The 57,671-nt window shown below is 43.1% G+C and carries 58 protein-coding genes and 3 pseudogenes (1 of these 61 running past the window's edge); 53 read left to right on the forward strand and 8 right to left on the reverse strand.

The annotated features are described in order from the left end of the window. Positions 1-27: 27 nt before the first annotated feature. Positions 28-996, reverse strand: a complete 969-nt coding sequence (locus O3644_RS08155) for an NAD(P)/FAD-dependent oxidoreductase (protein WP_371595453.1) — start codon at positions 994-996, stop codon at positions 28-30. Between the two features lie 110 nt (positions 997-1,106). Then, positions 1,107-2,423, reverse strand: coding sequence for an FAD-containing oxidoreductase (locus O3644_RS08160; RefSeq protein ID WP_371595454.1), 1,317 nt, complete (start codon positions 2,421-2,423; stop codon positions 1,107-1,109). 193 nt (positions 2,424-2,616) lie between these two features. On the opposite strand from O3644_RS08160, the gene O3644_RS08165 reads away from it, so the two are divergent. The 8 genes and pseudogenes from O3644_RS08165 (at position 2,617) to rpsU (ending at position 8,433) form a co-directional block, all read left to right on the forward strand. Next, a complete protein-coding gene (locus O3644_RS08165) occupies positions 2,617-2,973 on the forward strand; it encodes a DUF1304 domain-containing protein (RefSeq protein ID WP_371595455.1) in 357 nt (118 codons plus the stop codon). Between the two features lie 110 nt (positions 2,974-3,083). Further along, positions 3,084-3,461 (forward strand): BlaI/MecI/CopY family transcriptional regulator, encoded by a 378-nt coding sequence (locus tag O3644_RS08170; protein WP_005592027.1) that lies wholly within the window; start codon positions 3,084-3,086, stop codon positions 3,459-3,461. Positions 3,462-3,476: 15 nt separating this feature from the next. Beyond that, positions 3,477-4,983: pseudogene (locus tag O3644_RS08175) on the forward strand (M56 family metallopeptidase). 314 nt (positions 4,984-5,297) lie between these two features. Further along, on the forward strand, positions 5,298-6,014 hold the full coding sequence (locus tag O3644_RS08180; RefSeq protein WP_371595486.1) for a polyphosphate polymerase domain-containing protein: 717 nt from the start codon (positions 5,298-5,300) through the stop codon (positions 6,012-6,014). Between the two features lie 11 nt (positions 6,015-6,025). Further along, positions 6,026-6,708 (forward strand): annotated as a pseudogene (locus O3644_RS08185) (DUF4956 domain-containing protein). A gap of 179 nt (positions 6,709-6,887) precedes the next feature. Then, positions 6,888-7,460 carry a class I SAM-dependent methyltransferase gene (locus O3644_RS08190; RefSeq protein ID WP_371595487.1) on the forward strand — a complete coding sequence of 191 codons (573 nt, stop codon included), beginning with the start codon at positions 6,888-6,890 and terminating at the stop codon, positions 7,458-7,460. A gap of 13 nt (positions 7,461-7,473) precedes the next feature. Beyond that, entirely contained in the window at positions 7,474-8,097 is a 624-nt protein-coding gene (locus tag O3644_RS08195; protein WP_125381808.1) for a Type 1 glutamine amidotransferase-like domain-containing protein, read from the forward strand. Positions 8,098-8,256: 159 nt separating this feature from the next. Further along, positions 8,257-8,433, forward strand: a complete 177-nt coding sequence (gene rpsU, locus O3644_RS08200; RefSeq protein ID WP_000048054.1) for a 30S ribosomal protein S21 — start codon at positions 8,257-8,259, stop codon at positions 8,431-8,433. Between the two features lie 98 nt (positions 8,434-8,531). Here the strand turns inward: rpsU and mscL are convergent, their stop codons facing one another. Then, positions 8,532-8,918, reverse strand: coding sequence for a large conductance mechanosensitive channel protein MscL (gene mscL, locus O3644_RS08205; RefSeq protein ID WP_125381811.1), 387 nt, complete (start codon positions 8,916-8,918; stop codon positions 8,532-8,534). 137 nt (positions 8,919-9,055) lie between these two features. Here mscL and dnaG point away from each other — a divergent pair, with 137 nt between their 5' ends. The 3 genes from dnaG (at position 9,056) to O3644_RS08220 (ending at position 12,434) form a co-directional block, all read left to right on the forward strand. Then, positions 9,056-10,858 (forward strand): DNA primase, encoded by a 1,803-nt coding sequence (gene dnaG, locus O3644_RS08210; RefSeq protein WP_371595456.1) that lies wholly within the window; start codon positions 9,056-9,058, stop codon positions 10,856-10,858. Between the two features lie 2 nt (positions 10,859-10,860). Continuing rightward, complete coding sequence (rpoD, locus tag O3644_RS08215; protein WP_005590235.1) at positions 10,861-11,973, forward strand: RNA polymerase sigma factor RpoD; 1,113 nt, start codon at positions 10,861-10,863, stop codon at positions 11,971-11,973. Positions 11,974-12,095: 122 nt separating this feature from the next. After that, on the forward strand, positions 12,096-12,434 hold the full coding sequence (locus tag O3644_RS08220; protein WP_125381817.1) for a metal-sulfur cluster assembly factor: 339 nt from the start codon (positions 12,096-12,098) through the stop codon (positions 12,432-12,434). A gap of 82 nt (positions 12,435-12,516) precedes the next feature. Here the strand turns inward: O3644_RS08220 and birA are convergent, their stop codons facing one another. Together birA and O3644_RS08230 are read right to left on the reverse strand one after the other, a co-directional pair. Next, entirely contained in the window at positions 12,517-13,452 is a 936-nt protein-coding gene (birA, locus tag O3644_RS08225) for a bifunctional biotin--[acetyl-CoA-carboxylase] ligase/biotin operon repressor BirA (RefSeq protein WP_187421565.1), read from the reverse strand. A gap of 11 nt (positions 13,453-13,463) precedes the next feature. Next, positions 13,464-14,465, reverse strand: coding sequence for a LacI family DNA-binding transcriptional regulator (locus tag O3644_RS08230; RefSeq protein WP_371595457.1), 1,002 nt, complete (start codon positions 14,463-14,465; stop codon positions 13,464-13,466). A gap of 196 nt (positions 14,466-14,661) precedes the next feature. Between O3644_RS08230 and O3644_RS08235 the strand changes: the two genes are divergently transcribed. The 21 genes from O3644_RS08235 (at position 14,662) to O3644_RS08335 (ending at position 35,556) form a co-directional block, all read left to right on the forward strand. Next, on the forward strand, positions 14,662-15,840 hold the full coding sequence (locus O3644_RS08235; protein ID WP_371595458.1) for a galactokinase: 1,179 nt from the start codon (positions 14,662-14,664) through the stop codon (positions 15,838-15,840). Between the two features lie 11 nt (positions 15,841-15,851). Then, entirely contained in the window at positions 15,852-16,511 is a 660-nt protein-coding gene (locus tag O3644_RS08240; protein ID WP_371595459.1) for an HAD family hydrolase, read from the forward strand. Further along, entirely contained in the window at positions 16,508-17,992 is a 1,485-nt protein-coding gene (galT, locus tag O3644_RS08245) for a UDP-glucose--hexose-1-phosphate uridylyltransferase (protein ID WP_371595460.1), read from the forward strand. The genes O3644_RS08240 and galT overlap by 4 nt, the downstream gene beginning before the upstream one ends. 76 nt (positions 17,993-18,068) lie before the next feature. Continuing rightward, complete coding sequence (galE, locus tag O3644_RS08250; protein WP_371595461.1) at positions 18,069-19,070, forward strand: UDP-glucose 4-epimerase GalE; 1,002 nt, start codon at positions 18,069-18,071, stop codon at positions 19,068-19,070. Between the two features lie 133 nt (positions 19,071-19,203). Further along, a complete protein-coding gene (locus tag O3644_RS08255; RefSeq protein ID WP_371595488.1) occupies positions 19,204-20,127 on the forward strand; it encodes a bifunctional riboflavin kinase/FAD synthetase in 924 nt (307 codons plus the stop codon). Positions 20,128-20,246: 119 nt separating this feature from the next. Continuing rightward, positions 20,247-20,645 (forward strand): Spx/MgsR family RNA polymerase-binding regulatory protein, encoded by a 399-nt coding sequence (locus O3644_RS08260; protein WP_015604875.1) that lies wholly within the window; start codon positions 20,247-20,249, stop codon positions 20,643-20,645. 3 nt (positions 20,646-20,648) lie between these two features. Next, the gene (locus tag O3644_RS08265; RefSeq protein ID WP_005590249.1) at positions 20,649-20,927 is read left to right on the forward strand and encodes a UPF0223 family protein; all 279 of its coding nucleotides are present in this window, start codon (positions 20,649-20,651) and stop codon (positions 20,925-20,927) included. Next, entirely contained in the window at positions 20,917-21,687 is a 771-nt protein-coding gene (locus O3644_RS08270) for an inositol monophosphatase family protein (protein ID WP_371595462.1), read from the forward strand. The genes O3644_RS08265 and O3644_RS08270 overlap by 11 nt, the downstream gene beginning before the upstream one ends. A 1-nt stretch (position 21,688) precedes the next feature. Then, positions 21,689-23,002 carry an RsmF rRNA methyltransferase first C-terminal domain-containing protein gene (locus O3644_RS08275; RefSeq protein WP_371595463.1) on the forward strand — a complete coding sequence of 438 codons (1,314 nt, stop codon included), beginning with the start codon at positions 21,689-21,691 and terminating at the stop codon, positions 23,000-23,002. 96 nt (positions 23,003-23,098) lie between these two features. Next, positions 23,099-23,983: a phosphate ABC transporter substrate-binding protein PstS family protein gene (locus O3644_RS08280; RefSeq protein WP_371595464.1), complete on the forward strand. Its 885-nt coding sequence runs from the start codon at positions 23,099-23,101 to the stop codon at positions 23,981-23,983. Continuing rightward, positions 23,980-24,897, forward strand: a complete 918-nt coding sequence (gene pstC / locus O3644_RS08285) for a phosphate ABC transporter permease subunit PstC (protein WP_125371431.1) — start codon at positions 23,980-23,982, stop codon at positions 24,895-24,897. Before O3644_RS08280 ends, pstC begins: the two co-directional genes overlap by 4 nt. Further along, positions 24,887-25,771 carry a phosphate ABC transporter permease PstA gene (pstA, locus tag O3644_RS08290; protein WP_045497245.1) on the forward strand — a complete coding sequence of 295 codons (885 nt, stop codon included), beginning with the start codon at positions 24,887-24,889 and terminating at the stop codon, positions 25,769-25,771. The genes pstC and pstA overlap by 11 nt, the downstream gene beginning before the upstream one ends. Positions 25,772-25,781: 10 nt before the next feature. Further along, positions 25,782-26,585 carry a phosphate ABC transporter ATP-binding protein PstB gene (gene pstB, locus O3644_RS08295; protein WP_061909075.1) on the forward strand — a complete coding sequence of 268 codons (804 nt, stop codon included), beginning with the start codon at positions 25,782-25,784 and terminating at the stop codon, positions 26,583-26,585. Between the two features lie 27 nt (positions 26,586-26,612). Further along, on the forward strand, positions 26,613-27,371 hold the full coding sequence (pstB, locus tag O3644_RS08300) for a phosphate ABC transporter ATP-binding protein PstB (RefSeq protein ID WP_048763927.1): 759 nt from the start codon (positions 26,613-26,615) through the stop codon (positions 27,369-27,371). An 11-nt stretch (positions 27,372-27,382) separates the two neighbouring features. Further along, entirely contained in the window at positions 27,383-28,036 is a 654-nt protein-coding gene (phoU, locus tag O3644_RS08305; RefSeq protein WP_005591940.1) for a phosphate signaling complex protein PhoU, read from the forward strand. A 223-nt stretch (positions 28,037-28,259) separates the two neighbouring features. Then, positions 28,260-30,803, forward strand: coding sequence for a M1 family metallopeptidase (locus tag O3644_RS08310; protein ID WP_371595465.1), 2,544 nt, complete (start codon positions 28,260-28,262; stop codon positions 30,801-30,803). Positions 30,804-31,022: 219 nt separating this feature from the next. Further along, positions 31,023-31,460 carry a hypothetical protein gene (locus tag O3644_RS08315; RefSeq protein WP_371595466.1) on the forward strand — a complete coding sequence of 146 codons (438 nt, stop codon included), beginning with the start codon at positions 31,023-31,025 and terminating at the stop codon, positions 31,458-31,460. A 119-nt stretch (positions 31,461-31,579) separates the two neighbouring features. Next, the gene (locus O3644_RS08320; RefSeq protein ID WP_061909067.1) at positions 31,580-32,254 is read left to right on the forward strand and encodes a response regulator transcription factor; all 675 of its coding nucleotides are present in this window, start codon (positions 31,580-31,582) and stop codon (positions 32,252-32,254) included. Continuing rightward, on the forward strand, positions 32,244-33,608 hold the full coding sequence (locus O3644_RS08325; RefSeq protein ID WP_371595467.1) for a sensor histidine kinase: 1,365 nt from the start codon (positions 32,244-32,246) through the stop codon (positions 33,606-33,608). Before O3644_RS08320 ends, O3644_RS08325 begins: the two co-directional genes overlap by 11 nt. 74 nt (positions 33,609-33,682) lie before the next feature. After that, positions 33,683-34,069, forward strand: a complete 387-nt coding sequence (locus tag O3644_RS08330) for a VOC family protein (protein WP_125381853.1) — start codon at positions 33,683-33,685, stop codon at positions 34,067-34,069. Between the two features lie 89 nt (positions 34,070-34,158). Beyond that, positions 34,159-35,556 (forward strand): polysaccharide deacetylase family protein, encoded by a 1,398-nt coding sequence (locus O3644_RS08335; RefSeq protein WP_371595468.1) that lies wholly within the window; start codon positions 34,159-34,161, stop codon positions 35,554-35,556. 82 nt (positions 35,557-35,638) lie between these two features. On the opposite strand, the gene O3644_RS08340 is transcribed toward O3644_RS08335, so the two are convergent. Continuing rightward, on the reverse strand, positions 35,639-36,727 hold the full coding sequence (locus tag O3644_RS08340; protein WP_371595469.1) for a DEAD/DEAH box helicase: 1,089 nt from the start codon (positions 36,725-36,727) through the stop codon (positions 35,639-35,641). Continuing rightward, positions 36,720-37,700 (reverse strand): Gfo/Idh/MocA family protein, encoded by a 981-nt coding sequence (locus O3644_RS08345; protein ID WP_371595470.1) that lies wholly within the window; start codon positions 37,698-37,700, stop codon positions 36,720-36,722. The genes O3644_RS08340 and O3644_RS08345 overlap by 8 nt, the downstream gene beginning before the upstream one ends. A gap of 103 nt (positions 37,701-37,803) precedes the next feature. Here O3644_RS08345 and udk point away from each other — a divergent pair, with 103 nt between their 5' ends. From udk to O3644_RS08440, 19 genes and pseudogenes are all read left to right on the forward strand, one after another. After that, positions 37,804-38,439 carry a uridine kinase gene (udk, locus tag O3644_RS08350; protein WP_148888202.1) on the forward strand — a complete coding sequence of 212 codons (636 nt, stop codon included), beginning with the start codon at positions 37,804-37,806 and terminating at the stop codon, positions 38,437-38,439. A 40-nt stretch (positions 38,440-38,479) separates the two neighbouring features. Continuing rightward, the gene (locus O3644_RS08355) at positions 38,480-39,148 is read left to right on the forward strand and encodes a YoaK family protein (protein WP_371595489.1); all 669 of its coding nucleotides are present in this window, start codon (positions 38,480-38,482) and stop codon (positions 39,146-39,148) included. Positions 39,149-39,659: 511 nt separating this feature from the next. Continuing rightward, positions 39,660-41,225, forward strand: a complete 1,566-nt coding sequence (locus O3644_RS08360; protein ID WP_288931909.1) for a 2-isopropylmalate synthase — start codon at positions 39,660-39,662, stop codon at positions 41,223-41,225. A 12-nt stretch (positions 41,226-41,237) separates the two neighbouring features. Continuing rightward, positions 41,238-42,275, forward strand: a complete 1,038-nt coding sequence (gene leuB / locus O3644_RS08365; RefSeq protein ID WP_288931906.1) for a 3-isopropylmalate dehydrogenase — start codon at positions 41,238-41,240, stop codon at positions 42,273-42,275. Next, positions 42,272-42,538: a DUF1294 domain-containing protein gene (locus O3644_RS08370; RefSeq protein WP_288931904.1), complete on the forward strand. Its 267-nt coding sequence runs from the start codon at positions 42,272-42,274 to the stop codon at positions 42,536-42,538. Before leuB ends, O3644_RS08370 begins: the two co-directional genes overlap by 4 nt. A 1-nt stretch (position 42,539) precedes the next feature. After that, a complete protein-coding gene (gene leuC, locus O3644_RS08375) occupies positions 42,540-43,922 on the forward strand; it encodes a 3-isopropylmalate dehydratase large subunit (protein WP_288931902.1) in 1,383 nt (460 codons plus the stop codon). 9 nt (positions 43,923-43,931) lie between these two features. Beyond that, positions 43,932-44,522, forward strand: a complete 591-nt coding sequence (leuD, locus tag O3644_RS08380) for a 3-isopropylmalate dehydratase small subunit (protein WP_111694536.1) — start codon at positions 43,932-43,934, stop codon at positions 44,520-44,522. A 99-nt stretch (positions 44,523-44,621) separates the two neighbouring features. Then, the gene (locus O3644_RS08385; protein ID WP_005590290.1) at positions 44,622-45,401 is read left to right on the forward strand and encodes an L-threonylcarbamoyladenylate synthase; all 780 of its coding nucleotides are present in this window, start codon (positions 44,622-44,624) and stop codon (positions 45,399-45,401) included. Between the two features lie 197 nt (positions 45,402-45,598). Then, complete coding sequence (locus O3644_RS08390; protein ID WP_371595471.1) at positions 45,599-46,042, forward strand: MarR family winged helix-turn-helix transcriptional regulator; 444 nt, start codon at positions 45,599-45,601, stop codon at positions 46,040-46,042. Between the two features lie 3 nt (positions 46,043-46,045). Beyond that, a complete protein-coding gene (locus O3644_RS08395; RefSeq protein WP_371595472.1) occupies positions 46,046-46,810 on the forward strand; it encodes a nuclear transport factor 2 family protein in 765 nt (254 codons plus the stop codon). Positions 46,811-46,824: 14 nt separating this feature from the next. Next, positions 46,825-47,787 (forward strand): zinc-binding dehydrogenase, encoded by a 963-nt coding sequence (locus O3644_RS08400; protein ID WP_371595473.1) that lies wholly within the window; start codon positions 46,825-46,827, stop codon positions 47,785-47,787. Further along, positions 47,784-48,512, forward strand: a complete 729-nt coding sequence (locus O3644_RS08405; RefSeq protein WP_371595474.1) for an ABC transporter ATP-binding protein — start codon at positions 47,784-47,786, stop codon at positions 48,510-48,512. The genes O3644_RS08400 and O3644_RS08405 overlap by 4 nt, the downstream gene beginning before the upstream one ends. Further along, on the forward strand, positions 48,505-50,025 hold the full coding sequence (locus O3644_RS08410; RefSeq protein WP_371595475.1) for an ABC transporter permease/substrate-binding protein: 1,521 nt from the start codon (positions 48,505-48,507) through the stop codon (positions 50,023-50,025). Before O3644_RS08405 ends, O3644_RS08410 begins: the two co-directional genes overlap by 8 nt. Positions 50,026-50,162: 137 nt before the next feature. Beyond that, positions 50,163-50,480 (forward strand): TfoX/Sxy family protein, encoded by a 318-nt coding sequence (locus O3644_RS08415; RefSeq protein ID WP_371595476.1) that lies wholly within the window; start codon positions 50,163-50,165, stop codon positions 50,478-50,480. A gap of 96 nt (positions 50,481-50,576) precedes the next feature. After that, positions 50,577-51,242 (forward strand): SatD family protein, encoded by a 666-nt coding sequence (locus O3644_RS08420; RefSeq protein ID WP_371595477.1) that lies wholly within the window; start codon positions 50,577-50,579, stop codon positions 51,240-51,242. Continuing rightward, positions 51,239-51,975 (forward strand): annotated as a pseudogene (locus O3644_RS08425) (DUF3307 domain-containing protein). The gene O3644_RS08420 and the pseudogene O3644_RS08425 overlap by 4 nt, the downstream one beginning before the upstream one ends. 74 nt (positions 51,976-52,049) lie before the next feature. Next, positions 52,050-52,631, forward strand: a complete 582-nt coding sequence (locus tag O3644_RS08430; protein ID WP_371595478.1) for a GrpB family protein — start codon at positions 52,050-52,052, stop codon at positions 52,629-52,631. Between the two features lie 181 nt (positions 52,632-52,812). Next, positions 52,813-53,664: an alpha/beta hydrolase gene (locus tag O3644_RS08435; RefSeq protein WP_371595479.1), complete on the forward strand. Its 852-nt coding sequence runs from the start codon at positions 52,813-52,815 to the stop codon at positions 53,662-53,664. A 168-nt stretch (positions 53,665-53,832) separates the two neighbouring features. Then, positions 53,833-54,813, forward strand: a complete 981-nt coding sequence (locus O3644_RS08440) for a DUF1002 domain-containing protein (RefSeq protein ID WP_371595480.1) — start codon at positions 53,833-53,835, stop codon at positions 54,811-54,813. 61 nt (positions 54,814-54,874) lie between these two features. Here O3644_RS08440 and guaA read toward each other — a convergent pair whose 3' ends face one another. Next, the gene (gene guaA / locus O3644_RS08445) at positions 54,875-56,434 is read right to left on the reverse strand and encodes a glutamine-hydrolyzing GMP synthase (RefSeq protein ID WP_371595481.1); all 1,560 of its coding nucleotides are present in this window, start codon (positions 56,432-56,434) and stop codon (positions 54,875-54,877) included. Positions 56,435-56,674: 240 nt separating this feature from the next. Here guaA and O3644_RS08450 point away from each other — a divergent pair, with 240 nt between their 5' ends. Both O3644_RS08450 and O3644_RS08455 read left to right on the forward strand, forming a co-directional pair. Then, entirely contained in the window at positions 56,675-57,373 is a 699-nt protein-coding gene (locus O3644_RS08450) for a GntR family transcriptional regulator (protein WP_045497347.1), read from the forward strand. 119 nt (positions 57,374-57,492) lie between these two features. Then, positions 57,493-57,671: the 5' portion of a putative DNA-binding protein gene (locus tag O3644_RS08455; RefSeq protein ID WP_005590307.1), read on the forward strand. 154 nt of this gene lie beyond the right edge of the window; 179 of the gene's 333 nt are visible here — the first part of the coding sequence; the start codon lies at positions 57,493-57,495; the stop codon falls past the right edge of the window.

Genomic DNA, 57,671 nt, shown 5'->3' on the forward strand with positions numbered 1-57,671 from the left:
CTGAGCTTGAGCTCGGCAGCTGTTTTTTTATAGGCTTGTAGAATGTTTGGGTTGGACTTTTTGCTCAGGATAAATATGGTTAATGGCATTGTTGACAGCAGTAGGAGCCTCACCTAGCCCAGTCGCAATCAGATCAATCTTCCCCTCGTAGCTACAGCAGTCTCCAGCTGCATAGATACCTGGCACGGAAGTTTCTTGCTTGCTATTGACCAAAATCTTGTGACGGTTAAGCTCCAAGCCCCAATCTTTGAGATTGCCGACAGAGGATTTAAAGCCGTAGTTTACAAATAGATGATCCAGCGGCAGAAGCTGACTTTCCTCTCCCTTGACTTGACTGATTTCCAAGTGGGTTATCTTGTCATTTTCGCCGATCAATCGACTGGGTACAAATGGTGTCTTAATCTCAACACTAGAAGCCTTGAGTTCTTCCACACTATGCTCTAAAGCCCGGAAGTTATCCCGACGGTGAACCAGGCTGGTTTCTGCGATTTTTTCAAAAGCTAGTGCCCAGTCAACAGCCGAGTCACCGCCGCCCAGAATGACGACCTTTTTACCAGCGAACTGGCTGATGTTTGAAACGTGATAGTGGAGGTTGCTGTAGCTTTCAGCATCGTCTACCTCCAAAGCCCTCGGTTTGAAGGCGCCACCTCCCATGGCGATGATAATGGTTTTGGTCTGATGTTGAGCCTTAGAAGTCGTGATGGTGAAGCCATCATCCGCTTTAACGATATCCAGCACTGTTTCATTGAGGCAAATGTCGGTCTGGAAAGTTTCCAGCTGCTTAATCAGACGCTGAGTCAACTCTTCGCCAGTCAAATTAGTAAAGCCCGGCACATCCAGAATCTTCTTCTCTGGATAGAGAATGGCTGGCTGTCCGCCCAGCTGAGGCAGAGAATCAATAATTTTCACCTTGGCTTGGCGCAAGTGGGCGTAAAATGCAGCGAATAAGCCAACTGGACCGCCGCCGACAATCGTAATATCATACAGTTCAGACATAATTTTCCTCAATCTTTTTAAAATAAACTAGCATTATTGTACCACAAAAAGAGGTTGAAATGTAGTTAAATTTTTGTAGGGATTGTAAAAGCCCCATTAGGGGCTTAACATTAAATAGCAAATAAATCATTGAGGTTTTCAGCCAAAGTCGGATGAGTAAAGATTTGCTTGCTCAAGTAGGTGTAAGGAATCTTATTATCCATGGCTACAGTTAGGATATTGATAATTTCCTGTGCCCCTGCTGAGAAGATTGTTGCTCCGACGATTTCTTTGGTCTCTGTGTTGACAACAGCCTTGAAAGCACCACGTAAGTCAGCATTGACATGTCCGCGAGGCATTGCTGCGACAGGAATCTCCTTCACCGCAATCGGCAGTCCTTGCTCTAGGGCTTCCTTTTCAGTCAATCCGATTTGAGCTAAAGGCGGTGTGATGAACATGCTGGTAGGGACGTTCTTACGGTCTTCCAGTGTGTAGCTGCCGTCGCCAGCCAGATAGCTATAAAGGATACGGAAGTCATCCAGTGAGATATAAGTAAACTGCAGACCGCCATTGACATCGCCAGCAGCAAATACACCAGGTACAGATGTTTCCAAGTGTTTATCAACCTTGATAGCTCCGCGCTCTGTCAGCTCGATATCTGTATTTTCCAACTTCAGTGGTTCAACATTCGGCTTGCGGCCAGTAGCATAGAGCAGAGCGTCAAAGCGAAATTCTCCATCTTCTGTCACAACGACAACTTCGTTGCCATCATTTTTGACCTGTGTAGTACGAACATTTTGTAAGAGTTGGATTCCGTCTTCTTCCATATATTGCTTAGCTAGCGCAGCGATAGAAGGCTCTACTCGAGGGAGAAAGACAGGTGCAGCATCCAGTACAGTTACTTGACTGCCTAATTTGTTGTAGAGTCCAGCGAATTCAAGGCCGATGTTACCGCCACCCAGGACTCCCAAGCGTTTAGGAAGTTCCTTCAGATTTTGGATGCCAGTTGAGTCATAGACATGCTCGGTTTCAGTCAGTCCTGAAATTGGCAGGACATTGGAAACAGCACCGGTATTGATGACAATAGTCTCAGCAGTCAGTTCCTCTTTCTCATTTCCAGCTGTGATTTCGATGACTTTATTGGAAAGGAAATGAGCTTCCGCATCGATGATGTCAACACCAGCGCCACTGATTGCTGCGTAGTTCTTCCCGTTGAGACGACTGGTTACAGCATTCTTTTCAGCCATGACTTGGTCGAAAGCCAGGCCTTTTTCAGCTGCGACGATCAGGGTCTTGGTTGGGATGCAGGCGATATTGATACAGGTTCCCCCGTACATAGCCTTGCTTCGCTCAATCAAAGCAACTTTTTTTCCTTGGCCCGCCATTTTGGCCGCCAATGTTTTACCGGCCTTACCAAAGCCGATGACAATTAAATCATAGGTTAACATAATTTACCTCCATTTTTTAAAAAGATTGTATCACATCTAATCAGAAAATGCTGAGTTTTGCTACGCCTATTTTAAAAATGCAATCTAAAACATTTTTATACACTTTGTCCATTTTATTGGAACTAAATTTTAGCGCTTTTTCTCGCTCTATGTTATACTTTTTTTCATCATAGATTTCTATAAGGAGAAGAAAATGTCTGTTTTTACACTGATTTTGGCAAGTTTGGTTGCCTTGGAATTTTTCTATATTATGTACCTGGAGACCATTGCGACGACTTCAGCAGCGACAGCACGGGTCTTTGGTATGTCTCAAGAGGAGTTGGAGCAGCAGTCAGTCAATACTCTTTTCAAAAACCAAGGGGTTTATAACGGATTGATAGCTGTTTTGGTCTTGATTGCGGCCTTTGTACAGCCTAGTCCAGTTTGGCTGGGGATTTTTATGGTTTATATCATCTTGGTAGCTGCTTACGGTGCAGTGACCAGCGATCCGAAAATTTTGTTCAAGCAGGGCGGACTAGCGATGTTGACTTTGCTGAGTTTATTTTTCTAGAAAGAGCGGGAAATAGTGATTCCCAGCTCTTTTTTACATAATGATTGACTTTTCAATTAGACATGTGTAGAATAAGATCAGAAGAAGACTTTAGAAAGTATGGAAATGTAATGAATCATTCAATTAAACGTTTACCAGATGGTGAATTTGCTATCTTAAAGATTATTTGGCACCTGCCAAATCCAACGACCTCTGCCCAAATCATGGAAAAGCTGGGCGAAGATAACCATTGGAAGCCTCAAACCTTGTTGACAGTCTTAGCTCGCTTGACGGAAAAGGGCTTTTTAGAAAGTGTTCGCAAGGGGCGTGAGAGGCAGTATACGGCCTTGATTTCGGAAGAAGAATATTTAGAAGTAGAGACGTCAGACTTTTTGAAGCGCTATAGCGGACATTCTATGGGTGGATTTGTCAAGACTCTCTTTTCGTCCAATTCCTTTTCAGAAAATGAACTGGATGAGTTGCGTAATTTACTGAATCAGAAAGAGTAAGATGAGGCAGTATCTATGAAACAGTTCCTTTTGTCTTTCCTCTTAACCAGTCTTTCAACCTCGATCTTGGTTCTGTTTTTGAGCCTTCTTTTTGCAATCCTTAAGGGCAAGATTTCAGTCAAGGTCAAGTATTTTATCTGGTTTTTAATCTTGCTGAGCTTTCTATTCCCATTTCGTCCTCAGTTTGGCTCTGGGTTTGATTCGGCTGAGTACTGGGGCGACTGTTCAGACAGCTGTTAGAGCTGGCCAGACAAGTGGAGGGCAAGCTGTTTCTCAAGTAGCTGGAAAAGCTAGCCAGGCCAATCTTTGGGAGGCTTTTCTGGGTCTACCTTGGTTTGAAATATTCTTTGCTATTTGGCTGCTTGGTTGTGCATTTAACTTAGGTAAGTATGCCTATTCTTATATCCGTTTCAAAAAGATGTTGCAACGTTGGGGGACAGAGGTTGAGGACGAAGAGACTTTGTTCCAGTTGCATTTGATCAAAGAAAAGATGGGCGTTAAAAGCAAGATTCGTCTGCTCCACTATCCTATGACACAGAGTCCAATGTTGCTGGGATTCAGGGATATTTTGATTGTGCTGCCGGAGCTGGACTATACGGAGGAGGAGCTGCAGCTGATTTTCCAGCATGAGCTGACTCATTATCAGCACTATGATATCTTGATTAATCTTCTCGCGATTCTCGCCAAGAGCCTGCATTGGTTTAATTCAGTAGTGCGTTTTGCTTGTCGGGAAACTCAGGAAGCAGGAGAAATGTACTGTGATTACGATGTTCTGAGTAGAAAAAACACAGCATATCGCACTTTTTATGGTGAGACCATTCTGACGATGATTGACCGTAGTAAGAAGACTCCGATTGCTTTGACGACTTGTTTTTACTCGGATAAATTTAATCTTAAGAGACGGATTATTGGCATCATGGACAGTCGTCTGCCGAAAAAGTTTCTGTCTGCTTCTTTCGTAGTAGCAGTTCCTCTACTTTTGCTCTTGACTAGCTCGGTCTTTGCCTTAGAAAATCCTGTCGCACAAGATAGTAAACTTGTCTTAGAGTCCAAGAAAGCGGAAGGACTTAGTCAGCGTCAGGTTTTAGAAACAGTTTTGAAGGAACTTTCTCTTGCTGAAAAGGACATTAAGGATGTGCAGATTTCACGTGAGAAAGGCAATTATAAGATTCTCTTTTCACATGGACAGACGGCTCATGAGATGCTTGTCAATGCCAAGACTGGAAAAATCGCCCAATCAAAGCAGCATACCATTGTCGAAAAGACAGTAACAGTTGAAAAAGAAGTTCCGGCATCATCGTCTTCTGCAGCGACTTCAGCTGATAGTGGAAGTGGTAATGGGAATGCAGGTCAGACGGGAAGTGTTAGCTCTCCGCCTCCTGCGACCAATACTGTGACAAATTCGAATACAAACACTAGTACAGCATCTGTTCAACCTCCTGCTCAAACTAGCTCCTCAAAGAGCAAGGATAAAGATAGTGACGATGATAAAGACGATGACGACGATGATGATGACGATTAGATAAAAGTTTCTACCAATCAAGGTTTCTTGATAGAAGCAGCGATTGGTAGAATTTTTTTATCTTTATTTTTGGTAGAATCTAGTCTTCAACTCATAAATTGAGGTCAATTTTCAAGTTTTTTAAATTTTAGTAATTTTCCCCTTGACTTTTAAAAACTACAAGTGTAGAATATAATCATAAACTACAGTTGTAGAATAAAGTTTTAAAAATACTGTCCGGAAAGTATGAGAGTAGTAGAGCAAGGGCTCTCTTTCTTTTAAATTGTAAACTACATTTGTAGAATAAAAGGAGAATACAAATGAAATAAAAACAAATCCAAACGAACTTCCAACGTGTTGAAACAAAGTACATCATAGACCGTGCGACCTTGGCTCGCGTAGAAGCTGAGATGCATGCTTACCTCATTCCGGATGATTATGCGACTTCGACTATTTCAAATGTCTATTTTGATAATGATGATTTTCAAATGATCCAAGACTCGATTGCTAGAAGAGGCGGCCGTGAAAAGCTACGGATGCGGACTTATGCAGCGGAGCCGACAAAGGATAGTCAGGTATTTTTGGAAATCAAGAAAAAGTCGGAGGACGTTGGCTTCAAGTATCGACTGGTTTCAAATCTTACTTCGGTCGTTAATTATATTGAGAAAGGATTTACAGACCAGACCATTTCTGATGAGCGGGTCAAGACAGAAGTGGAGCTGTTGCAGGAGCGTTATGCAGGCTTAAAACCGAAAATGGTAATTAGCTATGACCGTTACTCGATGAAAGGCTCAGAGGACAAAAAAGTTCGTGTGACGGTTGGTTCCAATATCCGCTTCCGTGATTATGATGTGGACCTGACCTCAGGACGCCACGGCTATCCTCTCTTGGAGGACGATATGGTAATTATGGAAATCAAGGTTCCAGGGGAATATCCTCAGTGGATGTCTGAAATTTTGAATAAATACGGCCTTGAAGATCAGTCCTTCTCAAAATACGGCAAAGCCTATCTAAAATCTAAAGAATTGGTTCCTCAAGCCGTCAAGGTTTAAGGAGAGAAACAATGATTACACAACTATTTAACAGTATCTATTCTTTGGCTGAAATCAAGGTCAACCCTCTAGCCCTAATAGCCTCCCTCGTGACGGGCTTGTTTTTGGGAATCATTTTGGCCGAGGTCTATAAGCACCAAACTATTTATACCAAGGAGTTTGTCATCACGCTGTCTCTTTTGCCAGCCATTATCTCCATTATCATTTTCTTGGTAAATGGAAATCTGGGAACCAGTGTCGCGGTAGCAGGAACATTCAGTTTGATTCGCTTCCGATCAGCCGCAGGAGGATCCAAGGAACTTTTGGCCATCTTCATGGCGACAGCGATTGGGATCACGACAGGAATGGGGTTCTTAGCTCTAGGAGTTTTTTCACGCTCTTCATTTCCTTCTTTTGGTTGCTCTTTGAAAAGATGAGCTTTAGTTCGGTCAGCCAAACCAGACGTTATGTTCAAATTCAGATTCCTTCTGAGTTAGACTATGAAGTCCTTTTTGAAGCAATCTTTGAAACAGCCTGCAAAAGTTTTGAGTTGACCTCGGTCCAGTCAGTTGACAATAAGTTGATCAAGTTGGACTATGTAGTTGATTTGAAACCAGATGTAAGCGACCAACGTCTCATCCAACGTTTCTTACGCTATGAAAAGATTAAGAACATTTCCCTCTCGAAAGAAGCAAAAAAACGAAAGACCTTGTAAGGTAAAAACCAGCTATTTTGAATGACTTGCATCCCAAAAGTTATCTTTTGGGATGCAAGTGTTTTGTCGATTGATTTAGCTATAATCTCTCTAAAATGGTATAATATAGCTATCCAGAAGTGGAGGATTGAAGAGTGCTTCATATAATAATTATCATTTCTATCATACTTTTATTACTCATGTTTCATTCTTTGATTCAGCAATCAAAGAACCCTTCGGGCTTTCTAGGAAAAAGAATGATGAAATTGTGGAATCGAGCCTATCTTCCCATGTTTGTATGGGCAATTCGTTATCTGGATAGAACATCTTACCCTGCAATCTTAGATGTAGGAGTTGGGAATGGTCGTTCAACCATTCTACTGAAAGAAACCTTTCCGCAAAGTACTGTAACTGGAATCGATATTTCAGACACTGCAATAGCTCAAGCCAAACAGATAGGGATGGTCAATTTAAATTTTGAACGAAGAGACGTTAGGGAGACAGGCTTTTCTGATGAAAGTTTTGATTTGATTACAGCTTTTCAAACACATTTTCATTGGCAAGATCTAGAGGCTTCTTTTATAGAGCTTCGAAGGATACTCAAATCAGACGGGATGCTCTTACTAGCTTGTGAATATAACAAGTTATCTTATTTTTTACCGAATTTTCAAAGCGAAGAAGTATTTAAACGATTCTTGTTATCAATAGGCTTTGAGCTCGTAACTAGTCAAAGAAAAGGATCGTGGATCCTTTATAAAATTGTTAAACATTAATGGAGGTACAATCATGAAACAATTATTTTTATGTTCATACTTTGCTGGTGTCAAAAAGCTTTTTAGAGATTATGCAAAGGAAAAGAATCTAGAAAATAAGGTTTTATTTATTCCTACCGCTGGGAACAAAGAGGACTATACTGCCTATATTGATGAGGCTCAGCAAACATTCAGAGATTTAGGATTTGAGATAGAGGTTCTAGATATTGCTTCTTGTGATCGAGAAACTGCACAGGCAAAGATTTTCCAAAGCAAAATTCTTTATATCTCTGGCGGGAATACATTTTATTTATTACAAGAATTAAAGAAAAAACAACTCCTATCTCTTATCAAAGAACAAATAAGAGATGGGTTGGTCTATGTGGGAGAATCAGCAGGGGCTATCATTACAGCTAAGGATATTGACTACAATAAACTCATGGACGATAAGACCGTAGCGACAGAGTTATCTGATACAGCAGGATTGGATGAAGTGGATTTTTACATCCTTCCACATTATGGTGAGGAGCCTTTTACTGATAGTAGCAAAAAGACCTTTGAAACCTATAAAAATCAGTTCAGTTTAATGCTAATAAACAATTCCCAAGCCGTAATTGTAAATGGTGAAGAAAGAGAAGTCGTTTCTGAACAGACTTAAAATAAATTTCTTTTTGCTATTATGATGTTCATTCTAACAATTTGTTGCTTTTAAAAAAGAAAGTGAAGATAATATAAGTTTATGGCAGTTTTTTTCTTGACATTTATCCATTTTGCGTGTAGAATAGAATAGATCTTGGACTTGAAGGGAGTGAAAAAAATGTCAAAAACAGTAGTACGTAAGAATGAATCTCTTGACGATGCTCTTCGTCGTTTCAAACGTGCGGTTACTAAAGCTGGTACTCTTCAAGAAACACGCAAACGTGAATTCTATGAAAAACCTTCTGTAAAACGCAAACGCAAATCAGAAGCAGCTCGTAAACGTAAAAAATTCTAATAACTAGAATGAGAAAACAGTCGATTTGGCTGTTTTTTTCTTTTGGTTGAAAAGCGTATAATAAAACAGCACTGAGTTTTCTCAGTGCTGTTTTGATATTAGTTTTGTTTTTCAAGCAAGCTCTTGATTTCTTGTAGAACTTCAAGTTCTGTTGGTCCAGCTGGTGTTTCTTCAGCAGCTTCTTCGTTCTTTTTAGCAAGGCTTTGTGCTTTTTCAGCAGACTTAACGATGAAGAAGAGAACAGTACCGACTACCAAGAAGTTGATCACAGCGCTCAAGAAGTTACCATAAGCTACTCCGTTCCATTTCAATTGAGAAATTTGCTCTAATTGTGCAGCTTTCAAAATTGGGTTGAGGAAGAGGGGAGTGATAACGTCAGTAATCAATGAGTTAACGATTGCTCCGAAAGCATTCGCAATGATAACCCCGACTGCTAAGTCAATCACGTTACCGCGTAGCAAAAATTCTTTAAGATCCTTTAACATTTTCTTTTCCTTTCAAAAAATAATTTAATATTTGAAATTATATTATAGCTTAAAGAAGCAATTATTTCAAGTCATTTGCCTATCAAATGTTTTACATTTGCGTCAAATTATTATAAAATATAGAGTGATATTCTGTGATGAATTGGAGGTATTGTCTATTGGATAAAGAAATGATTTCTGAAATAAAAAATAGTGTCAATATCGTCGATGTCATAGGAGAAACGGTAGCCTTAACCAAGGCTGGCAGAAACTTTCTGGGACTTTGTCCCTTTCATGGCGAAAAGACGCCCTCTTTCAATGTTGTAGAGGACAAGCAGTTTTATCACTGTTTTGGCTGTGGCAAGTCGGGGGATGTTTTCAAGTTTATTGAGGACTACCGAGGCGTATCCTTCATGGATGCTGTTCAGATTGTCGCAGACAGAGCGGGCATTTCCTTAGGGATGGAGAGAGCTGGCGCAGATCGACCGAGACAGGCTCATCCGCATCAGGCGCTCTACGATATTCATACAGAGGCAGCGAAGTTTTACCATGCGGTTCTGATGACGACCAAAATAGGAGAAGAAGCACGCGCTTATCTCTACAATCGTGGGCTGACAGATGAGGTCATTAAGCATTTTCAAATCGGCTTGGCTCCTAATGAAGGCAACTATCTTCATAAGAGTATGGCTGGTAAGTTTGATGAGTTCACTATCATGAACTCGGGTCTTTTTAATCTGGCAGAGAATAATCTGGTCTATGATGCTTTTCAGAACCGGATTATGTTTCCCTTGACCAATGACAAGGGGCAGGTTGTCGCCTTTTCTGGTCGAATCTGGCAAGATTCGGAGGCTGTTTCACAGACTGCCAAGTATAAGAATAGTCGCAGCACCCCTATTTTTAATAAAAGCTATGAGCTTTATCATCTGGATAAGGCCAAGCCGGTTATCAAGAAGAGCCATGAAGTTTATCTGATGGAAGGCTTTATGGACGTGATCGCGGCTTATCGGGCTGGAGTTGAAAATGCAGTCGCATCTATGGGAACAGCTCTGACGCCTGAGCATGTCCAGCACCTGCGTAAGTATTGCAAGAAAATCATTCTGACTTATGATGGAGACAGGGCTGGTCAGGCTGCGATAGCCAAGGCTTTAGAAGAGCTGCGGGATATGTCGGTAGAGATTGTGTCCTTTCCTGACAATATGGATCCAGACGAATTTATTGCTAAAAATTCTGCCGAGGAATTGCGACAATTTCTGACTAAAACGCGAATTAGTGATGTAGAGTTCCTTTTACGCTATCTCAAGCCGGATAATATTGAAAATTTGCAGGCTCAGATTGAATTCGTGGAGCGAATGGCGCCAATCATTGCTCAAACGCAGTCTATTACAGCTCAGAATTCCTATATTTATATGTTAGCTGAGTTGCTGCCAGATTTTGATTACCAGCAGGTAGAGAACACGGTTAACAATAGTCGTTTGGCTGAGCGAAGTAGTCGAAGCGGACAGCAGTCGGAATCTCTAAGAAGACCTGTACTGGTAGATCTTCCGTTGTCTAAACAACTATCACGGCTGATAAAGGCAGAAATCCATATCCTCTATCGTATGGTACACAATCCGCTGGTTTTAAATAGCTATCGGCTTCGCACAGATTTTGCCTTTGATACGGCGGAACTGCAGGAGTTATACGAGCTTTTACTGGCCAATGGTGAAGTGACTTCGCAGGATTTATCTAGCTTACCGGAAAGAGTCCAGCAACTTTGGTATCGGATGTTGGAGGAAGATTTGCCAGGGGAGATGGAAGACGGGGAGTTAGCAGAAGTTGAACTGACCAGGGAACGCGAATTGCTTCGTAAGAATAATCAGCTGATTAGCAAAAAGATTCGAGAAGCTTTGCATACTGGAGATGAGAATGCCGCCATATTAGAGGTGGAGCGCTTAATCGCACAAAAAAGAAGAATGGAGTAGGTATGGCTACAAAACAAAAAGAAGTAACAACATTAGACGTTCAAATTGCAGAATTCATCCGCAATCATAAGCAGACAGGTGTAGCGACAGACGATGAAATCAATGACCAGCTGGTCATTCCTTTCACTTTGGACGCTGATGGGATTGAGGATTTGCTGCAACGCATTCAGGATGCGGGCATTTCTATCACGGATAAGGAAGGAAATCCTAGCGCGCGTGTCTTGAATACTGAAGAGGAAGAAGTAGAATTGACCGATGAAGAGCTCTTGGGTAGCAATTCAGCTAAGGTCAATGACCCAGTCCGCATGTATCTGAAGGAAATCGGGGTTGTGCCCCTTCTTAGCAATGAAGAAGAGCAGGAGCTGGCGATTTTGGTAGAGCAGGGAGACTTGGAAGCCAAGCAGCGTCTAGCTGAGGCCAACCTTCGTCTGGTTGTTTCCATTGCTAAGCGCTATGTTGGCCGTGGTATGCAGTTCCTTGATTTGATTCAAGAAGGAAATATGGGACTGATGAAAGCCGTTGATAAGTTTGACTACACCAAAGGATTTAAGTTTTCAACGTATGCGACTTGGTGGATTCGTCAGGCCATTACCCGTGCGATTGCTGACCAAGCGCGGACCATTCGGATTCCGGTCCACATGGTGGAAACCATTAACAAGTTGGTCCGCGAGCAACGTAATCTCTTGCAAGAATTAGGTCAAGATCCTACGCCTGAGCAAATTGCTGAGCGTATGGATATGACGCCTGACAAGGTTCGTGAGATTCTCAAGATTGCTCAAGAGCCAGTTTCCTTGGAGACACCTATCGGTGAGGAAGATGATAGCCATCTGGGTGACTTTATCGAAGACGAAGTGATTGAGAATCCAGTAGACTATACAACTCGTGTCGTCCTTCGTGAGCAGTTGGATGAAGTCCTAGATACGCTGACAGACCGCGAGGAAAATGTCTTGCGTCTGCGCTTTGGTCTGGACGATGGAAAAATGCGGACGCTGGAAGATGTCGGCAAGGTCTTCAATGTGACTCGTGAGCGGATTCGTCAGATTGAAGCCAAAGCCCTGCGTAAACTCCGCCATCCAAGCCGCAGCAAACCACTCAGAGACTTTATCGAAGATTAAGAAATGAAGAGCAGCGAGGAGCAGAAATCTTTCAGCAGGAAGCGTCAAGACTGAAAACCTAGCTGAAAACAAAGCCCCTCAAGTTAACTTGAATTTTTGTCATATCTATAAGGAGGATATGCATGTCAGAAAAAAAATACAGCCCTGAAGAGGTTGAAAAGATTAAAACGCGGATTTTAGAGAGCTTGGAGCAAGTCATTGACCCAGAGCTGGGGATTGATATTGTCAATCTCGGTTTGATTTATGAAATCCGTTTTGACGAGACCAATGGGGAAACGGAAATCGATATGACCTTGACCACTATGGGATGCCCACTGGCGGATCTTTTGACTGACCAGATCTATGATGCTATGTCAGATGTTCCAGAGGTTACTAAGACAGAAGTCAAATTGGTTTGGTACCCCGCTTGGACAGTGGAAAAGATGAGCCGTTATGCTCGGATTGCATTAGGGATTAAATAGCGACATCACACTGAAAGAAAGACCATACAGAAAAGCACTTGAAACGAAAATCAAGTGCTTTTTGAATGCAATTTTGTACAAACTACCAGCTAGTCAGTGAAATTTCCCCGCTGTTGAGCCAGATATTTTGGCCGTTCTCCAACTGGACTAGAAGTTGGCCACTGTCCGAGATATCGCTAGCAATTCCCTTATAGGTTTGATTATTTTGCTGGAAACTTACTTGTCGACCTAGGACTAGAGAGTGCTTTTTGTAAAGATAGAGCAGGTCTTGGGGATCGCTTTCGTAGAAACATCTCCAGATTTCAGCAATCAGCTCATTTCTGCTGATAGGAGCTCGCTCTGTAAAGAGTGATCCAGCCTTAGATTCCAATTCTTCTGGAAAATCATTAACGCAAAAATTAAACCCGACCCCGATAATAATATCTGTGACTAAGCCTGTCTCGACTGAAGTAATGGCCTCGGTTAAAATGCCTGCGATTTTTTTATCCTTGTAGTAAATATCGTTGACCCACTTGATATCTATGTCTATGAGGGTTAGATTTTTTACAGCTTGATAGATGGCTCCGGCTGTCAGGAGAGTATAGGCAGGGATTTGATCAAAAGATAGGTTGGGCTTGAGATGAAGGGACATATAAAAGCCGCCCTGTTTTGGAGAGAAAAAGTCTCGTCCGAAGCGACCGCGCCCAGCGGATTGAGCAGCAGCTAGATAGAGGGTATTTGCTTCGCCACCTGCTTCTAGACCTGCTTTGGCATCTATCTGAGTAGATTGGCAGTTGGGGTTGAAGGAAACTTTGATGGGCGCCTCTTTTTCAATGATTTCTGGGATTAGTAAATCCCCCGCTTTGAGCTTATAGCCCCGATTTTTTACGGAATCGATCTGGCTTCCTTCTTTTTCCAAGCGTTGAATAGCTTTCCAAATGGAGGTCCTGGAAATGCCCAGTGTCTGAGCCAGACTTTCTCCGTTTACATAATCGTCAGCTTGGCTGAGAATGATAAATAATTTCTCGTAGGTTTTCATAATTTTTTCTATTAAATACTGCTTTCTCGAATGGTCAGCTTGGTAGAAAGTTTGACCATATAGGGAATGGAGTCCTCTTCGGATGTTAAAATTTGATTCAGAATGTGCAGAGCCTGCTTGCCCATTTCTTCTGTAAAAACGGTGACCGTACTGAGACTGGGATAGATGTACTTAGCAATAGACGTATCATTAAATGAAATAATGCTGACATCTTGGGGAACTTGGATTCCGTGTTCTTGCAGAGCCCGCAAGGCACCGATAGCCAAAGCATCGCTAGAGATGAAGAAGGCGGGCGGGAGCTGGTTCTCGTGCTCGCTAAGGAGCTCTGTCATCATCTGATAGCCTGATTCCGAAGAAAAGCTGCCTACCTTAACCAAGTCAGGTTGATAAATTTCTTTTTCAGACAGATACTGCTGAAAGCTTGCCAAACGAGGGTCGCTGATTAGACTAGTCTGGTCAGAGGTTCTTTCTTGCCCGGCAATCATGCCAATCTGATCAAAACCAGCATTTATGAAGTGCTCAAGTACCTTCCTTACAGCATTCTCAAAATCAACCGTCACACAGCTGTGGCCTGCATTAAGTGTATCACTGTCGACAAAAACTAAGTGGCTGCTGTACTGCTCCAGCTGCTGGATTTGAGCTGGGCTAAATTTGCCGATGGCAATCAAGCCATCAATGTCTTTCAATAGCTCAAGAGAATCGTTTTGAAACACTCTGAGAATCTCATAACCCAATTCTTGGGCCTTTTTTTCAATGCCCAAACGAATGGAGTAGTAGTAAAGGTCATCGAGCTCTTCCTGCTCAGTGTACCATTCAATGAGCCCGATACGGTAGACCTGAGTCTTGCTTGGCTTCCTTTTTCTTGATTTTTTATAGTTTAGCTGCTCAGCGATATCAAATATCTTTTTACGAGTGCCATCGCTGACTGACATGGCTGGGTCGTAGTTGAGTACGCGAGAGACCGTAGCGGGAGAGACCCCAGCAGCCTGGGCAATATCCTTAATCGTAGCCATTTTTTCTCCTATTGTCTTATATGGGCTATTATACCTCAAAAACAAGTAAATAACAAAGAGGAATTTAGTGAATAATATCTAACAGTTTTCTTAAGTAAAATTTTACTAAATTTATTGAAGTTTTACTCGGAAACAGTTATAATGAAATTAAGAAAACGATTACAATATCGATCATCATTTTAAAGGAGTTTAGTTTATGTCAAATGTCATTTCAGTAGAGCAAATCCGCGCAGATTTTGCCAAGGTTTTTGGAGTAGAAGCGGACCACACTTTCTTTTCACCCGGTCGGATCAATCTGATCGGCGAGCATACGGACTATAACGGCGGCCATGTCTTTCCTGCAGCCATTTCTCTTGGAACTTATGGAGCGGCTCGCAAGCGGGACGACCAGCTCTTGCGATTCTTCTCAGGGAATTTTGAAGAAAAAGGGATTATTGAAGTGCCGCTGGAAAACCTGCACTTTGAGCCTGAGCATAACTGGACCAACTATCCGAAAGGAGTCCTGTATTTTCTGCAGGAGGCAGGCCATAAGATTGACCGAGGCATGGATATCTATGTTTATGGAAATATTCCAAATGGTTCTGGCTTATCATCTTCTGCATCGCTAGAGCTTTTGACGGGTGTCATTGCTGAGAAACTCTTTGACTTGCAGTTAGAACGTCTGGACTTAGTGAAAATCGGTAAATTAACTGAAAATGAGTTTATCGGGGTTAATTCTGGCATTATGGACCAGTTTGCTATCGGAATGGGTGCTGACCAGCGAGCTATTTACTTAGACACCAATACTCTTGAGTATGATTTGGTACCGCTTGATCTCAAGGACAATGTCGTAGTGATTATGAATACCAACAAGCGTCGTGAGTTAGCTGACTCTAAGTACAATGAGCGTCGGGCGGAGTGCGAAAAAGCTGTTGAAGAGCTGAACCGCAAGCTGTCTATCGCTACCTTGGGTGAGTTGGACGAGTGGGCCTTTGATGAGTATAGCTATCTGATAGAGGACGAAAATCGTCTCAAACGGGCTCGCCATGCTGTTTTGGAAAATCAACGCACTTTGCAAGCGCGGGCAGCTTTGCAGGCAGGCGATCTTGAAAAGTTTGGCCGTCTCATGAATGCTTCCCACGTTTCATTGGAGCATGACTATGAAGTGACTGGTCTAGAGCTGGACACCTTGGTTCACACAGCCTGGGAGCAAGAAGGTGTTTTGGGGGCTCGTATGACCGGAGCTGGCTTCGGTGGCTGTGCCATTTCCTTGGTGCAAAAAGATGCCGTTGAGGCCTTTAAGGAAGCTGTTGGCAAGCACTACGAGGAAGTCGTTGGATACGCTCCAAGCTTCTATATCGCTGAAGTTGCAGGTGGCACTCGCGTTTTAGACTAGGAGAGAAGTAAATGGAAGCTGTAATATTTGATTTAGATGGCTTATTAGCTGATACTGAGATCATTTCTCTAAAAGTTTATCAAGAATTGCTTGAAGATTTTGGGATTCCTTTCACAGAAGAAACATATTCTAGAGAATACAGTGGACATAGGGAAGAGGAGAATGTTCAACGATTTTTGGATACCTATGATTTACCTTGGAACTTTGACCAAACCTTGGAAAAAGTTTATGAACTGGAAGCTCGAATATTAGCCAGAGGTGTAAATTTAAAAAAAGGTGCTAAAAATTTGTTTGCTTTTTTGGAAAGAGAAGGTATTTCAATCGCCTTAGCAACTTCAAGTGTTGAATCTAGAGCTAGAATGATCTTGGATAGTAATGGTATACTGTCCCTATTTGACCATCTAGTTTTTGCAAAAGATGTAAAGAGAAGCAAACCTTACCTTGATATATTTTTAAAGGCCTGTAGAGATTTGAATGTTTTACCAGAGAATTGCTTAGTACTAGAGGATAGTGAAGCAGGGATTGAGGCAGCGTATAGAGCTGGGATACCAGTCATTTGTATTCCAGACTTAAAAATACCAGCACAGTCTTTCTTAAATAAAACAGAACAAGTTTTTCAGGATTTAGATGCTGTCAGAGACTATTTAGAAAGTAAGAAGGAGAATCAATGAGTCAGGGAGTTCTAGATGCATTTATCACGGAAGTCATTGCTGAAAGTTCATTTGAGGAAATGGATCGAATCTACCTGACCAATCGTGTTTTGGCTCGAGTGGGCGAAGGCGTTTTGGAAGTTGAGACTAATCTGGATAAATTGATTGACCTCAAGGACCAGCTGGTCGAAGAAGCAGTTCGATTAGAGACGATTGAGGATAGTCAGACTGCGCGTGAAATCCTTGGTGCTGAGCTTATGAACTTCATCACACCAGCCCCTAGTCAGCTCAATCGGGACTTCTGGACGACTTATGGCTCCAATCCTGAGCAAGCCGTGGCTAATTTTTACCAGCTTAGCCAGAAAAACGACTACATCAAGCTCAAGGCTATTGCTAAAAATATTGCTTTCGAAGCGCCGACTGAATATGGAGATTTGGAAATCACCATCAATCTTTCTAAGCCGGAAAAGGATCCCGAGGAAATTGCGGCAGCTAAAAAGGCTAAGAATAGTAATTATCCAGCCTGCCAGCTCTGCATGGAAAACGAAGGTTACCAAGGCCGCTTGGACCACCCAGCCCGCGCCAACCATCGTATTATTCGATTTGATTTGGCTGGACAGGGGTGGGGCTTTCAGTATTCGCCCTATGCCTACTTTAATGAGCATTGCATCTTTCTGCACAGCCAGCACCTTCCTATGGCCATCAGCCGTCTGACTTTTGAGCGCCTACTGGACATCGTTGAGACCTTTCCGGGCTATTTTGCTGGCTCAAACGCCGACCTGCCTATTGTCGGCGGCTCTATCCTGACCCACGACCACTATCAGGGCGGGCGTCACACTTTCCCTATGGAAATGGCAGAGCTGGATTGCAGCTTTACTTTTAGCGGATTTGAAGAGGTAGAGGCAGGTATTGTCAAGTGGCCCATGTCCGTCATTCGGTTGAGATCTGAGAATAAGGAACATTTAATCAAGTTGGCTGACAAGATCTTGAAAGCTTGGAGGACTTATTCTGACCCAAGTGTGCAGGTATTGGCAGAGTCTGAGGGTGAGCCTCACCATACCATCACACCGATTGCCCGCAGGAAAGATGGATGTTTTGAGCTGGACTTGGTCTTGCGGGACAATCAAACTTCCCCAGAACATCCAGACGGCATTTATCATCCTCATAGGGATGTGCAGCATATTAAGAAAGAAAATATCGGTCTGATTGAGGTGATGGGGCTGGCTATTCTGCCGCCTCGGCTCAAGGAAGAACTCAAACAAGTTGAACTTTTTCTGCGGGGAGAAGACTGTCAGGTCGCGGCCTATCATCAGGAGTGGGCCAAGCAACTCAAATACCAGAATCCGAATGTTTCCGCTGAAACGGTGGAAGGAGTAGTTCAGGCTTCAGTTGGACAAATTTTCAGCCGTGTGCTGGAAGACGCGGGAGTTTACAAGCGAACAGAGGAGGGCAAGGAGGCTTTCATGCGTTTCGTCCAATCTGTTGGTTTGAAAGAGGAATAATTGTAGTGAGAGTTTTCATTTGTCCCTATTTTTGATAAAATAGTTAAACAAAAATCAAGACAAGAAAGAGAGAAACATGGCAATTTTAGTATTAGGTGGCGCTGGCTATATCGGCTCGCACATGGTAGACCGTTTGGTAGCAGCAGGCAAGGAAGAGGTAGTCGTCGTTGATAATTTGGTGACTGGTCATCGCGCAGCGGTTCATCCTCAGGCAGTCTTTTATGAGGGGGATTTGGCGGATAAGGACTTTATGCGTGGAGTTTTTGCCAAACATCCATCCATCGATGCAGTTATTCACTTTGCTGCTTTTTCACTGGTCGCCGAGTCTATGGCGGATCCGCTCAAGTATTTCGACAATAACACAGCCGGTATGGTTTCTCTTTTGGAGGTCATGCAGGAATGCGGCGTTAAAAATATTGTCTTTTCTTCGACTGCGGCGACTTATGGCATTCCTGAGGAAGTGCCGATACTGGAAACGACTCCGCAAAAGCCGATCAATCCTTATGGTGAGAGCAAGCTTATGATGGAGACCATTATGCGCTGGGCAGACCAGGCCTATGGCATCAAGTTTGTAGCCCTGCGTTATTTCAATGTGGCTGGTGCCAAGCCCGACGGCTCGATTGGTGAGGACCATGGACCAGAGACCCATCTCCTGCCCATTGTGCTTCAGGTAGCTCAGGGTAAACGAGAGAAGATTGCCGTCTTTGGCGACGATTACGATACTCCAGACGGAACCAATGTTCGCGATTATGTCCATCCTTTCGATTTAGCTGATGCGCATATTTTGGCTGTTGAGCATCTGCGTGCTGGTCAACCATCAGATGCCTTTAACCTTGGCTCTTCGACTGGTTTTTCTAACCTACAGATTGTAGAAGCAGCTCGCAAGGTGACCGGACATCCTATTCCTTTGGAAATAGCAGAGCGACGCCCAGGGGATCCAGATACGCTGATTGCTTCCTCTGAGAAAGCAAGAGAAGTTTTGGGCTGGCAGCCGAAATTTGACAATATCGAAACCATTATCGAAACTGCTTGGAAATGGCATTCCAGTCATCCAAATGGCTATGACGATCGCCAGTAATCAGTGTAGTTTCAAATATTTACAGAGACACTTTGTTAGCGATAGCAAGGTGTTTTCTTGGAGCGATAGAAGTTCTTTTCATTGGATTTAATTTGTTGTAAAAAAAGCGGATACATAGTAAAATAGAAAAATGATGAAAATAAGACGAATAAATAATGAATTAGAGATAAAGCAGGAAGAAGATACAGTCTTGGTTCTGGGCTATTTTGACGGCCTGCATAAGGGACATCAGACACTTTTTAAGGAAGCTAGGAAAATAGCGGATGAGCAGGGACTGAAGATTGCGGTACTGACCTTTCCTGAGTCACCAAAATTAGCTTTTGTCCGTTATCAGCCAGAGTTGATGTTGCATTTGAATCATCCAGAGGAACGAGCTGCTCACTTAGAAAACTTGGGTGTGGACTACCTTTACTTGATTGACTTTACTAGCCATTTTTCTAAAAATACAGCCCGAGAATTTTTTGATAAGTACGTTGCTGCGCTGAAAGCAAAGGCAGTTGTAGCGGGATTTGACTATCACTTTGGTTCTGATAAGAGAAGGGCAGAGGAGCTTGCAGACTATTTCGATGGTCGGATTGTCATCGTCTCATCAGTCAATCAAGATGAGGAAAAAATCTCTTCTACTCGGATTAGAGAGACCATTCAAAATGGTGATGTTGCCAAGGCGCATCAGCTATTAGGCTATCCTCTCTCTACTCGGGGCATTGTGGTTCATGGCAATGCTAGAGGGCGCACCATTGGCTATCCAACGGCCAATCTAGCCCCTTTGGATCGCGTGATTTTGCCAGCAGATGGCGTCTATGTGGTAGATGTTGAGCACAATGGCAAGATTTTTCGTGGCATGGCTAGCGTTGGCAAAAATGTGACCTTTGAAGGAGATGAGCTTCGTTTTGAAGCCAATCTATTTGACTTTGCGGAGGAAATCTATGGCGATACGATTCGGATTATCTGGCTGGATAAGATTCGTGATATGGTCAAATTTGATGGTATTGAAGAACTGGTCGCTCAATTAAAGAGTGATAAAGAAGTGGCAAGAAATTGGGAACGTTCGGAATAAATGTCAGTTTTTAATATTTTTCTTAGTATTTCGAGCCGATTCTCAAAAATATCTAGTCAAGAGAGATAAAATTTAGTATAATAGAGTTAGTTACTATATAAAAATAAGAAGAGAACAGCATGATTACATTATTTTTATCGCCTAGCTGCACTTCCTGTCGCAAGGCGCGTGCTTGGTTGATTAGTCATGAAGTTCCATTTACGGAGCATAATATCATGACGAGCCCTCTGTCTGCTCCAGAATTGCAACACATTCTTTCATTGACAGAAAATGGCACTGATGACATCATCTCAACCCGCTCAAAAATTTTTCAAAAACTAGATTTAGATGTAGAGGATTTATCGATTTCAACGCTTATTAAGCTGATTGAGGAAAATCCTAGTCTTTTGCGTCGCCCAATTATCCTCGATGGTAAACGAATGCAAATCGGCTTCAATGAAGATGAAATCCGTGCTTTCTTGCCTAGAGGCTATCGGAAAGAAGAACTCAGAGCCGCAACTATGCGTGCCGATATTTAAAATATGGAAAAAAATTATAGTTACCCACTAGACTTATCGTGGAGCACTGAAGAGCTTGCTTCAGTGCTTTCTTTTTTTAATGACGTAGAGCAAGCCTATGAACAGAAGATTCAAGCGGAGAAACTGCTCCAGTCCTATGCAGTCTTCAAGAAAGTTGTTCCCAGCAAGGGAGAAGAGAAGCGACTCGGCCGTGAGTTTGAGACGGTCAGTGGCTATTCTCTTTATCGCGCTGTTCAGGAGGCAAAAAGGAAAGGGAAAGGAATGATTTCTCTTGGAAAATAAATTTCATTTTGCGAAAGAAATAGTTTATCAGGCAGGTGCTTTTTTAAGAGACCATCTCTATGATGACTTGGATGTCGTACAAAAGAGCAGTCCGACTGACTTGGTGACTCAAATGGATCGGATCATCCAGGATGACTTAGTTGGGAAAATTTTAGCTCAGTATCCGAACGACGCGATTTTGGCTGAGGAAAATGACCTGCGACACGACATCACGGACGGCAATGTCTGGGTGATTGATCCCATTGATGGTACCAATAATTTCATCACCCAGCGGGCTGATTTTGCTATTATGTTAGCTTATTTCGAAAATGGGCAGGGCAAGTTTGGCCTAATTTACGATGTGACAAGGGACCAGCTTTTTCACGGAGGCGGGACTTTTGATGTGTACTGCAATGACAGAAAGTTGTCTGCTTTTATCGACAAGCCCCTGCAGCAATATCTTATGGCTTCAAATGCTAGTATGCTGGAGCATAATCACTGGGGACTAGCTGACTTGGCTCGTGATTGCTTGGGAGTGCGTGTCTATGGCAGTGCTGGGATTAGTTTTGCTAAGACCTTGGCTGGTGGTTTAGTTGCCTATTTCTCTTATAATTGGCCTTGGGACTATGCGGCGGCCTATGTGATGGCTGACAAACTAGGCTTCGTCATTCAGACTCTTGATGGCGAACAGCCGAATTTTCAGACTCAGGAGCCGATTATGATTGCACCAAAGTGTAAGTTAGACGAATTACAAGAGTATTTACGGAAGGGAAAAGGCTAGTATGGACTTTCCAGCAGGTTTTAAGGAAAAGTATGAGGAGCTCTTGGGTCAGGAGGCAGAGGCTTTTTTTGCGACTTTTGATCAAGATCCGATTTCAGCCTTTCGCAGTAATCCTTTAAAAGAAAAGCAGAAAGATTTTACAGATGCAATTCCAAATACAGACTGGGGACATTACGGAAAAGTGTCTGGGAAGTCGGTGGAACATGTCACGGGGTTAGTTTATTCCCAGGAGCCAGCTGCGCAAATGGTCGCTCAGGTTGCAGCACCGCAAAAGGGCATGAAAGTTTTGGACTTAGCGGCTGCACCAGGTGGGAAATCTACCCATCTACTCTCTTATCTAGATAATACAGGTGTCCTGGTTTCTAACGAAATCAATGCCAAACGCAGTAAAATTTTGGTGGAAAATATTGAACGTTTTGGAGCGCGAAATGTCCTTGTCACCAACGAATCTGCGGATCGATTGGCTAAGGTTTATCAGGGCTATTTTGACCTCATCGTTCTGGATGCTCCTTGCTCTGGCGAAGGGATGTTCCGCAAGCAGCCAGATGCTACTCAGTATTGGAGTCCGGAATATCCTGCCCAGTGTGCGCGTCTCCAGCGAGAAATTCTAGAGGACGCTGTCAAGATGTTGGCGACAGGCGGGCAGTTGGTTTATTCAACTTGCACTTGGGCACCAGAAGAAAATGAAGAAATTGTTGCTTGGTTTTTAGAGAATTTCCCCTTGGAATTGCTGGAAATACCAAAAATCAATGGCATGGTGGCGGGGATTGATTTCCCAGAAACAGCTCGTATGTATCCCCACCATTTCAAAGGAGAAGGGCAATTTGTAGCGAAATTTCGTTTTACAGGCAGTCAGTCTGCTAAAAAAATCAAGGCAGCCAAAAATAAATTAACGGCCGAGCAGAGAAAACTCTGGCAAGATTTCCAGAAAAAGCATCTAAAAATTGAGCTAGAAGGACATTTAGATACTTTTGGGGACAATCTTTATCTGCTGCCAGCTGGACTGCCAGATGTCTCCAAGCTGAAAATTGCTCGCAATGGCCTGCATCTGGGTGAATTTAAGAAAAATCGTTTTGAACCGAGCTTTGCCTTAGGCCTAGCTTTGAGTCCTAGTGAAGTTGTCTCAGTCCTTGAGATTGATGATGAGGCCTTTTTTAAATATGTAGCAGGCGAAACGGTTCAACTCTCTCAAACCTATCCAAATGGCTGGTATCAGGTGCTTGCCCAAGGCAACGGTTTGGGTTTTGCAAAAATTACTGGAAATACCTTGAAAAATTATTTCCCAAAGGGGCTTCGCTTTCGTTCAAAAGACTAGGCAAAGCCCTCTTTCTATGTTATAGTGGATATAGTGGGATTTTCAGATTCTTACGATAGACATCCCACTATTATTCTCAAGATTTCGAGGAGAAAAATGGTAAAGAAAAAATATAAGCTGATTTTGTCAGCGGTTCTAGTTCTAGTTGCAGTTAGCCTCTCTGCTTGCTCCAGCTGGATTGACCGAGGGGAGTCCATGACTGCCGTTGGTTCGACAGCCCTTCAGCCACTCGTTGAAGCAGCTGCGGATGAGTTTGGTTCAGCCAATATTGGAAAAACGGTCAATGTTCAAGGTGGCGGATCAGGTACGGGCTTGTCTCAGGTTCAGTCTGGTGCGGTTGAAATTGGCAACTCAGATGTGTTTGCTGAGGAAAAAGAAGGGATTAATGCTTCAGCCCTTGTTGACCACAAAGTAGCAGTTGCTGGAATTGCCGTGATTGTCAATAAAGAAGTATCTGTCGATAATTTAACGGCGGAGCAGCTGCAGAAGATTTTTACTGGTGAAGTGACCAACTGGAAGCAGCTGGGTGGGAAAAATCTAGAGATTTCCATCATCAACCGTGCAGCAAGCTCTGGTTCTCGAGCTACGTTTGACAGTGTCATCATGAATGGTAAATCAGCCGTTCAAAGTCAGGAGCAGGATTCAAATGGAATGGTTAAGTCCATTGTTTCCCAAACTCCAGGGGCCATCTCTTATCTGGCCTTTGCTTATGTGGATGATTCTGTCAAGACTTTGAAGCTCAATGGCTACGAGCCAACGGCTAAGAATGTTGCGACCAATGCTTGGCCACTATGGTCGTACGAGCATATGTATACATTGGGCAAGCCGACTGGTCTGGCAGCAGAGTTTCTGGACTACATGCTGTCAGACGAAGTTCAGGATGGAATCGTCTCAGGAATGGGCTATATTTCCATCAAAGAAATGCAGGTCAGCAAGGATGCTGATGGAAATGTTACGAGCTTAAAAGGAGATAGCAAATGAGAAATGAAGAATTAGCAAAAAAATTACTATCCCCTTCGAAAAACTCTCGTCTGGAAAAATTTGGTAAATATATCACCTTTGCCTGCCTGGCTTTAATCGTCCTGATTGTAGCCATGATTTTAATCTTCGTAGCACAAAAAGGGCTGTCGACCTTCTTTGTCAACGGAGTTAATGTATTTGAATTCTTGTTTGGCTCCACTTGGAATCCGTCAGGTAAGGAATTCGGTGCCCTTCCGATGATTTTGGGTTCCTTTATCGTTACCATTCTGTCAGCATTGATTGCAACTCCCTTTGCTATTGGAGCAGCCGTCTTTATGACTGAAGTATCGCCTAAAGGAGCTAAGATTCTTCAGCCTGCGATCGAGCTCTTGGTCGGGATTCCGTCTGTTGTGTACGGATTTATCGGCTTGCAGGTTGTTGTTCCCTTTGTTCGGACTGTTTTTGGTGGTACCGGATTTGGGATTTTGTCTGGTATTTTTGTGCTCTTTGTCATGATTTTGCCGACAGTAACCTTTATGACGACGGACAGTCTTCGTGCTGTGCCGCGTCACTACCGTGAAGCTAGTCTAGCTATGGGCGCAACGCGCTGGCAGACCATTTGGCGGGTAACACTCAAGGCTGCTCGCTCAGGTATTTTTACAGCAGTGGTCTTTGGAATGGCACGTGCCTTCGGTGAAGCCCTGGCTATTCAGATGGTTGTTGGTAACTCTGCAGTGGTCCCAACCTCTCTGACAACGCCAGCAGCTACACTAACCTCTGTCTTAACCATGGGGATCGGAAATACCGTTATGGGAACAGTAGACAATAACGTTCTCTGGTCTCTGGCTTTGGTGCTCTTGATGATGAGCTTGGCCTTTAACAGTGTCATTAAACTGATTACAAAAGAAAGAGGTAAGAAAAACTATGCACGCTAAGAAATTAGATAAATTGGCGACTGGTATCCTCTACACGATAGCTGGTATCATTGTTGCCATCCTTGCCTCTCTGATTCTTTATATTCTGGTAAGAGGCTTGCCGCATATTTCTTGGTCTTTCCTGACTGGAAAATCTTCTTCCTATCAGGCTGGAGGTGGTATTGGGATTCAGCTCTACAATTCCTTCTTCTTATTGGTGATTACTTTGATTATCTCTGTTCCTCTCTCTATGGGGGCTGGAGTTTATCTGTCAGAGTATGCTAAGAAAGGACCAGTGACCAACTTTGTCCGCACCTGTATTGAAATCCTGTCCTCGCTGCCATCCGTGGTAGTCGGACTCTTTGGCTATTTGATTTTCGTTGTCCAGTTTGAGTATGGCTTTTCTATCATCTCTGGTGCCTTGGCGCTGACTGTCTTCAATCTGCCTCAGATGACTCGTAACGTCGAGGATAGCTTACGCCACGTTCACCATACACAGCGTGAAGCAGGACTAGCTCTCGGAATTTCCCGCTGGGAAACAGTGCTGCATGTGGTCATTCCAGAGGCTCTGCCAGGGATTGTGACAGGGATTGTCCTTGCTTCTGGTCGGATTTTCGGTGAAGCAGCTGCCTTGATCTATACTGCGGGTCAATCTGCGCCGGCTCTGGATTGGTCTAACTGGAACATTTTCAGCATTACCAGCCCGATTTCGATTTTCCGTCAAGCGGAGACGCTGGCCGTCCATATCTGGAAGGTTAATAGTGAGGGAACCATTCCTGATGGCACTGTGGTGTCAGCAGGATCAGCAGCGGTGCTTCTGATTTTTATCTTGATTTTCAACTTTGGAGCCCGCAAACTCGGTTCTTACTTGCACAAGAAATTAACCTCTGCATAAAGGAGAAGCAATGACAGAATATAATTGGAATGAAAAACATATCATTACTTTTCCTGAAGAAAAGGTAGCCCTTTCGACCAAGGATTTGCATGTTTACTACGGTAAAAAAGAATCCATAAAGGGCATTGATATGCAGTTTGAAAAGAATAAAATCACAGCTCTGATTGGTCCGTCTGGTTCAGGGAAATCAACCTATCTCCGTAGTCTCAACCGTATGAATGATACGATTGATATTGCCAAGGTAACAGGGCAAATTCTTTACCAAGGAATAGACGTCAATCGTCCTGATATCAACGTTTACGAGATGCGTAAGCACATCGGCATGGTCTTCCAACGGCCCAATCCATTTGCCAAGTCTATTTATCGCAACATTACCTTTGCCCATGAACGTGCTGGTGTAAAAGATAAAAAGATTTTGGATGAGCTTGTTGAAACTTCGCTCAAACAAGCCGCACTTTGGGACCAAGTCAAGGATGATCTTCATAAGTCAGCCTTGACTTTGTCAGGCGGCCAGCAGCAAAGGCTCTGTATTGCCCGAGCTATTTCGGTTAAGCCAGATATCTTGCTTATGGACGAGCCGGCTTCTGCGCTGGATCCAATTGCTACCATGCAGCTGGAAGAGACCATGTTTGAGCTCAAAAAGGACTATACGATTATCATCGTGACTCACAATATGCAGCAGGCTGCCCGTGCCAGTGACTACACCGGCTTCTTTTATCTGGGGGATTTGATTGAGTACGACAAGACCGCCAATATCTTCCAAAATGCCAAACTGCAGTCGACCAATGACTATGTTTCTGGTCATTTTGGTTAGAGCTGAAGAAACTAAAGGAATGAATTTATGACAGAACCTATTTTGCAAGTCAAGGACTTGTCGGTTTATTATAATAAAAAGAAAGCACTCAATAGTGTCTCCTTGGACTTTATGCCTAATGAAATTACTGCCTTGATTGGACCATCAGGTTCAGGGAAATCTACCTTGCTCAAGGCTATCAACCGTATGGGTGATTTGAATCCAGAAGTAACAACGACTGGCACGGTCATCTATAACGGACACAATATCTACAGTCCTCGGACGGATACGGTAGAGTTGCGTAAGGAAATTGGCATGGTTTTCCAGCAGCCTAATCCCTTCCCAATGACCATTTATGAAAATGTTGTCTATGGACTGCGCATCAACGGTGTCAAGGATAAACAAGTTTTAGATGAAGCGGTGGAGCGTTCCTTGATCGGGGCCTCTATCTGGAACGAAGTGAAAGACCGTTTACATGATTCCGCTATCGGTCTCTCTGGTGGTCAACAGCAGCGGATTTGTGTAGCACGCGTTTTGGCTACCAGTCCGAAAATTATCCTCTTGGATGAGCCAACGTCAGCGCTAGATCCAATCTCTGCGGGTAAAATTGAGGAAACTCTCTATGGACTTAAGGACACCTATACCATGCTCTTGGTGACGCGCTCCATGCAGCAGGCTTCTCGGCTTTCGGATAAAACAGGCTTCTTCTTGGGTGGCGATTTGATGGAGTTTAATGATACTAAGGAGATGTTCCTCAACCCACAAAATAAGGAAACAGAAGATTATATTACAGGAAAATTTGGATAAGGAGTTGAATGATGTTACGATCTCAATTTGAAGAAGATTTGGAGAAATTGCACAATCAGTTCTACGCGATGGGACAAGAAGTGCTCTCACAAATCAACCGCACGGTACGTGCTTTTGTCACGCATGACCGTGACTTGGCAAAGGAAGTCATCGAAGATGATGCAGAAGTAAATGAATACGAAGTGAAATTGGAAAAGAAATCATTTGAAATGATTGCCCTCCAACAACCTGTTTCTCAAGACCTTCGTACCGTCTTGACCGTTCTCAAGGCTGTTTCAGACTTAGAGCGTATGGGAGACCATGCAGTATCCATTGCAAAAGCGGCTATTCGTATGAAGGGTGAACAGCGTATTCCAGCTGTCGAGGACGAAATTAAAAAGATGGGCCGCGATGTGAAAAATTTCGTTGAAGCCGCCCTTGATCTCTACCTGAATGGTTCTGTAGATCAAGCCTATGAAGTAGCAGCCATGGATGAAAAAATCAACCATTATTTTGATAGCATTCGTGATCTGGCTACGGAAGAAATCAAGAAAAATCCTGAAGCTATCGTTACAGGCCGTGATTATTTCCAGGTTATTTCTTTCTTGGAACGTATCGGCGATTATGCCAAAAACATCTGCGAATGGGTCGTTTACTTTGAAACGGGTAAAATTATTGAATTATAATATATGTTAAAGAGACAAGCTAAGCTTGTCTTTTTTGTTTTGGGAGGAGAAAAGCTAATGACAGGATGGCTTTAAAATGATTAGTTTATGTTTGAAGTCAAAAATCAATTTTGGTTCAGTTGGAATGAGTATAAAGTCACTAAATATGGTAGAATAGTAAGAGATGAATCTTGAATGGAGGTTGGTTTAATACCAGCCCCTTCAATTAGATGAGGAGAAAAACATGCAAGCAGTTGCACATTTTATTGATACGTTCGTTCCAGAGCACTATGATCTCTTTTTGGATTTAAATCGTGCGAATAAGACTTTCTCAGGGAAAGTTACCATTACCGGTGAAGCCAAAGCTGAGAAAATTTCCTTACACCAAAAGGATTTGACGATTGAAGCCGTAGAAGTGGCTGGACAAGCTCGCCCCTTCACTCTTGATAATGACAATGAAGCTCTTTATGTTGAATTAGCATCAGCAGGTCCTGTGGAAGTAAACTTGACTTATACAGGTAAGATTACAGACAATATGACAGGGATTTACCCATCTTACTATACAGTGGATGGAGTGAAAAAAGAAATTATTTCTACCCAGTTTGAGAGCCATTTTGCCCGCGAAGCCTTTCCAAGTGTGGATGAGCCAGAAGCTAAGGCAACTTTTGATTTGGCTTTGAAATTTGACCAAGCAGAGGGCGAACTGGCCTTGTCCAACATGCCTGAGATCGACGTTGAAAACCGGAAAGCGACAGGCATTTGGAAGTTCGAAAGAACGCCTCGCATGTCTTCCTATCTCTTGGCCTTTGCTGCTGGGGATATGCAAGGTATTACTGCTAAAACTAAAAACGGTACTTTGGTTGGTGTTTATGCAACCAAGGCCCACCCAGCCAGCAACTTAGAATTTGCTTTGGACATTGCGGTTCGCTCGATTGAATTTTACGAAGAATACTACGGTGTCAAATATCCAATTCCTCAGTCGCTGCACGTAGCTCTGCCAGACTTTTCATCTGGTGCTATGGAAAACTGGGGTCTGGTGACCTACCGTGAGATTTACCTCTTAGTAGATGAAAATTCTACGGTATCCAGCCGTCAAGATGTAGCACTAGTTGTTGCTCATGAGCTGGCTCACCAATGGTTTGGAAACTTGGTCACTATGAAGTGGTGGGATGACCTTTGGCTCAACGAAAGTTTTGCCAACATGATGGAGTATGTCTGTGTCAATGCGATTGAACCAAGCTGGAATATCTTTGAGAATTTCCAAACCACAGGTGTGCCTTTGGCGCTTAAGCGCGATGCGACAGACGGAGTTCAGTCGGTCCATGTGGAAGTGAAGCACCCTGACGAAATCAATACTTTGTTTGATCCGGCTATCGTTTATGCTAAGGGAAGCCGCCTTATGCACATGCTTCGTCGTTGGTTGGGTGATGAGGCCTTTGCTAAAGGATTGAACGCTTACTTTGCTAAACACCAGTATGGAAATACCATTGGTCGTGACCTTTGGAATGCCTTAGGAGCTGCTTCTGATCGCGATGTAGCAGCCTTTATGGACTCTTGGTTGGAACAGCCAGGCTACCCTGTATTGACGGCTACAGTAGAAAACGATACATTGAAACTCTCTCAAAAACAATTCTTTATTGGGGAGCACGAAGATAAGAAACGCACTTGGGTCTTGCCTTTAAATAGTAATTGGAAAGGTTTGCCAGATACGCTGGAGACAGAAACCCTGGAAATTCCAAATTATTCTGCCTTGGCTGCTCAAAACCAAGGTGCCCTGCGCTTCAATACTGAAAATACAGCCCACTATATCACGGACTATCAAGGTGTCTTGCTTGAGCAGATTTTAGATACCATTACAGACTTGGATAGCACCAGCAAGCTTCAAGTAGTGCAAGAGCGCCGTCTCTTGGCTGAAGCAGGCAGCATTTCATTTGCTGATTTGGTTCCAGTTATTGAAAAACTAACAGCAGAAACCTCCTATTTGGTTGTCTCAGGAGTCAAAGCCGTTCTGAATGGTCTCGAGCTCTTTGTGGACGAAGGAAGCGAGTGCGAGAAAGCATATAACGAATTGGTTGTTAAACTTATCAAATTCAACTTTGATCGTCTAGGCTTTGAAGCAAAAGAAGGGGAAAGTGATGAAGATGAGCTGGTTCGTCAGATCGTTGTAGGAGGTCTGATTGCAGCTGATGACCAAACAGCAAGTCAAGAAGCAAGCCGTATTTTTGCTGCTCATCAAGAAGACTTGGAGAAATTGCCTGCAGCTATTCGCTTGCATATTCTCATCAATCAAATCAAGCATTATGAGAGCAAAGAATTGGCCGACCAATACTTGAATGATTATGTTTCAACAGTTGACGGTAGCTTCAAACGCCAATTGGCATCTGCTTTGGCTTACACTAAGGACGCAGAGACACTTGCTCGTATCTTGGAATCTTTAAAAAACAAGGATATCGTAAAACCACAAGATTTGGCAATGAGTTGGTACCTCCCTCTCTTAAATCACCAATTTACTCAAGCTACTGCTTGGACTTGGGCGCGTGAGAATTGGGATTGGATTAAGGCGGCTCTGGGAGGCGACATGAGCTTCGACAAATTCGTCATTTATCCAGCTAATGCCTTCAAGACAGCAGAAAGACTAGCAGAATACAAGGCTTTCTTTGAGCCGCAGCTTGACGATATGGCTATCAGCCGTAATATCAGCATGGGAATTAAGGAAATCGCAGCGCGTGTTGACTTGATTGATCGTGAAAAAGCAGCAGTTGAGACAGCAATCAAGGCATCAGTTTAGCCTAATGAAAAGATCAGATTATAACATCTGGTCTTTTTTGTTGTTTAGAGTCCCATAGTTTCAGTCTTCTTTAAGAAAAAATTCAGTCCCGTTTAAGCAAAACTCCCTATAATAACCCTAACACGTGAAAAGATGTGAACTTGTGTAATCAAACTTTATATTGCTTCATAGTGTTAAAATCCATGAAAATATAAAATGTAGAAAGAGGAAAACTTTAAAATGGATATGGAAAAAATGATTGTAGTTAAAAAGAGTACCAAATGGTGGATGACAGCAGTAGCTAGTGCCTCTTTAGCTGTCGGAGCAATTGGTGGCTATGGAATTGGTGCCTTGACCCAGAAAAGCCCACAACAGAGCTCAGTGCAAGCCACTATGACTCAGCAAAACAAGCAAGATGGCAGGATGCCAGGTCAAGGTGGTCAACCTCCTCAAGGTCAGGGACAGGGAAATGAAAATGGTATGCCACCACAGATGGGGGGACAAAACGGTCAAGATGGCCAAGGCGGTCCTGAAGGTGGAGGTCAGCCACCACAAGGAAATGGTCAGCCAGGGGGACCCCAAGAAGGAAATCAATCAAAAAAGAAGCCATCAAACGCTGATGGCACAACAAAAGATGATAAGAATAGCGAAAATAACTCGAAAACAACAAATTCTTAAAGCATTTTCGACAAGTCATGATATAATAGAAAAGGATAAGTGAAGATAGAATGAGAGTGTTTACCATGTCTCTATTTAAACTACACAGCATAAGCTTTTTCTAGAAAGGGAGGAACAGGATGATTAAGATTCTATTAGTGGAGGATGACCTCGGTCTGTCAAATTCAGTATTTGATTTTTTAGATGATTTTGCAGATGTCATGCAGGTCTTTGATGGCGAAGAAGGACTATACGAGGCAGAAAGCGGCGTGTATGACCTGATTCTACTGGACTTGATGCTTCCTGAAAAGGACGGCTTCCAAGTGCTTAAAGAATTGCGTGAAAAAGGGGTCACCACTCCTGTCCTCATCATGACTGCCAAGGAAAGTATCGATGATAAAGGCCATGGTTTTGAACTCGGTGCTGACGATTACCTGACTAAGCCTTTTTATCTGGAAGAGCTTAAAATGCGGATTCAGGCCTTGCTCAAACGTTCTGGTAAGTTTAATGAAAATACCCTGTCCTATGGCGATGTGACGGTCAATCTTTCGACCAATTCGACTCTGGTTGACGGAAAGGAAGTTGAGCTACTGGGTAAAGAGTTTGATTTGTTGGTATACTTCCTCCAGAATCAAAATGTCATTTTGCCTAAGACTCAGATTTTCGATCGTTTGTGGGGCTTTGACAGCGATACGACGATTTCTGTGGTGGAAGTCTATGTATCCAAGATTCGGAAAAAATTGAAAGGAACGGCTTTTGCGAATAATCTTCAAACCCTTCGCAGTGTCGGTTACATTTTAAAGAATGCTGAATAAACTCAAAAAAACCTTTTATGCGGATGATTTTTCTTATTTCATTCGCTATTTTGGTGTGTTCACCCTGATTTTCTCGGCCATGACGCTCATTATTATCCAAGTTATGCGCTCTAGCCTTTATACAACCGTTGATGATAATCTCAAAAGTCTCAGTCAAAATCCCGCCTGGGTGGCCAATCTAGCCTATCGGACGACGGGGCGGCAATACCAAGAGCCAGAGAATAAGGATTCAGAGCATGAGCAGGCTTCCAATATCAAGATTGAGGAACCGGGCAGGGCAAATGTCAGTGCCAATACCTCAGCTATTCTTTTGAATGATGATTATCAGAATGTATCGGCAAAAAATGGCTTTTTAAACTTTGATGCGATTAAATTTAATAAACGATTCCTTAATCAAATCAAGCAAATACAACTAACTAATAGCTATGGACAGGTTGAGAGTTATCGGGCTTATATGTTTGACATTGATCCAGATGATGAAATTGAAAATGTCAAATACGCGGTTGTCATGACCAGTATCAGCCAGCTGGAGCAGACTAGTGAAAAGCATGAAAAGCTGATTGCGATTGTCATGATTAGCTTCTGGGGTATTTCCTTGATTGCCAGTATCTATCTAGCGCGGATGAGTGTCAAACCTCTCTTGGACAGCATGCAGAAGCAGAAATCCTTTGTTGAAAATGCTAGCCACGAATTGCGGACGCCTCTGGCCGTTCTGCAAAATCGTCTGGAATCTCTCTTCCGCAAGCCTGAAGCCACGATTATGGAGTCTAGTGAGAGCATCGCATCTAGTTTAGAGGAAGTGCGAAATATGCGTCTGTTGACCACCAACTTACTCAACCTAGCTCGGCGCGATGACGGTATCAAGCCAGAATACGGTGAGGTCACGCCAGACTTCTTCACAACAGCTTTTTCTAACTATGCTATTATTGCAGAGGAGAGCGACAAGGTCTTTGATTTCAAAAATCTTGTTTCAAAATCAATCACGACAGACAAGGTCTTGCTCAAGCAGGTCATGACAATCCTTTTTGATAATGCCATCAAATACACAGAGGAAGATGGAGAGATCTACTTTGTAGCCTCCGCCAATGATCGGAGCTTGACCTTGCGGATTTCTGACAATGGCCCAGGGATTGCGGGCGATGACAAGAAAAAAGTCTTCGATCGTTTTTATCGGGTGGATAAGGCACGGACTCGTCAAAAAGGTGGATTTGGACTAGGACTTTCCTTGGCGAAACAAATCGTTGACGCCTTAAAAGGAACCATCACAGTCAAAGACAACAAACCGCGTGGAACCATCTTTGAAATCAAAGTTCCTCTTAGGTCAGATATTAGAAAACGAATCAGCAAAAGCTGAAAAACTTTTCATATTATTTCAAATTTGACTGCTTTTGCGGTATAATAAAAGAAAGAAATGAGAGAGGTAAAACTATGACATCAAAAATGTTGCATACTTGTTTACGAGTGGAAAATTTAGAGGCTTCGATTGCCTTTTATGAAGATGCATTTGGTTTTAAGGAATTGCGCCGTAAGGACTTTCCAGAGCATGCTTTTACAATTGTTTATCTTGGTTTGGATGGCGATGATTATGAGCTTGAATTGACTTATAATTACGACCACGGACCTTATGTAATCGGTGACGGCTTTGCTCATATTGCTCTTAGCACACCTGATTTGGAAGGTTTGCACGCTGAGCATGCTGCCAAGGGCTACGAAGTGACCGAGCCCAAAGGTCTGCCTGGAAACCCACCAAATTATTATTTCATCAAAGATCCTGATGGTTACAAGGTCGAAGTGATTCGAGAAAGAAGTCTTTAAAAAATAATTAAACTTGTATTTTAGCACTTGTAAGATACAGGTTTTTTAACATTAAAATTATTTTAGGACAATAGTTTAGGGGATAATAGATGAAAAGACAACATGGAAGGAAGCGTAGACGAAAATATAGACTGGTTCTCAGTCTTCTGAATCTGCTTCTTTTAGGACTTCTTATTTTTGGTGGACTGCGAATCCATGAAATGTTTCAGGAAAGGGAGTTCCAGAAAAAGGTTACAGAAGTGATTGCCAAGGAAGAGCAAGAGCATGATGACAATACCGAAAAGCAGGCTGGTAGGATTGGCAGCCATTATGTGGCAGCTTTTTATCCTCTGATGAAGGGGCAACCGCTTCAAAGTGTCAAAGATAAAATCTTGCAGGACAGTCAGAGCATTTCTGATAACAAAAAGCAGAAGGAAAACTTGACGGCTTTGACCTTTTACTATACGGAGGAGAAGTCTACTAGTCTGGCCAATACCAAGGAAGTAGTCATTCAGCGAAAAAATTACAGCATCTCAAAAAGAGACATCAAGTCTGAAGAGGCAAGAGAAGTAGCCTCGACTTATATCAATCAGGAAGGCGCAGCGGTCACTTTGGACAAGCTATTTCAAAATCCAGAAGCTGCCAAGGAAATTTTCCTGAAGGAGTTGACCAGTCAGCTGACCTTTAGACAGGTGGAGGAAAGTCAGCAAACAGCAGCTTTGAATGTTCTACGTGAAATAGAGCTGAGCCAGTGGAATTTTCATTACGAGGATAGTTTATTTTCCATTCATCTGCCCAAAGAAATCAACGGTGTGACGAGCTTGACAGTGCCTCTGTCTAGTTTTTATGACCTAATCCGTCCAGAATATTTGCAGGGAGCTGATTTGGAAGCTTACCAGCAGTATGAAACCAAGCGGCATGAGAAAATGGTTGCCCTGACCTTTGATGACGGTCCCGACAGTAAAACGACTCCTCAGGCCTTGGAAATTCTGAAACGCTACAATGCTAAGGTAACCTTCTTTATGGTGGGACAAAATGTTGCTGCCAATCCAGAACTGGCTAAACGTGTCCTTGATGAAGGCCATCAGCTCGGAATCCATACATGGAGCCATCCGGATTTGACCAAGTTACCTCTGAATCAATCCAAAAAGGAAATCTTAGACACTCAGGAAGCCATTTATAAGGCGACTGGTATCCGACCTATGATCACAAGACCGCCTTACGGAGCCATCAACTCTACGGTTCAAAATGCTGTAGATCAGTCCTTTATTATGTGGAGCGTGGACAGTCTCGATTGGAAAACACGTAATACAAAGGCTATTATGCAGGAGATCGTGAAGACCCAGCCGGGATCTATTATCCTCATGCATGATATTCATCAGACGTCCATCGATGCCCTGCCAAGCGTCCTTGACTATCTGAAGAACAACGGCTATACTCTGGTGACAGTTGATGAACTATTAGAAAATCAGCTTCAACCACATCAGATTTATTACAGCAGAAATTAAAAAAAGCATTGGAAATTTAATATTTCCAATGCTTTTTGCTTTGCCATCATCAAATAAGAATATTGATTACCGTAATTCTCGCTTAAGGACACACATACAGTTCTTGTTTTTTCAAGATGATTTCGCGGACAGAGGCATATTTTTTGAGAGCTTTTAATTCTTCTGGGTGGCTGATGAAGGTGATGACATAGCCTTCCTTGCCCATGCGACCCGTTCGGCCAGAACGGTGGGTGTAGGTTTCCAGATCGCGCGGCACTTCGTAGTTGACTACGCACTCTAGAGAATCAATATCAATGCCACGTGCAACTATGTCAGTCGCCAGCAAGAGTGTGATATCGTAATCTTTAAATTTCTCAAGAATGACCTTGCGGAATTTTACATTGACATCGCTGGCTAGAGAGACCGCACTAGCTCCTCGATACTGAAGCTTTTCTTCGGCGCTGCCCAAATCTGACAAGCTGTTGAAAAAAACTAGTCCACGAAATTCTTCTACATTGGATAGCTTGCGCAAGAGTTCAACCTTGTCACGCTTTTCCACCTGCATATAGAAGTGCTGGATATTGTCCAAAGTCTGGTCGTCAATGCTGATGCGCAGAGTATTTTCAGCGATCTTCTCTTGGTCAAATTTAGCTGTAGCACTCATGTAAATCAGCTGGTGGTCACGCGGTGCATAATGCAGAATCTTATCAACAAACGCATACTGGGAATCACTGAGAAGTTGATCAAATTCATCTAGGATAATAGTGTCAACACTCATCATCTTGATTTTCTTGAGCTTAATGAGCTCAAAAATCCGACCAGGTGTACCAATTAGGATCTCCGGCCCTTTTTTGAGCCGCTCAATCTGCCTTTTCTGGCTATTACCAGAGAGTAGGAGTTGACTGCTCAAGCCCAAAGGCTCCGCCCAAGACTTACAAACATCAAAAATCTGTCCTGCCAGCTCTGTATTTGGAGCTAAAATTAAAAGCTGCTGCGCTTTTTTAGGCTTCAATTTCAATAAGCTGGGAAAGAGATAGGCCAATGTCTTGCCTGTACCGGTCGGACTGATGCCTAGCACCGTTTCTCCCTGGGAAATGGGCTGGAATATTTTTTCTTGGATGGCAGTCAGTTCAGCAAAACCGAGCTGATTTAGCTGTTCCTGCCAGACTGTTGGGAATGTTTCTTTAATCATGGTCAACCTCAAATCTAATACCAGCATCTTTTCTCATGGCAAACAGACACTCATGCACAGCAGTAGCAGCCTGCAGATAGTCGCTATAAAGTTCTTCCTGGCCACCTTTAAGGACACGAGCAAAAGCCTGAGCCTCTTCCAACATTTGGTGCTCTGCTTGGCGGATAGCTAGACTTTCCGTCTCTCCATTGAGCTTTTGGAAAATGGCAGAGCGGATAAACTCGATACCGTCTAAGGTAAGAGTGCCTTGGTCCGTATAGATTTCAGCTGGCAGCTGGCTATGAATATTTTTTCCAGCTTGAATACGAACCTGAAAATCAGGATAAATCAGACTGCCAGAACCGTTAAGGTCAACGCTATTTGGCAGTTGTTGAGCTGTATAGCAGGTGTTTTGTGGAGCACCAAAGAGTCGGACAGCTGCATAAAGCGTGTAGACGCCCAGATCCATCAGAGCACCGCCTGAGAATTTAGCGGAAAAAACATTGGGCTCCTGTCCACTCAGCAGGGCTCCCATCTTGGAGGAGTATTTGGCATAGGTGAAGTTGGCTCCCCAGATTTTCTTGTCTTTTAGGAAGTCCTGAATGACTGCAAAAGCAGCTTCGTGGTAGTTTCTAGCTGCCTCAAAGATATAAACCTGATGCTCAGCTGCCAGCTTGACCAATTCTTGCCATTCTTCAGGCCTTGATACAGCCGGCTTTTCAACAATGACATGTTTTCGAGCCAAAATGGCTACCTTGGCATGGTTGAAGTGGAGGCTATTGGGACTGGCGATGTAAACTACATCTAGGTCGGCAGATAAGAATTCAATCATATCGGTGTAGAGTGCGACATTTTTATAAGCTTGCGCAAAACGCTCTGCGGCACTCAAGGTTCGTGAGTAAACAGCTGTAAATTCATACTCACCACTCAGTTGAGCTGCTTTGATAAACTCGTGGGAAATGGATCCCGTACCGATGATACCGAGTCGTAACATACTTTCTCCTTTAAAATGATTTTCCTGAATTTTTCTTGATTCACCCTTTCATTATATCATGATTTTGGTATAATAGATAGGATAACAAGTAATGGAGAAAACAATGCAAAACAGACCTATTATTATCGGTGTTACAGGTGGTTCTGGTGGGGGAAAAACCAGTGTATCTCGGGCGATTTTAGATCATTTTCCAAATGAAAAGATTTCTATGATTGAGCATGATTCTTACTACAAGGATCAATCACATTTGACCTTTGAGGAGCGGGTCAAGACCAACTATGACCATCCTTTTGCTTTTGATACAGACCTCATGATTGAGCAGATCAGGGAGCTTTTGGCTGGCCGTCCAGTGGACATCCCAACCTATGACTATACGGAGCACACGCGCAGTAATAAAACCTATCGTCAAGAACCACAGGATGTCTTCATTGTAGAGGGGATTTTGGTATTGGAAGACCAACGCCTCCGCGATTTGATGGACATCAAGATTTTCGTCGATACTGATGATGATGTGCGGATTATTCGTCGGATTAAGCGGGACATGGAGGAGCGTGGACGCAGTTTGGATAGTGTCATTGAGCAGTATTTAGGTGTCGTCAAGCCTATGTACCATCAGTTTATCGAGCCGACCAAGCGCTATGCGGATGTTATCATTCCAGAAGGCGCTTCTAATAAAGTTGCGATTGATTTAATTACCACCAAGATTGAAAAGATTTTGGAGGAAGCTAGAGAAGGATAGAAAGGAAGTCTGGTGTTACACTGGACTTTTTGGGTCAATGATGAAAAAGTTAGTCAAAAGGGAATTTCACTCCCGATCGAAGTTTTTTGCCTGCCTGCTGACCTTTTGCGCAGGATTCGTAGATGCCTACACTTTCATGGAGCGCGGAGGTACCTTGGTCGCTGGACAGACAGGGAATGTTGTTTTTTTGTCCGTTGAGATGATTCATCATAAAACTGGAGAAATTGAAGTGAAACTGGCTACCATGCTGGCTTTCATGCTAGGTATTTTCCTGATAACTGTTTTCCGTCCCTTTTTTGAACAATCAATATGGCGGGTAAGTAGCATTTCACCAATGGTACTCATCTGTACTCTGGTAGGTTTTATGCCAAGTACCGTGCCAAATATGCTGATTGTTCCTCCGATTGCTTTCTGTATGGGGGTCGTTGCAACAGCTTTTGGCGAAGTAGATGGTATAGTCTACAATAATTCCTTTATGACAGGAAATATCAAGAAAACGATGGTGGCTTTTGGGAACTTTGTGCGAACGAAGGAAAAACCATACTTGAAAGAGGGCATTTTCTTTGTTGCTTTGTTAGGAAGCTTTGTCATCGGAGCCATTATTTCGACCTATCTGCTCCAATTTTACGCTTTACGAACGATTTGGATTGTTGCAGGAATTCTATTTGCCTTCATGATGTTCCGCTTGGTTCAGTATGTACGAAGATAAAGGCGAAATGGCTTAGGAATGAAGAAGCCTGATTAGTAAATTATTAAAAAAAAAGAGAAATGAGAGAAATAATATAATACTAGAAGAAGGAGTAGCTGGCCTGCTTCTCTTTCTTTTCCGCATTTATAGTAATAAGGTCACAAAATAATCCAGCGTATTAAAAATTTTCTGAAAATATCGAATTATCTGTTGACAGCCGAATGATACTGTGCTAAAATACTAATCAATAACATTTCAAAAGGAGTCAGTCAAACATGAAGTCAACTCAATTTTCAAACTTTGCTTTGTTGTTGCGTTACTCGGGCTAGTGCGAAAGCATTAGTCCTGTTTGGCTTACCAAGCGGGAGTAAATCAACATCTCGCTTGGCTTCCAGCGAGGTGTTTTTATTTTATTCTTCACGAAAATCTTTGCTAGGATATACTGAGAAAAGCGAACTAAAAGTTCATTTCATAGTTGTATCTCTCATTGATTTTTATAGCTGTTTTAAACGATAAAGAAAGAGGAAAGTCTATGCAAAAAGTTGAGTTTCTTGATACCAGCCTTCGGGATGGTGAGCAGACACCGGGAGTGAATTTCTCTATTAAGGAAAAGGTTGCCATTGCTAAACAACTAGAAAAATGGGGAATTTCTGCTATTGAAGCTGGTTTCCCAGCTGCTAGTCCAGATTCATTTGCGGCAGTGCAAGAGATTGCTAAAGTCATCACTAAAGCTTCCGTCACGGGTCTGGCGCGTTCGGTTAAATCTGACATTGATGCTTGCTACGAGGCACTCAAAGATGCCAAACATCCGCAGATCCACGTCTTTATTGCGACCAGTCCCATCCACAGAGAGTTCAAGCTGAAAAAGTCCAAGGAAGAGATTTTAGAAGCCATTAAGGAGCACGTTTCCTATGCTCGCTCCAAGTTTGAGATTGTCGAGTTTTCACCTGAGGACGCAACACGGACAGAGCTGGATTTTCTGCTTCAAGTTGTCCAGACAGCAGTTGATGCGGGGGCTAGCTACATTAACATTCCTGACACAGTAGGCTTTACCACACCAGAGGAATTTGGCAATATTTTCAAGCATCTGATTGACAATGTCCAAACAGATCGTGAGATTATCTATAGTTCTCACTGTCATGATGATTTGGGAATGGCAGTAGCCAACAGCCTGTCTGCGGTCAAATACGGAGCTAGACGGGTGGAAGGCACTATTAATGGTATTGGTGAGCGTGCTGGTAATGCTGCTCTGGAAGAAGTAGCAGTTGCTTTGGAAATTCGCAAGGATTATTACCAAGTTGAGACAGACATTGTACTTAATGAAACCATCAACACTTCTGAGTTGGTGTCCCGCTTCTCAGGTATTCCAGTGCCTAAGAATAAGGCAGTCGTTGGTGGCAATGCCTTCTCTCATGAGTCTGGTATCCATCAGGATGGTGTTCTTAAGAATCCACTGACCTATGAAATTATCACACCAGAGCTAGTTGGAGTCAAGAGCAATTCACTGCCGCTCGGCAAGCTGTCTGGTCGCCACGCCTTTGTTGAAAAGCTCAAAGAACTGTCTCTGGACTTTGAAGAATCTGAAATTAATGAGCTCTTTGCTAAGTTTAAGGTCTTGGCTGATAAGAAAAATGAAGTCACGGACGCTGACATTCGGGCTCTGATTGCTGGAACGACAGTTGAAAATCCAGAAGGCTTCCACTTTAATGATCTGCAGCTGACGACCAATGACGATCATACCATCACAGCAGATGTGCAGCTGGTTAATGGCGACGGAGAGACGGTCAGCTGTGTGGCAGAAGGCAAGGGAAGTGTCGAAGCTATCTTTAATGCTATTGACCAATTCTTTAACCAGTCTGTTCAACTTTTGGCCTATAACATTGAGGCCGTGACGGACGGAATTGACTCTCAGGCGCGTGTTTTAGTAGCTGTTGAAAATACGGATACAGATACGATTTTCAACTCCTCTGGTATTGACTTTGATGTTCTTAAGGCCAGCGCGATTGCCTATATCCATGCCAATACCTTTGTGCAAAAGGAAAATGCAGGTGAAATCGGCCGTCAGGTATCCTACCACGATCTGCCTGCAAATAATTAGAAGGAAGCGACTATGACAAAAGAAATTGTAGCTCTGGCGGGTGACGGGATCGGCCCAGAAATCATGGAGGCTGGTCTCCAAGTGCTGGCTGCTGTTGCGGACAAGTTCGGCTTTACTTATCATATCACGGAGAAGGCTTTTGGGGGTGCTGGTATTGATGCGGAAGGTCATCCTCTGCCTCAGTCAACTCTAAAAGCGGCTAAGGAGGCGGATGCTATTCTCCTAGCAGCTATCGGCAGTCCCCAGTATGATAATGCTCCAGTTCGTCCTGAGCAAGGATTGCTCGCTCTGCGCAAGGAACTTGAGCTCTATGCCAATATCCGCCCAGTTAAGATTTTCGATGCTCTGAAGCATTTATCGCCTTTGAAAGCTGAAAGAATTGCTGGCGTGGACTTCGTGGTCGTGCGTGAGCTGACTGGTGGGATTTACTTTGGTGAGCATATTTTGGAGGACAGAACCGCGCGTGATATCAACAACTACAGCTATGAAGAGGTGGAGCGAATTGTCCGTAAGGCATTTGATATTGCGCGTGGTCGCAGAAAGCGCGTGACCAGTATTGATAAGCAAAATGTGCTAGCGACCTCCAAACTCTGGCGCAGAGTAGCAGATGAGGTGGCCAAGGATTATCCAGATGTGACCTTGGAGCACCAGCTGGTGGACAGCGCTGCTATGCTCATGATTACCAATCCTGCTAAGTTTGATGTTGTAGTAACAGAAAATCTCTTCGGAGATATTCTATCCGACGAGTCCAGTGTCTTATCAGGTACGTTGGGAGTTATGCCATCGGCCAGTCATTCGGCAGCTGGACCAAGTCTTTATGAGCCAATCCATGGTTCGGCTCCAGATATTGCGGGGCAGGGCATTGCCAACCCTATCAGTATGATCCTTTCTGTGGCCATGATGCTGCGGGATAGTTTTGCAGAGCTAGAAGCTGCAGAAGCGATTGAAGCAGCGGTTGAGAAGACTTTGGCTCAGGGTATTTTAACCCGAGATCTGGGTGGTCAGGCAGGGACAGCTCAAATGACGGAGGCCATTATCAATAACTTATGAAATGGATATTAACAGGTATTTGCCTGCTATGGAACCTTGTCGTTTTCCTGCTTTATGGCTGGGATAAGCGAAAGGCTAAGAAAAATCACTACCGCATTCCAGAGAAGACTTTGCTCTTGTCAGCTTTAGTAGCCGGAGGTTTGGGCGCTTTATTAGGCGGTCGCCTCTTTCATCACAAGACCAGGAAATGGTATTTTTGGCTGGCTTGGTTTGGCGGAATAATAGTGGAAATTGGAATTTTGTATTACATATGGAGAAGTTAGTATGGCTGGAAAATCGATTTTTGATAAGATTTGGGAAAGACACGTAATAACAGGCCAAGAAGGTCAACCCCAGCTTATGTATGTGGATCAGCATTATATTCATGAAGTAACCAGCCCTCAGGCTTTTCAAGGACTTCGAGATGCCGGTCGCAAGGTTAGACGACCGGACTTAACTTTTGGAACTTTTGACCATAATGTTCCTACGGTCAATATCTATGATATCCGGGATGTGATTTCCAAGGCTCAGATTGATAAGCTCTCTGAGAATGTCAAGGATTTTGGCATCGAGCATGCGGCTCACGGATCGGAACTGCAAGGGATTGTTCATATGGTTGGACCGGAAACAGGTAAGACACAGCCAGGCAAATTCATCGTCTGCGGTGATAGTCACACGGCCACTCACGGAGCTTTTGGAGCTATTGCTTTTGGAATTGGTACTTCGGAGGTAGAGCACGTCTTTGCAACGCAGACCATTTGGCAAGTCAAACCCAAGAAAATGCTGGTCAAATTTACCGGAGTGCCACCTAAAGGTGTTTATTCCAAGGACTTCATCCTCGCTTTGATTGCCAAATACGGTGTAGCTGCAGGTGTTGGCTATGTGGTCGAGTATGCCGGTGATGCCATTGATCATTTGACCATGGAAGAGCGCATGACCATCTGCAATATGTCCATTGAGTTTGGCTCCAAGATGGGCATTATGAATCCTGATCAGAAGACCTATGATTACGTTAAAGGTCGGCCGGGCGCTCCCAAGGACTTTGAGGCGGCAGTGGCTGATTGGAAGACTCTGGTCAGTGATTCTGATGCTGTCTATGATAAGGTCATTGAGATGGATGTTTCCCAGTTGGCACCTATGGTGACTTGGGGAACCAATCCTTCTATGGGAGTGGAATTCGGTGCGGCTTTCCCGGAAATTCGCGATATGAACGATGAGCGGGCCTACAATTACATGGACCTCTCTCCGGGTAAGAAAGCAGAAGATATTGAGCTGGGTTATATCTTTATCGGCTCTTGCACCAATGCCAGACTCAGCGATTTGCAGCTGGCAGCTAAGTTTGTCGCTGGTAAGCATATCGCTCCCAATCTAACAGCTATCGTCGTGCCAGGCTCTCGTCCGGTCAAGCGGGCTGCTGAAAAGATGGGACTGGATAAAATTTTCGTGGATGCAGGCTTTGAGTGGCGCGATCCGGGTTGCTCCATGTGTCTGGGAATGAATCCAGACAAGGTGCCAGACGGAGTTCACTGTGCCTCGACCAGTAATCGGAATTTTGAGGATCGTCAGGGATTTGGCGCTAAAACCCATCTTTGCAGTCCAGCCATGGCAGCAGCGGCAGCCATTGCCGGGCACTTCGTAGACGTCCGCCAGCTACCGGAGGTCCAGTAAGGAAGTTTTATGGAAAAATTTACAATCTACACGGGGACAACAGTCCCCCTCATGAACGATAATATTGATACGGACCAAATTTTGCCCAAGCAGTTTCTCAAGTTGATTGATAAAAAAGGCTTTGGTAAGTATCTCATGTACGCTTGGCGTTATCTGGACAATCGGTACACCGAAGATCCTGATTTCGTCTTTAACAGACCGGAGTATCGCAAGGCGACTATTCTGATTACAGGGGATAATTTCGGAGCGGGTTCCTCTCGCGAGCACGCTGCCTGGGCCTTGGCTGACTATGGCTTCAAGGTAGTCATTGCTGGATCTTTCGGCGATATTCACTACAATAACGAGCTGAATAACGGAATGTTGCCTATCGTTCAGCCGCTCGAAGTCCGGCAAGCTTTGGCTAATCTGAAGCCGACGGATGAAGTGACGGTGGATTTGGAGCAGCAGAAGATTTTTTCACCAGTGGGAGAATTCTCCTTTGACATTGATGGAGAATGGAAGCACAAGCTCCTCAACGGTCTGGATGATATCGGCATTACTCTACAGTATGAGGATTTGATTGCAGAATATGAAAAAAATCGTCCCTCTTATTGGCAGTAAAATTGTTTTCAATATATTAAGAAAATTCTGAAAACATCTTGTCTCCGATAAAAATATATGGTAAAATAAATCTTAATTTAATAGAAAAGGAAGAAACTTATGACAAAACACATTCAATGGAACGGAACTCTTTCACAAGAAGGTTATGACATCCTGAAAGGCGATGGCGGCTGTATCGTTTGCCCGACTAAGGTGGGTTACATTATTATGACTAGCGATAAGGCAGGATTGGAGCGTAAGTTCGAAGCTAAGGCTCGTAACCGTAATAAGCCAGGTGTTGTCCTCTGTGGCAGTATGGATGAGCTTCGTGCTTTGGCGCAGCTAAATCCGGAAATTGAAGCTTTTTATCAAAAGCATTGGGATGAAGATATCCTCTTGGGCTGTATCCTTCCATGGAAGCCAGAAGCTTTTGAAAAGCTCAAAGCCTATGGTGACGGTCGGGAAGAGCTGATGACAGATGTTCGTGGCACGAGCTGTTTTGTTATTAAGTTTGGTAAGGCGGGCGAGCAGCTGGCAGCTAAGCTTTGGGAAGAAGGCAAGATGGTTTATGCATCCTCAGCCAACCCATCCGGTAAAGGAAACCGCGGCAAGGTCGAAGGAATTGGCGAGCGCATCGAAAACGCTGTTGACCTCGTCATTGAAGCAGATGACTATGTAGCCTCTATCCAGCCAGACAAGACCATTGAAACTCGCTACGAGCAAGGTGTTATGGTCTCAATGGTTGACAAGGATGGAAAACTGATCCCAGAACAAGGTGGCCAGCGTTCCATCTCACCAGCACCAGTGGTCATCCGCAAAGGCTTGGACATCGACAAAATCATGATGCACCTGTCTGATACCTTTAACTCATGGGATTACCGTCAGGGTGAATATTACTAATATAAAAATATAAAAAAGAAGCTCAGTGTAGGAGAGAAGACCTCTTAGACACTGGGTTTTTTTGTTTTGAACTTTGAGTTTAAAGAACTTTATCCAATTTTAAATTATTTCGAAATCGAATAAAATTCTTGACAAGTGTAATATCGGGTGTTACAATAAACAAAAACAATTCGATATAGAAATAAATTAGAGGAAGTATGAAAGATAGTCATTTAGTTGCCCATCATATTCGTTTGTTGAATGGGCGGATTTTTCAAAAGTTACTGAGTCAGGATCCTGAGGCTCTTTATCGGAGTGAACAGGGCAAGATTTTAGCGGTTTTATGGAATAGTGAGACAGGTTGTGCTACGGCGACAGATATCGCGCTTGCGACTGGTCTCGCGAATAATACGCTGACGACTATGATTAAGAAACTTGAGGAGCAAAACCTAGTCATCATTAGCCCATGTGGAATAGATAAGAGAAAGAAATATGTCAAGTTGACAGAGCAGGGTTGGTCCCAGAAAGAATTTGGCTATCGTATCAGTCAAAAATTGGATGCAATTTTTTATAAAGGATTCACTGAGGAAGAAATTCGCCAGTTTGAAAATTATCAGGAACGTATTTTAGCCAATCTGAAAGAGAAAGCAAATGAGGCATAAATCATGTCAAAACAAGTTGAAAATGCGCAAAATTTATATATTCATGCCATTCAAGACGGGTGTGTTGCTGAGGCTCAAGCTCAGTCTGTAGGGGATACTTATATCCAACACTCGACAGGTGTGCCAGATGGGAAAGAAGGGTTTGCGGCTTTCTTTGCAAATTTCTTTGAGCGTCATCCCGAGCGTGAGATGAAAATTGTCCGCACCATTGAGGATGGCAATCTAGTCTTTGTCCATGTCCATCAATTTCTCAATGGCGGGGAAGCTCAATGGGTGACGACTGATACTTTCCGTGCGGATGAGAATGGTCGTATCGTGGAGCATTGGGATGTCATTGACTACTATCGTGCTCCGGAAAATGGACAGTTAGACCAGATCTTTGGAGATTTTGAAATCACGGATTTGGACAAGACAGCGGAAAATAAAAAAATCGTTCGTCGTTTCTTGACAGAAATTTTCCAAAATGGCGAACTAGAGCAGTGGAGTGATTATGTGGCAGAAGATTTGATTCAGCATAATCATGAGATTGGACAAGGAAGTCAGGCTTATAAAGACTATGTAGCTGATCACGGGGTTTCTTTTGACTTTGTTTTCCAGCTTTTGGGACAAGGAAACTATGTGGTCAGCTATGGGCAGACTCAGATCGATGGTGTGGCTTATGCTCAGTATGATATCTTCCGTCTAGAAAATGGGAAAATTGTGGAGCATTGGGACAATAAAGAAGTCATGCCTAAGGTAGAAGACTTGACCAACCGAGGGAAGTTTTAAAAGGAGATACTAAGATGAAAGCTGTGCTTGTTAAGGAAGCCGGAGGACCAGAAGTTCTGCAGGTTGTGGAAGTTCCAAAACCTACTGTTAAAGAAGGTTGGACCTTGGTCAAGGTACAAGGATTTGGAATCAACCATAGTGAGATTTTTACTCGTCAAGGACTATCGCCGTCCGTTCAATTTCCACGGATTTTAGGACTTGAATGTGTGGGACTTGTAGAGGAGACCAATCGTCCCGATTTGCAGGTCGGGCAGCAAGTCATCTCCATCATGGGAGAAATGGGCCGTGCTTTTGATGGTGGTTATGCTGAGTATGTTTTGCTACCAGATAAACAGGTTTATCCTGTGAGGACAGAGCTTGCTTTGGAAAGTTTAATCGCACTGCCTGAAACCTACTACACAGCATTTGGCTCTTATCTCAATCTCAAGATTGAGGAGGGAGACAGAGTTCTGGTTCGGGCGGCGACTAGTGGTGTTGGGATTGCTTTTGCAAAACTTCTCAAAGGGCAATTTCCAAATGTCTATCTGACTGGAAGTAGCCGTAGTCTGGGCAAGGAAGAGCAGCTAAAAGAGTCAGGATTTGACCAGGTGATTTTGGACAAGGATGGTGTCTTGCAAACGGAAGAGCAGTTTGACAAGGTCTTGGATCTTGTCGGTCCGAGTGATATTCTTGATACATTTGCTCGGACGGCAGATGGTGGTATCATCTGCTCTTGTGGCTTGCTGGGCGGTCAATGGACTATTCCAGATTTTGACCCTATTGAAATGCTTTACCGCAATCTCTACTTGACTACCTTTGCTTCTGGCAATGTGTCTCAAGACAAGCTTCAAGCTTTGGTGGACTTTGTGGAGCGGTATCAGATAGATGTGCGACCTGAAAAAGTATTTTCTATTGAGCAAATCCAGGACGCTCATGCTTATCTGGAAAGTAGCCAGTCTTTTGGCAAGGTTATCGTAAAAAATGAGGACAAACAATGATTGAATATAAAAATGTAGCGCTACGCTATACAGAAAAAGATGTCTTGAGAGATGTCAATTTACGAATTGAGAATGGTGAATTCATGGTTTTAGTTGGGCCATCTGGGTCAGGTAAGACGACCATGATTAAGATGATTAACCGTCTCTTGGAACCAACTGATGGAAATATTTACATGGATGGCAAGCGCATCAAAGACTATGATGAGCGTGAACTTCGTCTTTCTACTGGTTATGTTTTACAGGCCATTGCCCTCTTTCCAAACCTAACTGTGGCTGAAAATATTGCTCTCATTCCTGAAATGAAAGGATGGAGCAAATCAGATATTGAGCAGAAGACCGATGAATTGCTGGAGCTAGTGGGCTTGCCTGCAGAAGACTATGCTCAGCGTATGCCGAGTGAGCTGTCTGGTGGTGAGCAGCAGCGGGTGGGCATTGTCCGTGCCATTATCGCCCAACCCAAAATCCTGCTGATGGACGAGCCTTTTTCTGCTCTTGATGCCATCTCGCGTAAGCAATTGCAGAGCTTGACCAAGAGTATCCATGACCAGTTTGGGATGACGACAATCTTTGTGACCCATGATACGGACGAAGCTTTGAAATTAGGAGATAGGATTGCTGTTTTACAGGATGGAGAGATTCGTCAAGTAGCAACACCTGAGGAAATCTTATCTGCACCTGCGACCAGCTTCGTAGCAGATTTATTTGGAGGTGTTCAACATGGCTAATTTGTTTTCTACCTTTCAGGAGCGCTTTGGCGAATGGTTGGCAGCCTTAGGGCAACATCTCCAGCTGTCTCTTCTGACCTTATTAGTGGCCATCTTCTTGACCATTCCGCTCGCTATCTATCTTCATAGTCACAAAAAGACAGCCAATTGGGTGTTGCAAATTGCAGGAATCTTTCAAACCATTCCTTCAATGGCCTTGCTGGGGCTCTTTATCCCCCTCATGGGGATTGGTACACTGCCGGCACTGACTGCTCTGGTGATTTACGCTATTTTTCCGATTTTAGAAAATACTGTCACTGCCTTGAATGGAATTGATCCTAGTTTAGAAGAAGCTGGAATCGCCTTTGGGATGACCAAGTGGGAGCGACTCAAAAAGTTTGAACTGCCTCTAGCTATGCCCGTCATCGTGTCAGGAATTCGGACGGCAACGGTAATGATTATCGGAACAGCAACTCTGGCAGCCCTTGTCGGAGCTGGTGGACTAGGTTCTTTTATCCTTCTAGGAATTGACCGTCGCAATGCCAGTCTGATCTTGATTGGAGCTATTTCATCTGCAGTTTTGGCTATTCTTTTCAATAGTCTCCTTAAATGGATGGAAAAGGCTAAGCTTCAGACGGTATTTACAGCTTTTGCTGTCTTAATCATCGGCCTCGGCGCTTCTTACTCGCCGAGTCTGCTTCCCAAGCAGGAGAAGGATCATCTGGTTATTGCTGGGAAATTAGGTCCAGAACCAGAAATTCTTATGAATATGTATAAACTCCTCATCGAGGAAAATACGGATATGACTGTTACGGTCAAACCAAACTTTGGAAAAACCGACTTCCTTTATCAGGCTTTAAAGAAAGGCGATATTGATATCTATCCTGAGTTTACAGGTACGATTACTGGAACTCTCTTGCAGCCTGCTCCAAAGGTTAGCAATGATGCTGAAGAAGTTTTTGAAGCAGCACGCGATGGCATTAAGAAACAGGACAATCTAGTCTTGCTCAATCACATGGCTTATCAAAATACCTATGCGATTGCAGTGCCTAAGAGTGTTGCTAAAGAATACAATCTTAAAACCATCTCTGATCTTAAAGCAGTCCAAGACAAGCTTAAAGCAGGTTTTACCCTAGAATTTAACGACCGTGAAGATGGGAATAAGGGGCTTCAGTCGGTCTATGGACTGAATCTCAATGTATCAACTATGGAGCCAGCCCTTCGCTATGATGCGATTAAATCAGGTGATATTCAGATTATGGAAGTCTACTCGACTGATCCTGAAATTGAGCGCTATCAACTTCAGATTTTAGAAGACGATAAACATCTTTTCCCTCCTTATCAAGGGGCACCTCTCATGAAGGCTGAATTGTTAGAAAAACATCCAGAATTGGAATCTATTCTCAATAAACTAGCTGGTAAAATTACGGAAAGCCAGATGAGCCAGATGAATTATCAAGTTGGCATTGAAGGTAAAAAGGCCGAAGACGTTGCGCGTGACTTTCTGGTCAAGAAAGGACTTTTAAAAAAATAAGAAGTAAAAGAGTTAGACTTGTTAGGTCTAGCTTTTTTGCTTACCCGAGGATAGACAGACTACGGATTGAAGAAGATACATCAGCAATCTTCATCCATTTTTGGTATAATAAAGTATCAATTCATGGAGGTGTTCCGATGGCATCTAGTCAAGAATATTTGGATTTTATCCTGAAGCAGCTGCAGGGCTTAGGTCAAGAAATCAGCTTTCGTAAGATGATGGGGGAATATTTGCTCTATTATCAAGGCCGCTTATTCGGCGGGATTTATGACAATCGCCTGCTGCTCAAGCCAGTCCAGCCTGCTCTGACTCTCTTAGAGAATCCAGTCTATGAACTCCCTTATCCAGGTGCAAAGCCAATGCTTCATATAAAAGAAGTAGAAGATGCTGCCTTTCTCTGCAGTTTGATTGAAGCTGTCTATCCTGTCTTGCCAGCACCTAAAAAGAAAAAATAGTCTTTCTGTTCTAATAGATATTTCTAAAATTTTCCGTTGTAATAGACATTTTAAAATTTTTCCTTTATAATGGACTTAAAGGAGGTTTGATCAGCTATGCTTTATATTGCTCTTATTGGAGATTTGATTGAGTCCAAACAGCTAAAAAACCGCAAGCAGGCGCAGCAAGAGTTGCAGGAATTGATGGCGGTGCTAAATAAAGATTATCAGAATTATCTGGTGTCGCCTTTTACCATTACGACAGGAGATGAGTTTCAAGCTTTGTTGCGCCCTAATCCTGAAGTCATGCGGCTCATTGATCAGATTGCCTTAGGCTTTCCTCACCCGATTCGCTTTGGTCTTGGTCTGGGGGAGATTGTGACGGATATCAATCGCGAGCAAAGTATTGGCTCGGACGGTCCAGCCTATTGGAGGGCACGCGCAGCTATTAACGCAGTCCACGAAAAAAATGATTACGGCAGCAGCCGTATAGCTGTATCCTTGGGAGATGAAGAACTCAGTCAGGCGGTCAATACGGTGCTGGCAGCTACTTCGTTTATCCAGAGTAAGTGGAATACCAGTCAGAGAGAGGTGCTCGAGCGGATGCTCATGGAATATATCTATGACGAGAATTTTTCTCATGGAGAAATAGCAGAGCTGCTGCAGATTAGTCCCAGTGCGCTTAGTAAGCGGCTGAAGTCGTCTGGGCTGAAGATCTATCTGAGAAATCGTCGTTTAGCTATGAGAATGATTCTACAGGCAGCAAAGGAGGCTGAACAATGACAAATTTTATGGGATTTTCAGAATTTTTCATGCAGAATCCGATTCTTGTATTGACTTTGCTGGCTCATGTGCTAGCTGATTTTCAGCTTCAAAGTCAGAAAATGGCCGACCTCAAAAGCCGGCGGTTAAATTTTTTGATTCTCCACTTGGGAATTGTTCTCTTGCCCTTGTTACTCTTAGGGCTAGTCCTACCTAAGTATCTGCCATATTTCGGCTTGGTCTGGCTCAGTCATGCGCTTATTGACTTCTTGAAGAATAGGTTGAATTCTTTGATTGTCCGGCATTATGCTCAAAAGTTTGCCTTTATATTGGATCAGGTTTTGCATCTGATAAGCATTTTTGCTCTTTATTTTCTCTTAGGGCAGCAGCAAATTCCAGCTCCTAATTGGCTGTCTGAGCGCTACCTCATGCTGCAAGCTCTCTTTTTCTTCGCCCTTACTGGTAAGCCGATTAATATCCTCTTTAAACTCTTCTTCAGCAAGTATCAGGCAGGAGAAGACAGCGGAGAGACTATTGCGGGGGCTGGTGCCATATTGGGATTTTGGAGCGCTTGATTATGGGACTTTCCCTTATTTTCGGGCAGTTTACTGCCATTGGGTTAGTTTTTACAGCTAAATCTATTGCCCGCTATAATAAGATCTCAGAAAGCCAGTCCTTTGCCGAATACTACCTGATCGGTTCACTTTTTAGCATGATCAGCGTTTTACTGACTTATGGCTTGCTTTATTGGTAATAAAAACTGAGGCTGGGATAGGATTCCCAGTCTTTACTCTAATTCTCATTTGATACAAGGTAAGGAGAAGGCACATGTCCAAAAAATTAGAAGATATGTCTTTAGAAGAATTATGGCAGTTGTTCCCGATTTTCTTAGAGGAGCACAATAAGAACTGGGCAGCTTGGTATAAGGAGGAAAGCAGAAGAATACAAAGTTTTTTGCCAGAAAATCAGTTGTATAAATTGCATCATATTGGTTCCACCTCTATTGAGGGGATATGGGCTAAGCCGATTATTGACATTCTTTTAGAAATTCCTCGAAGTGAAGATATGGGGAGCATCAAGAGAGAATTGCTGGAGCATGGCTACCTGCTTATGTCAGAGTCAGAAGGCCGCATGTCTTTTAACAAGGGCTACACACTGCAAGGTTTTGCTGAACGAGTTTTTCACTTGCATTTGCGCTACTACGGAGACAATGATGAACTCTATTTCCGAGACTATCTGAAAGATCATCCAGCTGTCGCTAAAGACTACGAGCATTTAAAATTAATCTTATGGAAAAAATACGAGCACAGTCGTGATGCCTATACAGAAGCTAAAACCGATTTCATTAGGCAGTACACGCAAAGAGCCAAAAAGCTTTATAAGAGAAGGTATGACGATAAAATTGAATAGCATGATAGTTCTCGGTGCGATGATCGCCTATTCAAGTTAATACGAATAAAAACAAACTTAATACGATTTAATACATATTAAATTCTCATTAATTCTTTTTAATTAGAATATCGTCTTCTTTAGTTGTTTAAGGTTATTAGAAATGTTATAATACTAATCCATACGAGTTAGGAGGTGGAAAATGAGAAAACGGTCTACTATCGCACTCTCAACTTTTCTGTTCATTGCTCTTGTTAGCTTATTTCTAATCTACAATCGGCAAACCAAAGGATTAAATAGTAGAGACTATATTCAGTCAAGCACACCTACCTTGTTTTTCCACGGTTATGGATCGAGTGCCAATGTTGAAAAGCATATGACAGAAGCAGCCCGACAAGCTGGAGTCACTCAAACAATCATCACAGCTACAGTTGATCGTCACGCTCAAGTAACTCTTAAAGGAGATATTCCGAAAGATGCTGTTAATCCAATTGTCATGGTTGAGTTCGAGGACAATCGGAATGCCAACTATGCTCAGGATGGAGAGTATGCAGCAGCAGTTGTTAGAGAGTTGCAAGCAAGATATGGTTTTAAAAAGATGAATTTTGTTGCACATTCTATGGGAAATATGTCTATCCTATTTTACCTATTAGAACATGGTCAAAATGAAGAACTTCCACAACTACAAAAGCAGGTAAATATCGCCAATCATGTCAATGGTTTGGAGGGCATGGATTTGCCGGCTAATTTGACCATTCTAGATTCCAAAACGGGGAAACCTAGTGCCATGAGTGATAGCTATCAAAAACTTCTGGGCTTGCGCGAAATTTATCCGCAAGATCAAGTGGATGTGCTTAATATCTATGGAGATTTTAAAAATCAATCGGATGGTTCTGTTTTAAACGTTTCTTCTCGCAGTCTCAAGTATCTTGTAATTGACAATGCCAAGTCCTATCAGGAAAAACGAGTGACCGGCCCTCTGGCTCAGCATAGCCAGCTGCATGAAAATCCAGAAGTCGATAGACTATTGATTGATTTTCTTTGGGGCAAATGATTTTAAGAATTGCAAGCTATTCTTTGTCTATAAGAAAACTTTAAGCATTTTATACTATTTTGTTCTATGGAAAGTTTTCCTTTCCTATTTGATGTGACAGCGCAATCCGCTGATTATAATCGAAGCTTCTCTAAAACCTTATTGTTTAGAGATAGATTGAGGAGTTAAATGAAATTTAAGAAAACATTACTGACAGCAGGAGCTTTTCTAGCTACTCTCTTTACCGTTTCTACAGCAATGGCTGACACAAACGTTCAAAAAGTCATTGACGAAACCTATGTTCAGCCTGAGTATGTCTTGGGCTATTCCTTGGATGATGGTCAAAAAGAGCAAACGCTTCAGCTCTTAGGCTACAATGCATCGAGTGATTCTAAACCTTTGAAAACTATGACACCTGATGTCTATTCAAAGATTATGAATGTAGCAAATGATCCTAGTTTGCAGCTATATTCTTCTGTTAAGATTAAGAAGTTGGGCAACAAGAAGCCGCTTCAAGTTAAGATTGTTACGCCGCAAAACATCACCAAGGTTACAGAGGATATGTATCGTAATGCAGCAGTTACCTTGGGCGTACAGCATGCAGAAATCACGGTAGCAGCACCGATCCCTGTAACTGGAGAAAGCGCCCTGGCTGGTATCTATTACTCGCTGGAGGAAAATGGAGCTAGCGTTCCTCAGGAAAATAAAGATTTGGCTCAGGAAGAATTGGCAGCCCTTTCAAATATCAACGCCGAGAACCAGGGCAAGGAAGGTTACGATGCTGATAAGCTGAATGTGGCTCTGACAGATATTAAAACAGCTGTTGCTAATGCTAAAAAGAATAACAGCAATTTGACAGAAGCTGATGTCCGTAAAATCGTTGAGGAAACACTGAAAAACTACGGTCTCAGCAGTTCTGTCACAACTGACCAAATCAATCTGATTATTAACTTTGCAGTAAATCTTTCAAACAGCGGAGTCATCACAAATTCTGATTTCACAAAAACGCTCACCGACTTGAAAAACAGTATTGTTTCAAAGGCTGGTGACACATTCAATAATATCAACCTTAACTTTGATGCAAACGGACTTCTTGAAGATGGCGGTAATTTCTTTAGCAATATCTGGAATGCAATCGTCAATTTCTTTAAGGGCCTGCTAGGTCAATAAGACTATCTTCAAAAAAGTAACTAAAAAACCAGCTAGAATCTAGCTGGTTTTTGCATATTTCTTATTCCCACTCCACAGTTGCAGGTGGTTTGCTGGTAATATCGTAGACGATGCGATTGACATGGTCAACTTCATTGACGATACGAACAGAGATTTTTTGCAGAACATCCCAAGGTATCTTGGCAAAGTCAGCTGTCATACCATCGATAGAAGTGATAGCACGAATGGCAATTGTGTAGTCGTAAGTCCGGCCATCGCCCATAACACCGACTGAACGAACGCCAGTGTTGACAGTGAAGTATTGCCAGATATCGCGGTCAAGACCAGCTTTGGCGATTTCTTCGCGGAGAATAGCGTCTGACTCACGGACAGTTTCCAATTTTTCCTCAGTGATTTCACCCATGACACGGATAGCAAGGCCAGGACCTGGGAAAGGCTGGCGCCAGACAATTTCATCAGGCATGCCAAGCTCTGTACCCAAAGCGCGCACTTCATCCTTATAGAGCGTGTTAAGTGGCTCAATTAACTCAAACTGCATATCTTCTGGCAGACCGCCAACATTGTGGTGAGACTTGATGGTCTGAGCAGTATCGGTACCAGATTCGATAACGTCGGTATAAAGTGTGCCTTGAGCCAAGAATTTCACATCTTTCAGTTTGCTGGCTTCATCGTCAAAGACGTAGACAAACTCGTTTCCGATGATTTTACGTTTTTGCTCTGGATCAGATACACCAGCAAGTTTGTCAAGGAAACGCTTAGCAGCATCTGCCTTGACGATATTCAAACCAAATTTTCCGCCCAGCATCTCCATGACCTGATCTGCTTCGCCTTTACGCAAAAGACCATGATCTACAAAGATACAGATCAATTGATCGCCGATAGCTTTATGCAAGAGGACACCTACAACAGAAGAGTCAACACCACCTGATAGGCCGAGCAGGATACGTTTGTCACCGACTGTTTCACGGATTTTTTGAATCTGCATATCAATGAAGTTATCCATAGACCAGTCGCCTTTAGCTCCACAGATATTAAGAGCGAAATTGCGCAAAATATCGTAACCGTACTCAGAATGACGAACCTCAGGGTGGAACTGGATTCCGTAGATTTTCTTGTCAGGATTTTCAATAGATGCAAAAGGACAGTCAGCAGATGTACCAGTGCGGACAAAGTCTGCAGGAATCTCTGTCACCGCATCACCGTGGCTCATCAGGACAAGCTGCTCATCTGGTGTGCCTTCAAAAAGAGGAGAAGTAGTACGTGCTAGTTTGGATTGACCATATTCACGATTGCCGGCATCACCTGCTGGCAATACTTTCCCGCCTAATTTATGAGTCAAAAGCTGCATACCGTAGCAAATCCCTAAAATTGGAATCCCCAACTCAAAGATTTCTGGATCAATATCAAATGAACCTTCTTCATAAACTGAGTTAGGCCCACCTGAAAGGATAATCCCAACAGGACGGATAGCACGGACTTCATCCGCTGTAATCTTATGGCTCTTGAGTTCAGAAAATACACCAATTTCACGGATACGACGTGAAATCAGCTGGTTGTACTGACTGCCGTAATCAAGCACGATGATTTTTTCAACATCTTGCAATTCAGTTGTAGTTGTCATCTTTTCCCTTTCTTGAAAGAAGTAATCTTTTCCCCTCATTTTATCACAAAAATCAAATTTTTCCAAGGTAATAGAGCCAGCTGCAAGTAAAATAAATGAAAAGCTAAGACATTTGTTCTAAAAAATGATAATCAAATAGGATTTCCCTACATTGATTGATATTTAGTTTGACTTTTAAACTAATTGATAATACAATAAATGTATAAAAAAGCTGCTTAAAATCAGAAAAGAGGGCTATTGATGTTACCTGCTTATGTGAAAATACATGATCAAATAAAAAAAGATATTGACGAGGGTATTTGGGAGATTGGCGAGCGTTTGCCAAGCGAACGTGATCTTGCTGAAACTTTCGAGGTCAGCAGAATGACCTTGCGCCAAGCCATCACTCTCTTGGTCGAAGAGGGAGTTCTTGAGCGGCGAGTCGGCAGCGGGACTTATGTCGCAAGCACACGCGTTCAGGAAAAAATGCGCGGAACAACTAGTTTTACAGAAATTATGAAGTCTCAAGGAAAAATTCCGTCCAGCCAGCTGATTTCCTACCGTCGGACACTGCCTAGCGAGCGAGAAGTCGAAAAGCTGGGCATCCATAAGACAGAGAACATCATCCGCATGGAACGGGTTCGCTACGCTGACGATATCCCCGTTGTCTATGAAGTTGCCTCAATTCCAGAGAAATTTATAAAAAATTTCAAAAAAGAAGAAGTGACCAGCCATTTCTTTCAAACCCTGCAAGAGCACGGCTATAAAATTGGCAAGTCCCAACAGACCATTTACGCCCGTTTGGCCAAGGAGAAAATCGCTAAATACCTAGGAATCCCCCGTGGTCATGCCATTTTAGGCTTGACACAAGTTTCTTATTTTGATGATGGAACGGCCTTTGAGTACGTAAAAAGCCAGTATGTCGGCGAACGCTTTGAATTTTATTTGGAAAACAAATAATTACATAATTTAAATTACGTTATAAAAAAACTGTCATTCGGCAGTTTTTTTATAATTCTTCATTTTCAAACCTATCGAAAGAGTGGAGTTTAAAGGGATTATTTGGTATAATATTCTTTATGGAAATTGAAAAAACAAATCGAATGAATGCTCTGTTTGAGTTTTATGCGGCTTTGCTGACCGACAAGCAGATGAACTATATTGAGCTCTACTATGCGGATGACTACAGCCTTGCTGAGATTGCCGAGGAGTTTAATGTGAGCCGCCAAGCTGTCTATGACAATATCAAGCGGACAGA

This window comes from Streptococcus sp. 27098_8_113 (assembly GCF_041432545.1).
Taxonomy (GTDB): domain Bacteria; phylum Bacillota; class Bacilli; order Lactobacillales; family Streptococcaceae; genus Streptococcus.

Coding starts and splice junctions, on each gene's coding strand:
- O3644_RS08345 (WP_371595470.1), bottom strand. CDS start 37,700: ATGTTACGACTCGGTATCATCGGTACGGGATCCATTTCCCACGAGTTT.
- O3644_RS08155 (WP_371595453.1), bottom strand. CDS start 996: ATGTCTGAACTGTATGATATTACGATTGTCGGCGGCGGTCCAGTTGGC.
- O3644_RS08220 (WP_125381817.1), top strand. CDS start 12,096: ATGTCAGAAAAAAAATACAGCCCTGAAGAGGTTGAAAAGATTAAAACG.
- O3644_RS08195 (WP_125381808.1), top strand. CDS start 7,474: ATGAAACAATTATTTTTATGTTCATACTTTGCTGGTGTCAAAAAGCTT.
- O3644_RS08360 (WP_288931909.1), top strand. CDS start 39,660: ATGCAAAAAGTTGAGTTTCTTGATACCAGCCTTCGGGATGGTGAGCAG.
- O3644_RS08265 (WP_005590249.1), top strand. CDS start 20,649: ATGGAAAAAAATTATAGTTACCCACTAGACTTATCGTGGAGCACTGAA.
- O3644_RS08240 (WP_371595459.1), top strand. CDS start 15,852: ATGGAAGCTGTAATATTTGATTTAGATGGCTTATTAGCTGATACTGAG.
- rpsU (WP_000048054.1), top strand. CDS start 8,257: ATGTCAAAAACAGTAGTACGTAAGAATGAATCTCTTGACGATGCTCTT.
- phoU (WP_005591940.1), top strand. CDS start 27,383: ATGTTACGATCTCAATTTGAAGAAGATTTGGAGAAATTGCACAATCAG.
- O3644_RS08410 (WP_371595475.1), top strand. CDS start 48,505: ATGGCTAATTTGTTTTCTACCTTTCAGGAGCGCTTTGGCGAATGGTTG.
- O3644_RS08335 (WP_371595468.1), top strand. CDS start 34,159: ATGAAAAGACAACATGGAAGGAAGCGTAGACGAAAATATAGACTGGTT.
- O3644_RS08160 (WP_371595454.1), bottom strand. CDS start 2,423: ATGTTAACCTATGATTTAATTGTCATCGGCTTTGGTAAGGCCGGTAAA.
- leuC (WP_288931902.1), top strand. CDS start 42,540: ATGGCTGGAAAATCGATTTTTGATAAGATTTGGGAAAGACACGTAATA.
- O3644_RS08395 (WP_371595472.1), top strand. CDS start 46,046: ATGTCAAAACAAGTTGAAAATGCGCAAAATTTATATATTCATGCCATT.
- pstB (WP_061909075.1), top strand. CDS start 25,782: ATGACAGAATATAATTGGAATGAAAAACATATCATTACTTTTCCTGAA.
- O3644_RS08400 (WP_371595473.1), top strand. CDS start 46,825: ATGAAAGCTGTGCTTGTTAAGGAAGCCGGAGGACCAGAAGTTCTGCAG.
- pstC (WP_125371431.1), top strand. CDS start 23,980: ATGAGAAATGAAGAATTAGCAAAAAAATTACTATCCCCTTCGAAAAAC.
- O3644_RS08280 (WP_371595464.1), top strand. CDS start 23,099: ATGGTAAAGAAAAAATATAAGCTGATTTTGTCAGCGGTTCTAGTTCTA.
- O3644_RS08355 (WP_371595489.1), top strand. CDS start 38,480: ATGAAAAAGTTAGTCAAAAGGGAATTTCACTCCCGATCGAAGTTTTTT.
- udk (WP_148888202.1), top strand. CDS start 37,804: ATGCAAAACAGACCTATTATTATCGGTGTTACAGGTGGTTCTGGTGGG.
- pstB (WP_048763927.1), top strand. CDS start 26,613: ATGACAGAACCTATTTTGCAAGTCAAGGACTTGTCGGTTTATTATAAT.
- mscL (WP_125381811.1), bottom strand. CDS start 8,918: ATGTTAAAGGATCTTAAAGAATTTTTGCTACGCGGTAACGTGATTGAC.
- O3644_RS08325 (WP_371595467.1), top strand. CDS start 32,244: ATGCTGAATAAACTCAAAAAAACCTTTTATGCGGATGATTTTTCTTAT.
- rpoD (WP_005590235.1), top strand. CDS start 10,861: ATGGCTACAAAACAAAAAGAAGTAACAACATTAGACGTTCAAATTGCA.
- leuB (WP_288931906.1), top strand. CDS start 41,238: ATGACAAAAGAAATTGTAGCTCTGGCGGGTGACGGGATCGGCCCAGAA.
- O3644_RS08320 (WP_061909067.1), top strand. CDS start 31,580: ATGATTAAGATTCTATTAGTGGAGGATGACCTCGGTCTGTCAAATTCA.
- O3644_RS08405 (WP_371595474.1), top strand. CDS start 47,784: ATGATTGAATATAAAAATGTAGCGCTACGCTATACAGAAAAAGATGTC.
- O3644_RS08170 (WP_005592027.1), top strand. CDS start 3,084: ATGAATCATTCAATTAAACGTTTACCAGATGGTGAATTTGCTATCTTA.
- O3644_RS08415 (WP_371595476.1), top strand. CDS start 50,163: ATGGCATCTAGTCAAGAATATTTGGATTTTATCCTGAAGCAGCTGCAG.
- O3644_RS08255 (WP_371595488.1), top strand. CDS start 19,204: ATGAAAATAAGACGAATAAATAATGAATTAGAGATAAAGCAGGAAGAA.
- O3644_RS08190 (WP_371595487.1), top strand. CDS start 6,888: ATGTTTCATTCTTTGATTCAGCAATCAAAGAACCCTTCGGGCTTTCTA.
- O3644_RS08315 (WP_371595466.1), top strand. CDS start 31,023: ATGGATATGGAAAAAATGATTGTAGTTAAAAAGAGTACCAAATGGTGG.
- O3644_RS08230 (WP_371595457.1), bottom strand. CDS start 14,465: ATGGCTACGATTAAGGATATTGCCCAGGCTGCTGGGGTCTCTCCCGCT.
- dnaG (WP_371595456.1), top strand. CDS start 9,056: ATGAATTGGAGGTATTGTCTATTGGATAAAGAAATGATTTCTGAAATA.
- leuD (WP_111694536.1), top strand. CDS start 43,932: ATGGAAAAATTTACAATCTACACGGGGACAACAGTCCCCCTCATGAAC.
- O3644_RS08435 (WP_371595479.1), top strand. CDS start 52,813: ATGAGAAAACGGTCTACTATCGCACTCTCAACTTTTCTGTTCATTGCT.
- O3644_RS08390 (WP_371595471.1), top strand. CDS start 45,599: ATGAAAGATAGTCATTTAGTTGCCCATCATATTCGTTTGTTGAATGGG.
- O3644_RS08450 (WP_045497347.1), top strand. CDS start 56,675: ATGTTACCTGCTTATGTGAAAATACATGATCAAATAAAAAAAGATATT.
- O3644_RS08420 (WP_371595477.1), top strand. CDS start 50,577: ATGCTTTATATTGCTCTTATTGGAGATTTGATTGAGTCCAAACAGCTA.
- O3644_RS08440 (WP_371595480.1), top strand. CDS start 53,833: ATGAAATTTAAGAAAACATTACTGACAGCAGGAGCTTTTCTAGCTACT.
- pstA (WP_045497245.1), top strand. CDS start 24,887: ATGCACGCTAAGAAATTAGATAAATTGGCGACTGGTATCCTCTACACG.
- guaA (WP_371595481.1), bottom strand. CDS start 56,434: ATGACAACTACAACTGAATTGCAAGATGTTGAAAAAATCATCGTGCTT.
- O3644_RS08430 (WP_371595478.1), top strand. CDS start 52,050: ATGTCCAAAAAATTAGAAGATATGTCTTTAGAAGAATTATGGCAGTTG.
- O3644_RS08165 (WP_371595455.1), top strand. CDS start 2,617: ATGTCTGTTTTTACACTGATTTTGGCAAGTTTGGTTGCCTTGGAATTT.
- galT (WP_371595460.1), top strand. CDS start 16,508: ATGAGTCAGGGAGTTCTAGATGCATTTATCACGGAAGTCATTGCTGAA.
- galE (WP_371595461.1), top strand. CDS start 18,069: ATGGCAATTTTAGTATTAGGTGGCGCTGGCTATATCGGCTCGCACATG.
- O3644_RS08235 (WP_371595458.1), top strand. CDS start 14,662: ATGTCAAATGTCATTTCAGTAGAGCAAATCCGCGCAGATTTTGCCAAG.
- O3644_RS08275 (WP_371595463.1), top strand. CDS start 21,689: ATGGACTTTCCAGCAGGTTTTAAGGAAAAGTATGAGGAGCTCTTGGGT.
- O3644_RS08385 (WP_005590290.1), top strand. CDS start 44,622: ATGACAAAACACATTCAATGGAACGGAACTCTTTCACAAGAAGGTTAT.
- O3644_RS08310 (WP_371595465.1), top strand. CDS start 28,260: ATGCAAGCAGTTGCACATTTTATTGATACGTTCGTTCCAGAGCACTAT.
- birA (WP_187421565.1), bottom strand. CDS start 13,452: ATGAAAACCTACGAGAAATTATTTATCATTCTCAGCCAAGCTGACGAT.
- O3644_RS08330 (WP_125381853.1), top strand. CDS start 33,683: ATGACATCAAAAATGTTGCATACTTGTTTACGAGTGGAAAATTTAGAG.
- O3644_RS08340 (WP_371595469.1), bottom strand. CDS start 36,727: ATGATTAAAGAAACATTCCCAACAGTCTGGCAGGAACAGCTAAATCAG.
- O3644_RS08370 (WP_288931904.1), top strand. CDS start 42,272: ATGAAATGGATATTAACAGGTATTTGCCTGCTATGGAACCTTGTCGTT.
- O3644_RS08260 (WP_015604875.1), top strand. CDS start 20,247: ATGATTACATTATTTTTATCGCCTAGCTGCACTTCCTGTCGCAAGGCG.